Source organism: Streptomyces polyasparticus, assembly GCF_014493765.1.
GTDB classification, from domain to species: domain Bacteria; phylum Actinomycetota; class Actinomycetes; order Streptomycetales; family Streptomycetaceae; genus Streptomyces; species Streptomyces polyasparticus.
The window spans coordinates 1-54,933 of record NZ_JACTVJ010000027.1 but is presented as its reverse complement, the minus strand read 5'-3'; the positions used below and the strand labels follow the sequence as shown (position 1 = coordinate 54,933).

The 54,933-nt window shown below is 71.3% G+C and carries 53 protein-coding genes and 1 riboswitch (1 of these 54 only partly in view); of the genes, 18 read left to right on the top strand and 35 right to left on the bottom strand.

From position 1 onward, the window contains the following. The 4 genes from yczE to H9Y04_RS38890 all read left to right on the top strand — a co-directional run. A protein-coding gene (gene yczE / locus H9Y04_RS38905) for a membrane protein YczE (RefSeq protein ID WP_187818944.1) crosses the window boundary here: on the top strand, window positions 1–632 show its 3' portion. The gene continues 22 nt to the left of window position 1, outside the view; only the last 632 of its 654 coding nucleotides appear in the window; the start codon falls outside the window, past its left edge; its stop codon occupies window positions 630–632. Further along, window positions 629–1,405: a glycerophosphodiester phosphodiesterase family protein gene (locus tag H9Y04_RS38900; protein ID WP_187818943.1), complete on the top strand. Its 777-nt coding sequence runs from the start codon at window positions 629–631 to the stop codon at window positions 1,403–1,405. The genes yczE and H9Y04_RS38900 overlap by 4 nt, the downstream gene beginning before the upstream one ends. Window positions 1,406–1,439: 34 nt before the next feature. Beyond that, on the top strand, window positions 1,440–2,786 hold the full coding sequence (locus tag H9Y04_RS38895) for an MFS transporter (RefSeq protein ID WP_187818942.1): 1,347 nt from the start codon (window positions 1,440–1,442) through the stop codon (window positions 2,784–2,786). A gap of 306 nt (window positions 2,787–3,092) precedes the next feature. Next, window positions 3,093–3,467: an RNA polymerase-binding protein RbpA gene (locus H9Y04_RS38890; protein ID WP_165333861.1), complete on the top strand. Its 375-nt coding sequence runs from the start codon at window positions 3,093–3,095 to the stop codon at window positions 3,465–3,467. 132 nt (window positions 3,468–3,599) lie between these two features. Here the strand turns inward: H9Y04_RS38890 and fxsA are convergent, their stop codons facing one another. The 4 genes from fxsA to H9Y04_RS38870 all read right to left on the bottom strand — a co-directional run bounded on the left by fxsA (window position 3,600) and on the right by H9Y04_RS38870 (window position 7,675). Then, a complete protein-coding gene (fxsA, locus tag H9Y04_RS38885; RefSeq protein WP_187818941.1) occupies window positions 3,600–4,193 on the bottom strand; it encodes an FxsA family membrane protein in 594 nt (197 codons plus the stop codon). A gap of 66 nt (window positions 4,194–4,259) precedes the next feature. After that, entirely contained in the window at window positions 4,260–5,027 is a 768-nt protein-coding gene (locus tag H9Y04_RS38880) for a polyprenol monophosphomannose synthase (RefSeq protein WP_187818940.1), read from the bottom strand. 511 nt (window positions 5,028–5,538) lie between these two features. Further along, a complete protein-coding gene (locus H9Y04_RS38875; RefSeq protein WP_187818939.1) occupies window positions 5,539–7,179 on the bottom strand; it encodes an amidohydrolase in 1,641 nt (546 codons plus the stop codon). 55 nt (window positions 7,180–7,234) lie between these two features. Further along, complete coding sequence (locus H9Y04_RS38870) at window positions 7,235–7,675, bottom strand: Lrp/AsnC family transcriptional regulator (protein WP_052577377.1); 441 nt, start codon at window positions 7,673–7,675, stop codon at window positions 7,235–7,237. A gap of 500 nt (window positions 7,676–8,175) precedes the next feature. On the opposite strand from H9Y04_RS38870, the gene H9Y04_RS38865 reads away from it, so the two are divergent. After that, a complete protein-coding gene (locus tag H9Y04_RS38865; RefSeq protein ID WP_187818938.1) occupies window positions 8,176–8,613 on the top strand; it encodes a protein kinase family protein in 438 nt (145 codons plus the stop codon). A gap of 25 nt (window positions 8,614–8,638) precedes the next feature. On the opposite strand, the gene H9Y04_RS38860 is transcribed toward H9Y04_RS38865, so the two are convergent. Then, window positions 8,639–9,742 (bottom strand): phosphotransferase family protein, encoded by a 1,104-nt coding sequence (locus H9Y04_RS38860; RefSeq protein WP_187818937.1) that lies wholly within the window; start codon window positions 9,740–9,742, stop codon window positions 8,639–8,641. Between the two features lie 53 nt (window positions 9,743–9,795). Then, complete coding sequence (locus tag H9Y04_RS38855) at window positions 9,796–10,914, bottom strand: Rv3169 family protein (RefSeq protein ID WP_187818936.1); 1,119 nt, start codon at window positions 10,912–10,914, stop codon at window positions 9,796–9,798. 222 nt (window positions 10,915–11,136) lie between these two features. On the opposite strand from H9Y04_RS38855, the gene H9Y04_RS47145 reads away from it, so the two are divergent. Then, window positions 11,137–11,796: a hypothetical protein gene (locus tag H9Y04_RS47145; RefSeq protein ID WP_187818998.1), complete on the top strand. Its 660-nt coding sequence runs from the start codon at window positions 11,137–11,139 to the stop codon at window positions 11,794–11,796. Here the strand turns inward: H9Y04_RS47145 and H9Y04_RS38845 are convergent. The 3 genes from H9Y04_RS38845 to H9Y04_RS38835 all read right to left on the bottom strand — a co-directional run bounded on the left by H9Y04_RS38845 (window position 11,759) and on the right by H9Y04_RS38835 (window position 14,311). After that, window positions 11,759–12,931, bottom strand: a complete 1,173-nt coding sequence (locus H9Y04_RS38845; protein WP_187818935.1) for an acyl-CoA dehydrogenase family protein — start codon at window positions 12,929–12,931, stop codon at window positions 11,759–11,761. The two genes, H9Y04_RS47145 and H9Y04_RS38845, sit on opposite strands and share 38 nt — an antisense overlap. Before the next feature lie 252 nt (window positions 12,932–13,183). Further along, window positions 13,184–13,378: an SCO1431 family membrane protein gene (locus tag H9Y04_RS38840; RefSeq protein ID WP_308801758.1), complete on the bottom strand. Its 195-nt coding sequence runs from the start codon at window positions 13,376–13,378 to the stop codon at window positions 13,184–13,186. Between the two features lie 78 nt (window positions 13,379–13,456). Further along, a complete protein-coding gene (locus H9Y04_RS38835) occupies window positions 13,457–14,311 on the bottom strand; it encodes a helix-turn-helix domain-containing protein (protein WP_187818993.1) in 855 nt (284 codons plus the stop codon). Window positions 14,312–14,424: 113 nt separating this feature from the next. On the opposite strand from H9Y04_RS38835, the gene H9Y04_RS38830 reads away from it, so the two are divergent. After that, window positions 14,425–14,817, top strand: coding sequence for a nuclear transport factor 2 family protein (locus H9Y04_RS38830; protein ID WP_236072000.1), 393 nt, complete (start codon window positions 14,425–14,427; stop codon window positions 14,815–14,817). A gap of 8 nt (window positions 14,818–14,825) precedes the next feature. Here the strand turns inward: H9Y04_RS38830 and H9Y04_RS38825 are convergent, their stop codons facing one another. Further along, the gene (locus H9Y04_RS38825) at window positions 14,826–16,190 is read right to left on the bottom strand and encodes a C39 family peptidase (RefSeq protein ID WP_187818933.1); all 1,365 of its coding nucleotides are present in this window, start codon (window positions 16,188–16,190) and stop codon (window positions 14,826–14,828) included. A 169-nt stretch (window positions 16,191–16,359) separates the two neighbouring features. Here H9Y04_RS38825 and H9Y04_RS38820 point away from each other — a divergent pair, with 169 nt between their 5' ends. Both H9Y04_RS38820 and H9Y04_RS38815 read left to right on the top strand, forming a co-directional pair. Further along, window positions 16,360–16,974: a uridine kinase family protein gene (locus tag H9Y04_RS38820; RefSeq protein WP_187818932.1), complete on the top strand. Its 615-nt coding sequence runs from the start codon at window positions 16,360–16,362 to the stop codon at window positions 16,972–16,974. Window positions 16,975–17,469: 495 nt separating this feature from the next. Beyond that, window positions 17,470–19,347 (top strand): AAA family ATPase, encoded by a 1,878-nt coding sequence (locus tag H9Y04_RS38815; RefSeq protein ID WP_187818931.1) that lies wholly within the window; start codon window positions 17,470–17,472, stop codon window positions 19,345–19,347. 21 nt (window positions 19,348–19,368) lie between these two features. On the opposite strand, the gene H9Y04_RS38810 is transcribed toward H9Y04_RS38815, so the two are convergent. The 10 genes from H9Y04_RS38810 to ribD form a co-directional block, all read right to left on the bottom strand. Continuing rightward, complete coding sequence (locus H9Y04_RS38810) at window positions 19,369–20,460, bottom strand: hemolysin family protein (protein ID WP_187818930.1); 1,092 nt, start codon at window positions 20,458–20,460, stop codon at window positions 19,369–19,371. After that, entirely contained in the window at window positions 20,457–21,785 is a 1,329-nt protein-coding gene (locus H9Y04_RS38805) for a hemolysin family protein (protein WP_187818929.1), read from the bottom strand. Before H9Y04_RS38805 ends, H9Y04_RS38810 begins: the two co-directional genes overlap by 4 nt. A 231-nt stretch (window positions 21,786–22,016) precedes the next feature. After that, complete coding sequence (locus H9Y04_RS38800; RefSeq protein WP_187818928.1) at window positions 22,017–22,466, bottom strand: PH domain-containing protein; 450 nt, start codon at window positions 22,464–22,466, stop codon at window positions 22,017–22,019. 3 nt (window positions 22,467–22,469) lie between these two features. After that, the gene (gene hisG / locus H9Y04_RS38795) at window positions 22,470–23,318 is read right to left on the bottom strand and encodes an ATP phosphoribosyltransferase (protein ID WP_187818927.1); all 849 of its coding nucleotides are present in this window, start codon (window positions 23,316–23,318) and stop codon (window positions 22,470–22,472) included. Between the two features lie 59 nt (window positions 23,319–23,377). Further along, a complete protein-coding gene (locus H9Y04_RS38790) occupies window positions 23,378–23,650 on the bottom strand; it encodes a phosphoribosyl-ATP diphosphatase (RefSeq protein ID WP_187818926.1) in 273 nt (90 codons plus the stop codon). Between the two features lie 35 nt (window positions 23,651–23,685). Continuing rightward, entirely contained in the window at window positions 23,686–24,171 is a 486-nt protein-coding gene (gene ribH, locus H9Y04_RS38785) for a 6,7-dimethyl-8-ribityllumazine synthase (RefSeq protein WP_187818925.1), read from the bottom strand. A gap of 62 nt (window positions 24,172–24,233) precedes the next feature. Continuing rightward, window positions 24,234–25,490: a bifunctional 3,4-dihydroxy-2-butanone-4-phosphate synthase/GTP cyclohydrolase II gene (locus H9Y04_RS38780; RefSeq protein ID WP_187818924.1), complete on the bottom strand. Its 1,257-nt coding sequence runs from the start codon at window positions 25,488–25,490 to the stop codon at window positions 24,234–24,236. Further along, window positions 25,487–26,128 carry a nicotinamide mononucleotide transporter family protein gene (locus tag H9Y04_RS38775; RefSeq protein ID WP_187818992.1) on the bottom strand — a complete coding sequence of 214 codons (642 nt, stop codon included), beginning with the start codon at window positions 26,126–26,128 and terminating at the stop codon, window positions 25,487–25,489. Before H9Y04_RS38775 ends, H9Y04_RS38780 begins: the two co-directional genes overlap by 4 nt. A gap of 2 nt (window positions 26,129–26,130) precedes the next feature. Next, window positions 26,131–26,772 carry a riboflavin synthase gene (locus H9Y04_RS38770; protein WP_187818923.1) on the bottom strand — a complete coding sequence of 214 codons (642 nt, stop codon included), beginning with the start codon at window positions 26,770–26,772 and terminating at the stop codon, window positions 26,131–26,133. 1 nt (window position 26,773) lies between these two features. Beyond that, window positions 26,774–27,877, bottom strand: coding sequence for a bifunctional diaminohydroxyphosphoribosylaminopyrimidine deaminase/5-amino-6-(5-phosphoribosylamino)uracil reductase RibD (ribD, locus tag H9Y04_RS38765; protein ID WP_187818922.1), 1,104 nt, complete (start codon window positions 27,875–27,877; stop codon window positions 26,774–26,776). Between the two features lie 140 nt (window positions 27,878–28,017). Beyond that, window positions 28,018–28,148: riboswitch (FMN riboswitch) on the bottom strand. Between the two features lie 206 nt (window positions 28,149–28,354). Between ribD and H9Y04_RS38760 the strand changes: the two genes are divergently transcribed. Beyond that, a complete protein-coding gene (locus tag H9Y04_RS38760) occupies window positions 28,355–29,170 on the top strand; it encodes an SDR family oxidoreductase (protein WP_187818921.1) in 816 nt (271 codons plus the stop codon). Here the strand turns inward: H9Y04_RS38760 and H9Y04_RS38755 are convergent. After that, window positions 29,140–30,315 carry an ROK family transcriptional regulator gene (locus tag H9Y04_RS38755; protein WP_187818920.1) on the bottom strand — a complete coding sequence of 392 codons (1,176 nt, stop codon included), beginning with the start codon at window positions 30,313–30,315 and terminating at the stop codon, window positions 29,140–29,142. The two genes, H9Y04_RS38760 and H9Y04_RS38755, sit on opposite strands and share 31 nt — an antisense overlap. Before the next feature lie 118 nt (window positions 30,316–30,433). Between H9Y04_RS38755 and H9Y04_RS38750 the strand changes: the two genes are divergently transcribed. Beyond that, the gene (locus H9Y04_RS38750) at window positions 30,434–31,645 is read left to right on the top strand and encodes an MFS transporter (protein WP_187818919.1); all 1,212 of its coding nucleotides are present in this window, start codon (window positions 30,434–30,436) and stop codon (window positions 31,643–31,645) included. 50 nt (window positions 31,646–31,695) lie between these two features. Here H9Y04_RS38750 and H9Y04_RS38745 read toward each other — a convergent pair whose 3' ends face one another. The 8 genes from H9Y04_RS38745 to H9Y04_RS38710 all read right to left on the bottom strand — a co-directional run bounded on the left by H9Y04_RS38745 (window position 31,696) and on the right by H9Y04_RS38710 (window position 41,172). Then, window positions 31,696–32,481 carry an endo alpha-1,4 polygalactosaminidase gene (locus H9Y04_RS38745; protein ID WP_187818918.1) on the bottom strand — a complete coding sequence of 262 codons (786 nt, stop codon included), beginning with the start codon at window positions 32,479–32,481 and terminating at the stop codon, window positions 31,696–31,698. Beyond that, complete coding sequence (locus tag H9Y04_RS38740) at window positions 32,478–33,137, bottom strand: spherulation-specific family 4 protein (RefSeq protein WP_187818991.1); 660 nt, start codon at window positions 33,135–33,137, stop codon at window positions 32,478–32,480. The genes H9Y04_RS38745 and H9Y04_RS38740 overlap by 4 nt, the downstream gene beginning before the upstream one ends. 47 nt (window positions 33,138–33,184) lie before the next feature. After that, a complete protein-coding gene (locus H9Y04_RS38735) occupies window positions 33,185–34,087 on the bottom strand; it encodes an NAD-dependent epimerase/dehydratase family protein (protein ID WP_187818917.1) in 903 nt (300 codons plus the stop codon). Window positions 34,088–34,089: 2 nt separating this feature from the next. After that, window positions 34,090–34,803 (bottom strand): nucleotidyltransferase family protein, encoded by a 714-nt coding sequence (locus tag H9Y04_RS38730; RefSeq protein ID WP_187818916.1) that lies wholly within the window; start codon window positions 34,801–34,803, stop codon window positions 34,090–34,092. A 40-nt stretch (window positions 34,804–34,843) separates the two neighbouring features. After that, window positions 34,844–35,845 carry an SDR family NAD(P)-dependent oxidoreductase gene (locus H9Y04_RS38725; protein WP_187818915.1) on the bottom strand — a complete coding sequence of 334 codons (1,002 nt, stop codon included), beginning with the start codon at window positions 35,843–35,845 and terminating at the stop codon, window positions 34,844–34,846. 110 nt (window positions 35,846–35,955) lie between these two features. Continuing rightward, a complete protein-coding gene (locus H9Y04_RS38720; RefSeq protein ID WP_187818914.1) occupies window positions 35,956–37,377 on the bottom strand; it encodes a hypothetical protein in 1,422 nt (473 codons plus the stop codon). After that, window positions 37,374–38,864, bottom strand: coding sequence for a GT4 family glycosyltransferase PelF (gene pelF, locus H9Y04_RS38715; RefSeq protein ID WP_187818913.1), 1,491 nt, complete (start codon window positions 38,862–38,864; stop codon window positions 37,374–37,376). The genes H9Y04_RS38720 and pelF overlap by 4 nt, the downstream gene beginning before the upstream one ends. Window positions 38,865–39,027: 163 nt before the next feature. Next, window positions 39,028–41,172, bottom strand: a complete 2,145-nt coding sequence (locus H9Y04_RS38710; RefSeq protein ID WP_187818912.1) for a hypothetical protein — start codon at window positions 41,170–41,172, stop codon at window positions 39,028–39,030. Window positions 41,173–41,594: 422 nt separating this feature from the next. Between H9Y04_RS38710 and H9Y04_RS38705 the strand changes: the two genes are divergently transcribed. Then, on the top strand, window positions 41,595–42,983 hold the full coding sequence (locus H9Y04_RS38705; protein ID WP_187818911.1) for a uracil-xanthine permease family protein: 1,389 nt from the start codon (window positions 41,595–41,597) through the stop codon (window positions 42,981–42,983). Here the strand turns inward: H9Y04_RS38705 and H9Y04_RS38700 are convergent, their stop codons facing one another. Then, window positions 42,984–44,102 carry a glycoside hydrolase family 6 protein gene (locus tag H9Y04_RS38700; protein ID WP_187818990.1) on the bottom strand — a complete coding sequence of 373 codons (1,119 nt, stop codon included), beginning with the start codon at window positions 44,100–44,102 and terminating at the stop codon, window positions 42,984–42,986. A gap of 189 nt (window positions 44,103–44,291) precedes the next feature. Between H9Y04_RS38700 and H9Y04_RS38695 the strand changes: the two genes are divergently transcribed. Both H9Y04_RS38695 and H9Y04_RS38690 read left to right on the top strand, forming a co-directional pair. Next, on the top strand, window positions 44,292–44,984 hold the full coding sequence (locus H9Y04_RS38695; RefSeq protein ID WP_187818910.1) for a DUF5995 family protein: 693 nt from the start codon (window positions 44,292–44,294) through the stop codon (window positions 44,982–44,984). A gap of 112 nt (window positions 44,985–45,096) precedes the next feature. Continuing rightward, a complete protein-coding gene (locus H9Y04_RS38690) occupies window positions 45,097–46,026 on the top strand; it encodes an LLM class F420-dependent oxidoreductase (protein ID WP_187818909.1) in 930 nt (309 codons plus the stop codon). A gap of 14 nt (window positions 46,027–46,040) precedes the next feature. On the opposite strand, the gene H9Y04_RS38685 is transcribed toward H9Y04_RS38690, so the two are convergent. The 4 genes from H9Y04_RS38685 to H9Y04_RS38670 form a co-directional block, all read right to left on the bottom strand. Continuing rightward, entirely contained in the window at window positions 46,041–47,738 is a 1,698-nt protein-coding gene (locus H9Y04_RS38685) for a flavin monoamine oxidase family protein (RefSeq protein ID WP_187818908.1), read from the bottom strand. Between the two features lie 63 nt (window positions 47,739–47,801). Continuing rightward, window positions 47,802–48,599, bottom strand: a complete 798-nt coding sequence (locus H9Y04_RS38680) for a carbon-nitrogen hydrolase family protein (protein ID WP_187818907.1) — start codon at window positions 48,597–48,599, stop codon at window positions 47,802–47,804. A gap of 228 nt (window positions 48,600–48,827) precedes the next feature. Beyond that, window positions 48,828–49,280 (bottom strand): Lrp/AsnC family transcriptional regulator, encoded by a 453-nt coding sequence (locus H9Y04_RS38675; protein WP_187818906.1) that lies wholly within the window; start codon window positions 49,278–49,280, stop codon window positions 48,828–48,830. 10 nt (window positions 49,281–49,290) lie between these two features. Further along, window positions 49,291–50,706, bottom strand: a complete 1,416-nt coding sequence (locus tag H9Y04_RS38670; protein ID WP_187818989.1) for an amino acid permease — start codon at window positions 50,704–50,706, stop codon at window positions 49,291–49,293. A 320-nt stretch (window positions 50,707–51,026) separates the two neighbouring features. On the opposite strand from H9Y04_RS38670, the gene H9Y04_RS38665 reads away from it, so the two are divergent. The 4 genes from H9Y04_RS38665 to H9Y04_RS38650 are packed head-to-tail and all read left to right on the top strand — an operon-like array spanning window position 51,027 to window position 54,730. Further along, window positions 51,027–52,139: an LLM class flavin-dependent oxidoreductase gene (locus tag H9Y04_RS38665; protein ID WP_187818905.1), complete on the top strand. Its 1,113-nt coding sequence runs from the start codon at window positions 51,027–51,029 to the stop codon at window positions 52,137–52,139. Beyond that, window positions 52,136–52,951, top strand: a complete 816-nt coding sequence (locus H9Y04_RS38660; protein ID WP_308801750.1) for an SDR family NAD(P)-dependent oxidoreductase — start codon at window positions 52,136–52,138, stop codon at window positions 52,949–52,951. Before H9Y04_RS38665 ends, H9Y04_RS38660 begins: the two co-directional genes overlap by 4 nt. Further along, complete coding sequence (locus tag H9Y04_RS38655; RefSeq protein WP_187818904.1) at window positions 52,948–53,949, top strand: GDSL-type esterase/lipase family protein; 1,002 nt, start codon at window positions 52,948–52,950, stop codon at window positions 53,947–53,949. The genes H9Y04_RS38660 and H9Y04_RS38655 overlap by 4 nt, the downstream gene beginning before the upstream one ends. 7 nt (window positions 53,950–53,956) lie before the next feature. Continuing rightward, on the top strand, window positions 53,957–54,730 hold the full coding sequence (locus H9Y04_RS38650; RefSeq protein ID WP_187818903.1) for an MBL fold metallo-hydrolase: 774 nt from the start codon (window positions 53,957–53,959) through the stop codon (window positions 54,728–54,730). Here H9Y04_RS38650 and H9Y04_RS46280 read toward each other — a convergent pair. Next, the coding region (locus tag H9Y04_RS46280; protein WP_214662074.1) for a hypothetical protein at window positions 54,727–54,933 on the bottom strand (207 nt) is incomplete at its 5' end. The genes H9Y04_RS38650 and H9Y04_RS46280 overlap by 4 nt on opposite strands.

Genomic DNA, 54,933 nt, shown 5'->3' with positions numbered 1-54,933 from the left:
CCCGCCGCCTCGTACAGCTCTATGCGGGTCTCACGCTGTACGGCGCCAGCTCGGCGCTTCTGCTCCGCTCGGGCCTCGGCCTGGAGCCGTGGAACGTCCTGCACCAGGGCCTGGCCGAGAAGACCGGACTGACCATCGGCGTCGTGTCGATCATCGTCGGCGCGGCCGTGCTCCTGCTGTGGATCCCGCTGAGGCAGCGGCCAGGGCTCGGCACCGTCTCGAACGTGTTCGTGGTGGGGCTCGCCATGGACGGCACGCTCGCCCTCGTACCGGACGCGCACGGCTGGCCGCTGCGGATCGCCGCCCTCGTCGGCGGCATCGTCCTGAACGGCGTGGCCACCGGCCTCTACATCTCGGCCCGCTTCGGCCCCGGCCCGCGCGACGGCCTGATGACCGGACTCAACCAGGCCACCGGCTGGTCGATCCGCCTCTCCCGTACCTGCGTCGAGATCGCCGTGGTCGCCACCGGCTTCCTGCTCGGCGGCACGGTCGGCATCGGCACGGTGGCGTACGCACTGGCAATCGGCCCGCTCGCCCAGTTCTTCCTGCGCTTCTTCGCCATCCCGGGGCTGGAGCCCAGCAGCCGGGTGGTCGCCGCCGCGCCACGAAAGCGCGCGATACTGCGGTCGTGACCTCCCCGAACCCGCCGATACGCCACCCCTATCTCGACGCGGCCGCACCGCTCGCCTTCGCCCACCGGGGCGGGGCGGCGGACGGCCTGGAGAACACCGAAGCCGCGTTCCGCAGCGCGGTCGCCGACGGCTACCGGTATCTCGAGACGGATGTGCACACCACGGCCGACGGCCGGCTCGTCGCCTTCCACGACGCCACCCTCGACCGGGTCACGGACGCGGGCGGCCGGATCGCCGATCTGACCTGGTCCGAGGTGAGCCAGGCGCGCGTGGCAGGCAAGGAGCCGGTCCCGCTCTTCGAGGACCTCCTCGAGGCATTCCCCGACGCCCGCTGGAACGTGGACGTGAAGGCCGAACCCGCCCTGGTCCCGCTGATCGACCTCATCAGCCGCACCAACACCTGGGACCGCATCTGCGTGGGCTCGTTCTCCGAGGCCCGCGTCGCCCGCGCCCAGCTCCTCGGCGGCCCGCAGCTCGCCACCTCGCTCGGCGTCAACGGGGTGCTCGCCCTGCGCCTGCGCTCCCTCGGCCTTCCCGCCCGGCTGCGCCGTTCGGCCGTGGCGGCCCAGGTGCCGGAGACCCAGTCGGGCATCCGCGTGGTCGACCACCGCTTCGTCCGCACCGCACACGCCCTCGGACTCCAGGTCCACGTGTGGACCGTGAACGACCGGGCACGCATGGAGCGACTCCTGGACCTGGGAGTGGATGGCATCATGACCGATCACACGGGGACGCTGATCGAGGTGCTCAAGGAGCGCGGGGCCTGGACCTGAGCGCCGCCTCGACCGGCACGAACGAGGGGGCGCGTTGGCCGCGGACACCGTCACGGAACGCAGCGACGGCGCACAGCGCCGACGCGAACAGCACGGCTGGTACTTCTACGACTGGGCCTGCTCGGTCTACTCGACCAGCGTGCTCACGGTGTTCCTCGGCCCCTATCTGACGGAGATCGCGGAGTCGGCGGCCGACGCGGACGGCTTCGTCCACCCCCTCGGCATCCCGGTTCGGGCCGGCTCCTTCTTCCCGTACGCGGTATCGGCTTCGATCATCGTGGCGGTCCTGGTGATGCCGCTGGTCGGCGCGGCCGCCGACCGCACCGGACGCAAGAAGCCCTTCCTGGCGGCGGCCGCCTATCTTGGCGCGGCGGCCACGGCGGCCATGTTCCTGCTCGACGGCGACCGCTATCTGCTCGGCGGCCTTCTCCTCGTGGTCGCCAACGCCTCGCTCGCCGTGTCGATGTCTCTGTACAACGCGTATCTGCCGCAGATCTCCACCCCCGAGGAACGCGACGCCGTCTCCTCGCGCGGCTGGGCCTTCGGCTACGCCTCGGGCGCCCTGGTCCTCGTCCTCAACCTGATCCTGTTCACGGCCCATGACTCCTTCGGCGTCTCGGAGGCGACCGCCGTACGGATCTGTCTGGCCTCGGCCGGTGTGTGGTGGGGCGCGTTCACCCTCGTACCGCTGAGCAGGCTGCGCGACCGGCGCAGGGACCCGTCCGAACGGGAAGCGGCGGCCGGCGGCTGGCGCCAGCTGCGCGCGACCTTGCGCCACATGCGCCGCCACCCGCTGACCCTGGCCTTCCTCCTTGCCTATCTGGTCTACAACGACGGCGTCCAGACCGTGATCTCCCAGGCTTCGGTCTACGGCTCGAAGGAGCTGGGCCTCGGGCAGTCCACCCTGATCGTCGCGGTGCTCCTGGTCCAGGTGCTCGCGGTCGCCGGGGCGCTCGGCATGGGCCGGCTCGCCCGCACGTACGGGGCCAAGCGGACGATTCTCGCCTCGCTCGTCGTGTGGACCTTCATCCTGGCCGCGGGCTACTTCCTGCCCGCCGGCGCACCCGTCTGGTTTTTCGTGCTCGCGGCGGGCATCGGCCTGGTGCTCGGGGGTACCCAGGCCCTGTCCAGGTCCCTGTTCTCGCATCTGGTGCCGCGGGGCAAGGAGGCCGAGTACTTCTCGGCGTACGAGATGAGCGACCGCGGAGTCAGCTGGCTCGGCCCGCTGATCTTCGGCCTGACGTACCAGGCGACGGGCAGCTACCGGGACGCGATCGTCTCGCTGGTGGTCTTCTTCGCGCTCGGATTCCTGCTCCTGGCACGGGTTCCGGTGCGCCGGGCCGTCGAGGCCGCGGGCAATCCGGTGCCCGAGCGGATCTAAAGGATCGGAAAAAAGCGCAGGAGCAGCACGAAAAGCGGGGGGCGGATTTAACACCGGGTGACAAAGGCCGGTAGTGTACGCCTTTGGCCTGCCAGGCGTACCGTTCCTTCACGCTAAAGAAACTCAAGCGTTGGGTGACATCTGCTGCCAGATGTGACAAACCGGGCGTGGGTGGGTACAACAAGGGGCGGCTAAGACGGCGACGCGTGACCCGGAACGGGAATCTTTACCGCCGACCGGACGTTGACCGGATGACGACGACAGCGACACCTGTCCTGTGGGCGACAAGCCCGGGAGGCACGATTCATGAGTGAGCGAGCTCTTCGCGGTACGCGACTCGTAGTGACCAGCTACGAGACCGACCGCGGCATCGACCTGGCTCCGCGCCAGGCGGTGGAGTACGCATGCGACAACGGACATCGATTTGAGATGCCGTTCTCGGTGGAGGCAGAGATCCCTGCGGAGTGGGAGTGCAAGGTCTGCGGGGCCCAAGCACTCCTGGTGGACGGCGACGGCCCTGAGGAGAAGAAGGCCAAGCCCGCGCGAACGCACTGGGACATGCTCATGGAGCGGCGTACGCGGGAGGAGCTGGAGGAGGTCCTGGCCGAGCGCCTGGCCGTCCTGCGCTCCGGGGCGATGAACATCGCCGTGCACCCGCGCGACAGCCGTAAGACGGCATAACCAAGCGGTACGCACAAGCGAAACCGGACCGGGGCGCGGACACTGATGTGTCCGCGCCCCGGTCCGGTTTCGCATGCCCGCGCACGCGCTCGCGCTCGGTCCCGAAGGACCGCGCCCGTGCCCGTGCGGGGATCAGGAAGTGATCGGCGGATACGGTCCGTCGTCGCGCCGCGGCCCGGGCTCGCCGGGCACGTCATCGCGAATGACCTCGCCCTGGACGACCTTGCCGTCGGGACGGTGGATACGGGCCTGCTGGAAGGCGCTCTCGAAGCTGCCGGCGCCCGCCTCGGCCAGCCGCTTCTCGAAGGACTTCTCGGCGCGCCTGGCGACCGCCTTGCGGACCGGCGGCAGCAGGCAGACGAGACCGATCGCGTCGGACAGCAGCCCGGGCATGATGAGCAGCAGTCCGGCGAGCATCGTCAGACCATTGCCGCGGCTCTGCTGCGTCTGGGGCGCGGTCACGGGTTCGCCGGCGGCCGCGGCCGTCTGGGCCTGCTGCAGGGTCTCGCTCAGGCTGCGGAAGGCACGGCGTCCTGCCCGCTTGATCACATAGGCGCCGAGCACGACGCCCGCGAGCAGCAGCAGGAAGACCACGAAGCCGCTGGTCGCCTGGGCGACCTGCAGGAGCAGCCAGATTTCGAGCACCAGCCAGGCGGCGATCCCGAGCGGCAGAAACCTCAGGCGCTTCGAGCGTCCGGCGGGGCGTGCTGTCGGAGGCGTCGTCATGCCTCCAGTGTGCCGTCTGCCGCGTCCGTACGGCGTAAGGGCGAGATCAACAACCGGCGGCGCGGGTCACCGGGACTTGCCGCGCCCCAGAACCTTGCCGGTCCGCTCGGTCACGCCCCAGGCGGTGACCCGCCACAGCGCCTCGACCAGGATGTCGCGGCTCATCTTGGAGTCGCCCAGCTCGCGCTCGACGAAGGTGATGGGCACCTCGACCACGTGGAAGCCGGACCTGACCGCACGCCGGGCGAGGTCGACCTGGAAGCAGTAGCCCTGCGAGGCGACGTCGTCCAGGCCGAGGCCTTCGAGGGTCTCCTTGCGGAACGCGCGGAAACCGCCGGTGACATCGCGGATCGGCACGTCCAGCATCAGGCGCGAGTACAGGGAGCCGCCGCGGGAGATGAACTCGCGGGACTTGGGCCAGTTGACCACCCGGCCGCCGGGCACCCAGCGCGAACCGAGCACCAGGTCGGCGCCCTTGAGCGCGGTCAGCAGGCGGGGCAGTTCCTCGGGCTTGTGGGAGCCGTCGGCGTCCATCTCCACGAGCACGCCGTAGCCGTTCTCGATGCCCCAGCGGAAGCCCGCCAGATACGCGGCGCCGAGGCCTTCCTTGCCCTTGCGGTGCAGCACGTGGATGTGGTCGTCCTCGGCGGCCAGCTCGTCGGCGAGCTTGCCGGTGCCGTCGGGGCTGTTGTCGTCGGCGACGAGGATGTGCGCATCGGGCACCGCGGCGCGCACGCGGGCCGCGATCGGCTTGATGTTCTCGGCCTCGTTGTACGTCGGAATGATCACCAACGCTGTGCCGAGCGGGCCGTACTCCCGCTGAGCGCCGTCCATCACTGCGTGCCCCTTAATTCCAAAAGCGGATGCTCCACCATAGTGCTGCCCGCGACCCGACCTGCAGGGACGGGGGCGAGGGTGTCGCCGAAGCGATGGGAACGGTGCGGGAACAGGACCCGGCGCCCTTCGGGCCGACCTGGGACCCGCTGGCTGCGGGTCGACCGAAAGCCGTTGTCTACTGAGCGTCCGGGCCCCACCCGGGTCGCACCAATCCGGCGGGGCGGCACCTGCGTTCGCCCCCGAGGCGCGGACGCTGGGCCTGGCTCCCAGTGGCGGTGTGCCGGTGCGACACTCCGCCCCCATGACCCAGCTGCGTTCGACGACTGCGTGGAGGTGTCCCAGCCGGACGTCCTGTGGTGGACCCGGCCGAAACTACCCGTCCCACGCGCCCGTCTGTCAACACACGTTTCACCTGCGGCGTTGCGCGGTAGGCCCAGCTCAACGCCGTGATCACGGGGCCGAGCGGCAGCCTCCCCGCCGCCGATCGGGGCCGCGCCACTCCGCACGGTCACTCGTTAGGCCGTACGTACACCGTGCGGCCGGCCACCACGGTCTCCAGGCAGACCGGCAGCGCGGCGCCCGGCGTCAGGTCGGGCAGTCCGGGTGTTCCGGAGCGCGGGTCGGTGGACCAGCGGGCGACGCGGTCGTCGGGGGCCTGCACGATCAGTTCCTCGGTCTGCCAGATCGCGTAGTCGGCCGGCGCGCCCGGCACCAGGGAGCCGGCGTCGTCCCGGCCGACGGCCCGCCAGCCGCCGCGGGTGTGCGCGGTGAAGGCGGCGCGCACCGACACCCGGTGCTCGGGCGTGCGGTGGAAGGCGGCGGCGCGAATCGTGCCCCAGGGGTCGAGCGGGGTGACCGGGCTGTCCGAGCCGAAGGCCAGCGGGACGCCGGAACGCAGCAGCGCCGCGAAGGGGTTGAGGGTCCGGGCCCGCTCGGCGCCCAGCCGCTCGGCGTACATCCCGTCCTCGCCGCCCCACAGGGCGTCGAACGCGGGCTGTACGGAGGCGGTCAGGCCGAGTTCGGCGAAGGCCGCGATGGTCTCGGGGGTGAGCATCTCGGCGTGCTCGACGCGGTGGCGTCCGGCGCGTACCCGGCCCAGGCCCAGCTTCTCGGCGGCGATGCGCGTACCGGCGACCACGGTGCTCACCGCGGCGTCGCCGATGGCGTGGAAGCCGGCCTGGATGCCCGCCTCGGTGCAGGCGATGACGTGGACCGCCACGGCGGCCTCGTCGAGGAAGGAGGTGCCCGTGTGGGCCGCGTCCGCGTACGCCTCGTGCAGACAGGCGGTGTGCGAGCCGAGCGCGCCGTCCACGAACAGGTCGCCCGCCGCGCCCAGGGCACCCAGATCGCGGATGCGGTCGGCGCCGGCGGCCGATTCCAGGGCCTCGGCCCAGTAGCCGACCACCCGCGGGCCGGGCTCCTCTGCGGCGAGCGCGAGCAGGCCCGTGAGGTCGTCCTCGGAGGAGATCTCGGGTCCGGCGCACTCGTGCACCGAGCCGATGCCGAGGGAGGCCGCGTGCCGCAGTGCGGCGCGCTGGGCCTCGGCCCGCTGCACGGGCGCGATCGCCTCGTGCGCGGCCCGCCGTACGGCGTGGTGGGCGTCCTTGGTCAGCGGGGCGTCGGCCGCGAAGCCGGGCAGCTCGCGCACGCCCGGCACGAGGTCGAGCAGGGCGGTGGTGGCGACGGCCGAGTGCACGTCGATCCGGGTCAGGTACAGCGGCCGTCCGCCGGTGGCCTCGTCCAGCTCGGTGCGGTGTGGGGCGCGGCGCTCGGGCCAGCGTGCGGCGTCCCAGCCGTGGCCGAGCAGGACCCGGTCGCCGGGACGGCTCGCCGCGTACTCCCGTACGCGGTCGAGGGCCTCGCGCAGGCTGCGGACGTCCGAGAGTTCGAGGCCCGTGAGGGCGAGACCGGTGGACGTGGTGTGCACATGGGCGTCGGTGAACGCCGGGGCGACCAGGGCCCCTTCGAGGTCCCGCACCTCGTCCACGCCTTCGGCGAAGGCGTCGGCCGCGCCCTCCGAGCCGACCCACGCGATCTGTCCGCGCTCGACGACCATGGCGGTCGCGAACGGGTCGGCGGGGCTGTGGACCTCACCGCCGCGCAGCAGGTAGGTGCGGTGGTCGGGGGCGCTGGGATTGGTCTCGCTCATGGGGAACAGTCTCGCGCCTCGGACCGGACGATACGGACGCGGGGGCCGAACAGTGTCAGATACGCGGCGGACGCGCCTCGTACGGCGTGGAGAGGCAGACCGTCGTACGGGTGGAGACGCCGGCGAGTGCGCGGACCCGGCCGAGCAGGTCCTCCAGTTCGAGGGGGGTGGAGACGCGCACCTTGAGGATGTAGTTCTCGTCGCCCGCGACGCTGTGGCAGGCCTCGATCTCGGGGACGCCGGCGAGGCGCTCGGCGATGTCGTCGGGGGCGCTCGGATCGAAGGGCTTGACCGAGATGAACGCGGTCAGGGGCAGGCCCACGGCCTCCGGGTCGACCACGGCCGCGTATCCGCGGATCACACCGCGCTGTTCGAGCCGGCGCACCCGCTGGTGCACGGCGGACGTGGACAGGCCGGTGGCCTTGCCCAGGTCGGTGTAGCTCATCCGCCCGTCCTTGACGAGCAGCTGCACGATCTGGCGGTCGAGGTCCTCCATGGCGCAAGAACCTACAGTGCCGTGATCGACGGGGATACCTGGGATCCGTACGGGCTTTCAGAGGCTTTCAGAGGTACGGACCGTCGAAGGTCCCGTCGCGCCGGGGGCGATCGGCCGTGGCGGCGGCGCCCGTACGAGGCGGACGCTGGTGGGTGTTCGCAGCGCGTCCCCCTGCCGGGGCGCGCACACCACGACTTCGGGCAGGTGCCACCACCGATGCGACGTACCAGCGTGATCGCCATCGGCAGTCTCTTCGTTCTCTGCGTGGGCTTCATCGCCTTCTGCGCGGAGCAGTACGCGTCGGTGATGGGCAGCCTCTGAGCCGGATCCGGGCCGTGGACGCCCGGGACGGGTGAAACCTCTCCACCCCTCTGTGACGAACGCCACACCGCTGCAACCGTGTCCTCGCCGGCGGCGTGGTTAGGGCCACGAGCAGGCGGGAAGTGCTTGCTGTGGTCGAGGCCGCAGCGCCTTGTCGGCCCATCCCAGGGGGAGTACCCATGCAGAATCCCAAGCGCCCCGTTCGCAGCGCCCGCGGTAAGCAGCAGGCACCGGTCGCCGCCGAACCGGAGGGCGTCGAACCGGAGCACCTCGACGGTTCCGACGAGCTGGACGAGTACGACACGTTCGAGATGTACCGGGTGATCTGCCCGGACTGTGCGCAGCCCATCGCGCTGCTCGCTGACGAGGACGTTCTGCCGCAGCACGCCAAGTGCCCCACTCCGTGGAACCCGTTCGGCCTGACCACCTGCGACGGCACGGGCCGGCCCGCCGCGGACGCCCGTCCCGCCGACGACGGCTTCGAGGTTCAGGAGCAGGACACCGCGCTGCTTCTGACGCTGCCGCAGGGGCTCGACTGGCGTACGCAGCCCTTCTCGCACGTGGGCGGTCCGGGCTCGCGCCCGATCAAGCCCTCGTCGCTGCGCAGCGCCGCCTGAGACGGCGCCGCGCGCTGACGGAGCGTCAATCCCAGTAGCTGCCCTGCACCATGGCCGCCAGGCTGGCGTGGTGCAGGATCAGTTTGTCCACGTCCTTGGGGTCATCCGGGACGGTCGTCTCGCCGAAGTGCACCTGCCGGTAGGCGACGCGGAGCATCACGACCGCGTGCCGCAGCGCCGCGTACAGGGTGTAGAAGTCCATGTTCCGCGGTGTGTGGCCGGTGAGTTCGCCGTAGCGCGCCTCGATGCGGTCGCGGCGCAGGAAGTCCGGGAGCCCGGCCTGTCCGAAACTGACCGTGAGGTCCTGGAAGAAGCGGTGCAGGTAGACCGTCCAGCCCAGGTCGACCTCGCGCGGAGCGAGTGAGGCCATCTCCCAGTCGAGTACGGCGGCGGGTTCGAAGCCGTCGTAGATGATGTTGCCGATCCGGGCATCGCCCCAGTTGAGGACCGCTTCGCCCTCCTCGGCGGGCCAGAGCTCCTCGAGACGCTCGAAGGCCGTCTCGATCAGCGGGGAGCGGGCGACGTCGCGTACGACCCACTCGTAGTACGTGCGTTGCGCCTCGACATGCTTGCGCAGCGGGCTGCCGTCGCCGGGCTCGGCCAGCAACTCGGCTTCTTCCGCGGGGAATTGATCGTGCAGCTTGGCGAGGAGCGTGATCGAGGCCTCTTCGAGGTGTGCGCGTTCGGCGTCGCTCGCTGAGTGCAGCCAGTTCCCCTCGTACGTGTAGGGCATGACGTCGGGCGGTACGCGGCCGTCCTTGCGTTCCATGACGAAGAACGGCGCCCCCAGCGGGCCGGGGTCGAGTTCGAGCCACTGCACGCGCGGGACCGGGAGTTCGGTGTGCTCGCCGACGAGGCTCATGACGCGGTGCTGCCGCTCCATGTCGTACACCGGGAAGATCGTGTACGCGGAGGGGTCGGCGGCCAGGCGCAACGCGCAGGCCGCGAGCGGGGGTTCGGGGTGCTCGATGTCGAAGAGCAGGGTCTCGCTGGACATGCCGTTGGACTCGGGGACCGAGACATTGGTCGCCTTCGCGCCGGGCAGCCGGGCGGCGAGCCAGGCGGTCAGGAGACGGCCGAGTTCCTCGGGGTCGCGGGTGGTGGTGCGGGGGCGGGGTGCCGTGGCCATGGTTCAACTCCTCTCGCGGGTACGGGGGTTCAGGGGGCGCCGGGCGCGGGTACTCACGGGGCGACCGAGTCGAAGCCGGTGAAGCCGGAGGGGTCGTGGCGGCCGAAGCTGCCGTGCTCGAAGATGCCGTAGCCGGTGCGCCCGTCGAGGGTGAAGCGGGCGGCGTGGTCGATCACGCCGTAGGCCGCGAGGGGGTGCGCCGAAGGATCCGAGAGGTCGTACGTGCGTCGGTCGGACCAGTCGTGGCCGCGCCAGGTGCCGTGCTGCCAGTCGTCGGCGGGCGGATAGCCGGCGCCCAGGGCGAGCGGGATCGAGGTGAGGCATTCGACGGTGAGCTCGACGGGCTTGCGGGAGGCGTCGGCGAGGTGGACGACGGCGCGCTCGGGGTGGCGGGTGCCCGAGCGGTAGGTGATGTCGGCCTGGGGCCAGCCGAGTTGGACGTCGCGCACGCCCTCGCGGACCATCACAGCCTCGTTCAGGGTGCGGTAACCGTCGGCGTCCTCCTGGGCGATCACCATCACGAAGCGGTCGTCGAAGCGGACCGGTATCCAGAGCCAGTGGAAGCCCTCGGTGCGCGCCTCGGCGGCGATCCGGCCGCCCTCCTCGCCGGGGATCGGCCGTACGCCCCAGCTGCGGTCGCGGGTGCCCGTCCAGGCGTCCGCGCGGACGGCGATCTCCTCTCCCGCGGCCCGGATGGTCCCTTCGGGACGTCCCGCCTGGACGAAGCGGCGCCCCTCCAGGGTGAGCCTGTCGCCCTTGCGCTGGGTGTGGTGCGGCTCCCAGAGGGCCGGGAAGTCCGCGGTCCATGTCAGGTCGTACGAGAGGGAGTCGGGTCCGTCGGCGGCACACTGCAGCCGGATGCGCTTGAGGGGCTCCTCGACCGTGATCTTCAGCGGGCCGACCTCCAGCTGCATCCGGTCGTCCCCGAGTGCGTCGGACGCGCGTACGGCGTGCAAAGTGTCGCCGATACGCAAGGTGGCGTATGCGTCGATCACCCCCATGTTGGGGTAGACCCCCAGACCGAGGATGAGCAGGAACCGGCCCTCGTGGTCGAAGAGATGGAAGATGCAGCGGTCGTACGCGTTGCGGTCGCCGGTGGCGACATGCTTCATCGAGAGCGGGACCTGGTGGACGGGGTACTCGTCGAGCGGCACCGGTCGGTCGTCGGCCACGGCAATCCTCCCTGAACACACGGTGGTTGCAGGGCGCGCCCCCTGCGGCGGAGATGACGGTACGTCAGATACGCAGCGGGGGGCCATACTCGTGTCAACGCTCGTCAGGCCTCGGCGCAGGACGCTTCAGGAGTCATCGGCCGCGCGGCCGGAATCACCCTCCGAACCGATCCGCGAATTCCGGCGAGGGTGTCCTGCGCGCTTTTGCCGCGTTGGCCCGGCATGACCCCCTTGCACGAAGCACTCGGCAGGCGCCGCCGCACGCTCTACGTCCCCACGGCCGGAGAATCGGTTCAGCAGACCGCTGACCGTGGTGCGGTCCGCGCGTCCGACCCGCCCATCTACCGGGAACTGCTGCGGAACTGGGCGGGCAGGGGGAAGACGCTGCCGGGGCACAGGGACCCCGAGTGGGCACGGCTCACGGCGCCGATCGTGCGGCCGGGGGAATTCGGCTCGGGCGAGCCGTTCGGCAGCACGGAGCGGTTCGGCGCCACGGAGCGGTTCGGCGCCACGGAGCCGTTCGGGTCGGGCGAACCCTTCGGGACGCCGGCGGGCGCGGGTGCGCGCCCGCCGCGCCAATTCACCCCCGGGCCCGGCCAGTTCGGCGAGACCCGGGAGCGGATGCAGTTCGGTGAGGCTCAGGACCGCAGGCAGTACGCCGACGCTCAGGACCGGATGCACTTCGGCGAGCCTCAGGACCGGATGCAGCGTGCAGAGCCTCAGGACCGCAGGCAGCGTGCAGAGCCTCAGGACCGGATGCAGCATGCAGAGGCTCAGGACCGCAGGCAGTACGGCGAGCCTCAGGAGCGGATGCAGCTCGCCGAGGCCCAGGACCGTATGGCGTTCAGCGAGACTCAGGACCCGCGAGGTGACGGGCGATGACCATCCGCTGGATCTGGTTGGTGCCCTCGACGATCTGAAGGACCTTGGCCTCGCGCATCAGGCGCTCGACGGGGAAGTCCTGCGTGTAGCCGTAGCCGCCGAGCACCTGGACCGCGTCCGTGGTGACCTTCATGGCGGTGTCGGTGCAGAACAGCTTGGCCATCGCCGCCTGCCGCGAGAACGGCCGTCCGGCGTCGCGCAGCCGGGCCGCCGCCAGGTACAGGGCGCGGCCGGCCTCGATCTGGGTGGCCATGTCGGCGAGCATGAAGCGCAGGCCCTGGAAGTCGGCGATCGGGCGGCCGAACTGCTGCCTCTGCGTGGCATAGCCGAGCGCCTCGTCGAGCGCCGCCTGGGCGACACCGATCGCGCAGGCGGCGATGCCGAGCCGGCCGCCGTCGAGCGCGGACAGGGCGATCGCGAAGCCCTGGCCCTCGTCGCCGATGCGGCGGGCGTCGCTGACACGGACGCCGTCGAAGTGCAGCTGCGCGGTGGGCGAGCCCTTCATGCCCATCTTCTTCTCGGGCACTGCGGCCGTCAGACCCTCGGCATCGCCGGGCACGAGGAAGGCGGTGATCCCGCGGGATCCCTCTCCCCCGGTGCGGGCGAGCACCGTGTAGAAGTCGGCGATCCCGCCGTGGGTGATCCAGGCCTTGGTGCCGTCGAGGATCCAGTCCTCGCCGTCCCGTACGGCCTTGGTGCGCAGCGAGGCGGCGTCCGAGCCGGAGGACGGCTCCGAGAGGCAGTACGCGCCGAGCAGTCCGCCGCCGAGCATGGCGGGAAGGTGCTCGGTGCGCTGCTCCTTGGTGCCGTAATTGGCCAGCGCGTGGCAGGCGAGCGAGTGCACGCTGACGCCGAGGCCGACCGTCAGACGGGCCGCGGCGAGCTCTTCAAGCACCTGGAGGTAGACCTCGTACGGCTGCTCACCGCCGCCGAACTCCTCCTCGTACGGCAGACCGAGCAGTCCCGACTGGGAGAGCAGCGAGAAGACCTCGCGCGGGAAATGCCCGGCTTCCTCCTGTTCGGCGGCGCCGGGCGCGATCTCACCCTTGATCAGCTCGCGGACGAGCATGAGCAGATCCGCGGCCTCCTCGGTGGGCAGCTGTCGGTCCACCGGCTGTGGGGCTCGGACGGTCATGGCGAGACTCCTCCCTGTCGGGCGCTGCGGCGGACGCGCGCGCAGGGTGTGGCGGCGCCGCCGAGGTCTGACGTGCTCAGTCGTAGCCCTTGGATCCGGGTCTCGAAACCGGGGCGAGTGACTGGCGCGCGATGAGTATGCCCGATACAAGGCTGCACGTCACCCGGTTCACGACCGTTAACTCATCTCAATTTGAGCACGTCTGCACAACCCTCGGAAGGGTGCACCTGGCAGGGGAACGGCGGGAGGTTTTCAGAGCAGCCCGGTCTGCGAGACGAACATGGCCAGGACCACGACGAGGGTCCAGCCCGCGAGATGCTCGAGGATCTTCGGCCCGTTGTCCTTGGGGCCGCCGGTCCGGCTGCGGACGTACTCGGCGATCTCGGCGGTGGTGGCGGCGGCACGGGCGCTGACGCGGGCGCTGGAGTTCATGGCTGTCTCGCTCACGGTGGTACTGCGGTGGAGGTTCCCCCTGGGACTACGTCAAAGGTGACATCGCGGGGCGTTCAGGGGTAGAGACGGAGGTCACGTGTGGGGCACTCCACTCGGCCCCTGCCCCTCGGCCGTCCCGGCTCCCCCTGCTCCGCGCCCTTCGAAGTACGCGGCGCTGCGCGCGTCCGCCGGGTAGTAGGACTCGATGGCGAGCTCGTCCAAGGTGATGTCCGTCGGGGTGCCGAAGGTGGTGATGGTCGAGAACAGCCGCAGCTCCTGCCCGTCCAGGCGCAGGATCATCGGGATCACGACACCGGAGGCGGCTCTCGGTCCTTGTGTCCGGTCCTGACCCTCGGGCTCTTGCGCGCCGACCCCTTCCGCGCCGGGCGCCAGCAACTCCTCGTACAGCGCCGTGAGTTCCGCGTCGGGAGCGAGGGCGAGCTGCCGTCCGACGCGGGTGCGGAAGACCGTCCGCACATCGGCCAGGTTGACGACCAGCGGGGCGAATCCGCGGGGGTCGAGGCCGAGGCGCACCAGGTTCATCGGCGGGCGCAGCAGGTCGGGGTGCACGTCCGCGAGGAACGGCTCGACCGCGCGGTTGAACAGCACGATGTTCCAGCGGCGGTCGAAGGCCACGGCCGGATACGGCTCGTGGGCGCGCAGCACCCGCCGGACCGCGTCCCGTGCGGCCGCAAGGGCCTCGTCGTCGAGCGGCCGCTCCGTGTAGCGGGGTGCGAAGCCGCCGGCGAGCAGCAGGCCGTTGCGCTCGCGCAAGGGAACGTCGAGGTGCCGGGCGAGGCGGAGGATCATGTCGGCGCTCGGCCGGGACTTGCCCGTCTCGACCAGGCTGACATGGCGGGCGGAGACATCGGCCGCGAGGGCGAGATCCAGCTGGCTGAGCCCGCGGCGATGGCGCCACTGCCTCAGCAGTTCCCCCGCCGTACGCATGGTCGTCAGCTCCCCCGCCGTACTCATGGTCGTCGAGCCTACTCAGGCCGGCGCCGGGCGCCATGAAATCCCATGTCATCGACAGCCGGTACGGCGGCGGAAAGACTCGGTCCATGACCACAACCACGGATCACAAGGAACTCGTCCAGCGCGCGCTGGCCGATCTGCTCGGGCCGGGTGGTGTCGACGCCGTCGCTCCCCTGCTGAGCGAGGACTTCCTCCACCACCGGCCCGACGCGACCACCTCGACGAAGAAGGAGTGGCTCGCCTCCGTCGAGGCGGCACTCGTCCCGCTCGCCGGCATGCGGGTCGAGGTGCTCCACCTGCTGGCCGACGGCGGTCACGTCGTGGTGCACTCCCGCCGCACGCACCCCTCGGGCGTGGAGATCACGGTGGTGGATCTCCTGCGGATCGAGGACGGCCTGATCACCGAGGTGTGGGAGATCATCGAGCCCGCCGCCGAGGCGGCCGCCCACCTGGAGTGGTGGCAGCCCGCCGGACGCTGACGCCCGGCTCAGCGCACCCCGACCGCGGCGAGCGCGCTCAGCTGCTCCGCCGTCGGGCGGGCCGGGAAGTACAGGTAGCAGACGCCGCCCGTGCCCGAGACGACCTTGCCGGTGGAGTTGTAGCGCTTGGTGCGCAGCCAGATGTTCTCCCACTCGCGCCGCTGGTAGACCCGGCGCACGGCCTCGTTGCTCGGGGACGCCGGATCGTTGGCGATCACGTCGCCGTCCGCGGTGAAGCCGATCACGGTCATCAGATGGCCGGCCGTACCGTAGCCCGCGCCCGTGAGCTCCTCCTTGAGGAAGGACTGGGACGTTATGGCCGGGATACCGGCCGCGATCAGGCGCTCCAGGTCCGTCAGGGAGCCGAGCCGGGTGACGACGCCCTGCAAGTCCTTGTACGTGGCCGCATAGGCGGCGTTGAAGGGCCAGTTGCCGCAGCCGTTGTACTGGTAGTCGAAGGTATGGCGGGCCGCGTGGCAGACCTGCGGATCGGCGAACTCGGGGTTGACCCAGGCCAGGTCCTCGGGGGTCGGACCGCGGCCCCAGTACTCGATGATCATCGTCGAGGAGGTGGGGCTGCACCAGGCCTCGCCGCCGTTGTCGTACTCGGGGTACTGGCCGATGTGGGTGTTCTGCGAGTAGCGCGGCACGGGCAGCTCGCGCGCGAGGCCGGGCTTCGACGCGGGCACCTCGAAGCGGTCGGGGACGTCGGAGCCCATCGCGCCGGCCCGCCAGACGGTCGGCGTGCGGCGGCTGCCCGGCTTGCGCAGCAGGGTCAGGCGCAGCTGGTACGAGGTGAGGCGCAGACCGGTCGCGGGATCGTCGACGGAGAAGGTGTCGGTCCAGATCGAGCTCTTGCCGTCGCTCTGGTCGTCGACGGAGGTGCGCCGGATGTCGGCGTCGCCTGCGGCCCAGCGGCCCATCACGTACCAGGGGGTGCGCGTGCCGTCGGAGTACGTTCCCCGGAGTTCGATCTCCAGCCAGGTACCGGCGGGGGTGTCGGCGTTCCAGGAGGCGATGACCTCGGTGGCCGGCACCGACAGGGTGTGCACGGGGCTGGTCCAGGTCGCGTACTCCCAGTTGGCGACCGTCCCGGTGTGCGGGTCGGTGTAGGCGCGCAGTCCGGCGGGCGTCGCGATCGCGAGGCCCGGGCGGGTGCCGGGCACGGCGCGGGTGCCCTGCGCGGTGCCGCTGCGCCAGTGCCCGTACGTCCTCCAGAAGTGGTTGTCCACGAGGCGATCCTGCACGGGGCGCTCCGCGTCGGGTGCGGCGGGTGGGGCGGCCGAAGCCGGTGAGACGGCGCCCGCGGCGGCGACGGCCACGGCTGCGGCGAGGACGGTTCTGCGGGAGGTCCGGTGCGGGGAGGAGGTCATGGGGGCTCCTGGTCCAGAACGGCACGAACGGCGGTGCCACTATGGCCGCTCGCCGACCGCTTCTGCCAGGGTTTCGGCCCGCGGCGCGCCCACCAATATTGGCCTGGACCACTGGCGTGACCTGCGACAGCTTCGGCGCGCCGGCGTGATCACCGTACGCTTGGGCCCGATGAACGACTCCCCTCGCCCCTCAGGCCCGCTCGCCTCGCTCACGCCTCTCGCGGCCGAGCTGCGGGCGCTCGCGCCCTCGTGCGGACCGGTCCGGCTGATCGGGATCGACGGGCACGCGGGCTCCGGGAAGTCGACCTTCACGCGCCGTCTGGCCGCCGAGCTCGGCGGCGCTCCGGTCATCGGCCTGGACGACATCCGCAGCCACGCGGAGCTCTTCGACTGGACCGGCCGCTTCCGGCGCGAGGTCCTCGAACCGCTCGCCGCGGGCCGCGGCGCCCGTCCCGCCGTGTACGACTGGAACGCACGCCGCTTCCACCCCGGTCCGGTCGTCGAGCCGGCCCCCGTCGTCCTGATCGAGGGCGTGGGCGCGGGGCGGCGGGACCTGCGGCCGTGGCTGGCGCACCTGTTGTGGATGGAGTTGCCCCCGGGGCAGTCCTGGCGGCGCGGGCGCGAGCGCGACGGTCTGGTGCAGCAGGACTTCTGGGAGCAGTGGGAGCCGGCCGAGGAACGGCACTTCGCCGAGGACCCGTCCCGGCCGTTCGCGGACGCCCTGGTGCGGCAGATCCCCGAGGGGTACGAGGTGCTGCCGGGGCCCGAGTTGGGCGCAGCCTGACCCTGTTCCGTCACGGAACGTGACGGCGTGGCGGCGATGCGCTCCACGACCCGAAATCGGGCACTGAGAGTGCCCCAACTCGGCTTGACCGAGGGGTCGTACAGGACTTACGTTCTCAATGTGCGACCGCGAGCCGGTCGCCCGCAGACGCGAAGCCCCCGATTGTTCCCCCGTGATCGGGGGCTTCGTTCTGCCCTTTGTCCCTTTCGCGTGTGCACCGCGCCTTCAACTAATCACCCAGGGTGACCAGTTCGCGCCCCGCCCGTGCTCCCCCGTACCTGCCTCTGTGCCTCCGCCTTTGCGCCCTCCGACTCGCGCGGCACCCTACGGCCGACGGCCAAGGCGCAGGTACGATGCCTCTCGGTGCGATCGCCGGGCCTTTCCCGATGATCGCCACCACGTCAACTCCCGGTATCAGAACGGCGGTTCGGCGAAGGCCGCCGACGGGCAGACGCCCGGCGGCGCACCAACGGGGGCAGTTTTGTGGGGGACGTGATGGACTTCGGCACGCAGGGCGCATCGGCTCCGGCCGACCTCGCCTGGCTGCGAGGCGTCGACGCCTACACCATGGGCGCGTATCCGCAGGCCGAGGAGGAGTTCAGAACGGCGGTGCGGATCGACCCCGGGATGGCCGACGGCTGGCTGGGGCTGCATGCGCTGCGGGTGGACACCACGACCGCGTTATTGCGGATGTACCGCCACCGCGACCGCTTCGGCGAACAGCGCGCGCGTCACCGCCGCACCCTCAACTCCTGGTACTGGCTGGGCTGGTGGGTGCAGCCGGTGCTCGAAAGCCCCCGCGATCTGCTGCTCGCCCACGCCTCGCACTGGCTCGACGGACGCCATGTGCCCGATCTCGACCGCGCGCTCGCGGGGCTGCCGCCGGTGGACGCCGACGCCCAGGTCCGTTTTCTGCACGCGTGCCGCTCGTATCTGGTGAAGGACTGGGAGCAGCTGGTCCGCCACACCGATCCGCTGATCGACGACCATGCGCTGGGCATCGAGGCCGGTCTGTTCGGCGGGATGGCCCGGGTGCGGCTGGAGATGTACGGGCAGGCCGAGCCGCTGCTCGCGGCGGCCCTGATGCGCTGCCGCAGCGAGCAGCCGCAGCGCAAGGAACTGCGGTACTGGCTGGCGCGGGCCCATGAGGGCACCGGGCGCAGCGCGGCGGCGCTCCCCCTGTACCGGGCGGTGCACCGGGTCGACCCGGCGTTCATGGACACCTCCGCCCGCCTCGCGGCGATAGCCGACTACGACGGGATCGACGGCGCCGACGACAGCGGCGAGTTCGGCTCCGTCACGCTGGCCGGGGTGGACGCGAGCGACTATGCGGACGGCTACGACACCGCGTACGGCACCGAGGGCGGGGATCTGAAGGTCGGTACGGACACCGATCCCCCCGGGGGCGGTCAGCCGCCGGAGGCCGATGCCGTACGGGAGAAGGCGCTCATTCCCGCGCAGTCGGGCCCCCCGACCCTGCCGACGGGCCCCGCCGATCCGGCGCTGCTCCAGGAGGCGCTGGCCGAGCTGGAGCGGATGGTCGGCCTGGAACCCGTGAAGCGCCAGGTCAAGGCGCTCTCCGCGCAGCTGCGGATGGCCCGGATTCGGGCCGACAAGGGGCTGCCCGTCCAGCCGCCGAAGCGGCACTTCGTGTTCTCGGGTCCTTCGGGCACGGGCAAGACCACGGTCGCCCGCATTCTCGGGCGGGTCTTCTACGCGCTCGGGCTGCTCGGCGGCGACCATCTGGTGGAGGCCCAACGGGCCGATCTGGTCGGGGAGTTCCTCGGACAGACCGCGGTCAAGGCCAACGAGCTGATCGACTCCGCGCTCGGCGGTGTGCTCTTCGTCGACGAGGCGTACGCGCTGTCCAACTCGGGCTACAGCAAGGGCGATGCGTACGGGGACGAAGCGCTGCAGGTGCTGCTCAAGCGGGCCGAGGACAACCGGGACCATCTGGTGGTGATCCTCGCCGGCTACCCCGAGGGCATGGACCGGCTGCTCGCGGCCAACCCCGGGCTCTCGTCGCGTTTCACGACGCGCGTGGACTTTCCCTCGTACCGGCCGCTGGAGCTCACCGCGATCGGTGAGGTGCTCGCGGCGGAGAACGGGGACAAGTGGGATGCCGAGTCGCGGGACGAGCTGCGCTCGATCAGCGGGCATGTGGTCGATCAGGGGTGGATCGACGAGCTGGGGAACGGGCGCTTTCTTCGCACGCTGTACGAGAAGAGCTGTGCGTACCGGGATCTGCGGCTCTCGGGGTATCCGGGCGAGCCGGGGGTGGAGGATCTGGCGACGTTGCGGCTGCCGGATCTTATGCAGGCGTATGGCGAGGTGTTGTCGGGGCGGGGGCCGGGGGATCCGCCGGGGGTATGAGCCCCGGCGGACCACGTACGGTCAGCCGGCCATGGCGTTCTCCTCGTCGGCCACCGGAAGCCGGACCACGGGCGCCGGACGAGGCACCGCTCGGTGCGCCGGGTCGCGGACCTCGCCCACCAGGAGTTCGAGGACGTCCTCCAGGGCGACCAGGCCGAGGACACGGCCCGAGGGGTCGGCGACCTTGGCGAGGTGGGCCGCGGCGCGCTGCATCACCGTGAGGGCGTCGTCCAGGGGGAGTTCCGCTCGCAGGGTCGCCATCGGGCGCCAGATCTCCTGGGGCACCGCACGTTCCGTGTCCTCCAGGTCGAGGACGTCCTTGACGTGGAGGTAGCCCATGAAAGCGCCGCCGTCCGCGCAGACCGGGAAGCGCGAGTAGCCCGTACGGACGGTCAGTTCCTCGATCCGGCGCGGGGTGACCCCGGTCGCGACCGTGACCAGCTGCGACGGGTCGAGCAGGACGTCCGTGACCGGGCGGGTGCCCAACTCCAGGGCGTCGCCGAGGATTTCCTGCTCCTCGGGGTCCAGGAGGCCCGCCTGTCCCGCGTCCTCGACGAGGCGGCCCAGCTGGGCGCTGGTGAAGACGGCCTCGACCTCGTCCTTGGGCTCGACTCCGAAGAGCTTCAGGACCGCACGGGCGCACGCGCCGAACGCGGCCGTGACCGGCCGGCACAGGCGGGCGAAGGCGACGAGGGCGGGGCTCAGCCACAGCGCGGTCTTCTCGGGTGCGGCCATCGCCAGGTTCTTCGGCAGCATCTCGCCGATCACCAGGTGCAGGAAGACGACCGCAGCCAGCGCGATGACATAGCCGAGCGGGTGGATCAGACCGTCCGGGACGTGCAGCCAGTGGAAGACGGGCTCCAGGAGGTGCGCCACCGTCGGCTCGGCGACCGCGCCGAGCGTCAGCGAGCAGATGGTGATGCCGAACTGTGCGGCCGCCATCATCTGCGGCAGATGCTCCAGGCCGTACAGGACACGGCGGGCGCGCGCCGAATCCTTCGCGTACGGCTCGATCTGGCTGCGGCGTACGGAGACGAGCGCGAACTCGGCGCCGACGAAGAAGCCGTTGCCGAGGACCAGGAGGAGGGCGAAGAGGAGTTGCAGCGCGCTCATCGGGCCGCCTCCAGGGGGCGGGATGCGGTCCGTACGAGGCGGACGCGTTCGGCCCGGTTGTGGCCGACCTGGCGTACCGAGAGCCGCCAGCCCGGGAGTTCGGCCCGGTCGCCGGGTGCGGGAATCCGGCCGAGCAGGTCGGCGACGAGGCCGGCGACCGTCTCGTAGGGACCCTCGGGGACCTGGAGTCCTATGCGCTGCAGGATGTCGACGCGGCAGCTGCCGTCGGCGTCCCAGGCGGGCCTGCCGTCCTCGGCGGGAACGGCGGCGAGTTCGGGCGAGACCGCCTTGTCGTGCTCGTCGCGTACCTCGCCGACGAGTTCCTCGACGATGTCCTCCAGGGTCACGACGCCGGCGGTGCCGCCGTACTCGTCGACCACCACGGCGATCGGCTGCTCGCGCCGCAGCTGCTGCAGCAACTGCTGTACGGGCAGGGTCTCGGGGACGAGCAGGGGCGGGCGGGCGATCCGGCCCACCGGGGTGCGGCCGCGTTCCTGGGCCCGTACGGCGAGGGCGTCCTTGAGGTGCGCCATGCCGATGATCTCGTCGATCTTGTCGCGGTAGACGGGGAAGCGCGAAAGCCCGGTCGCACGCGTCAGGTTGACGACGTCGGCGGCGGTCGCGGAGGACTGCAGCGCATTGACCTTCACGCGCGGGGTCATCACATGCTGCGCGGTCAGCTCGCCGAGCGACAGGGTGCGCACGAACAGGTCGGCGGTGTCGGCTTCGAGCGCTCCGGCCTGTGCGGAGTGCTGGGCGAGGGACATCAGCTCGTCGGGGGTGCGGGCCGAGGCCAGCTCGTCGGCGGGTTCGACGCCGAAGGCCCGTACGAGACGGTTGGCGGCGGCGTTGAGTGTGGCGATCACCGGGCGGAACAGACGGGCGAAGGCGCCCTGGGGTCCGGCCACGAAGCGGGCCACCTGGAGCGGGCGGGACACGGCCCAGTTCTTGGGCACGAGCTCCCCGATCACCATCTGCACGGCGGAGGCGAGCAGCATGCCGACGACGACGGAGACTCCGGAGACGGCGCCGCGCGGTATCCCGATCGCGGTGAAGGGGCCGGACAGCAGATGCGCGAGCGCGGGCTCGGCCAGCATGCCGACCACGAGGGAGGTGATGGTGATGCCCAGTTGGGTGCCGGAGAGCTGGAAGGACAGCTCACGCAGGGCGGCGACGACCCGGCGGGCCTTGCGGTCGCCGGCTGCGGCGGCGCGCTCGGCGTCCGGGCGTTCCACGGTGACCAGGCCGAACTCGGCGGCCACGAAGAATCCGTTGGCGAGGATGAGGAGGAAGGCTGCGGCGAGCAGAAGCAGAGAGATGATCATGCCGCCCCGCTATGTCGGGAAGGGGCGGCGCAGGTACTACCGGACGATCCGTCCATCGGCGGAGAGGGTCACTCCTTGGTTCGCAGGGGTCCCGGGGTTCGGCCTCGGTCGGGTCCGGCCTTGGTGGGACGGGCGCGCACTACGCCTCTGCCAACAGATTAATCACGACGACGGGCACTGCGGCAGTGCTCCCCCGCCGGTTGTCGCCCGGCGGGGGGGCGCGTTCGAGCGTCAGGCCGACTCGGGGCCCGTGCCGTGCGCCTCGGCCAGCGCACGCAGCGCACCCGCGTCACGGATCGCCTGCTGCTTGCCGATGCCGGGCTGGATGCCCAGGGCCGGAAGGCTGGTGCCGTCGCTCAGGTTGAGGAACACCCAGGGGTCGCCGGCGCGCAGGTTCACCTGGAGGATCTCCGCCCAGGCGAGGCGGCGCCGACGCGTCAGGTTGACCACCGTGACGCCGGTTTCGTCGGCGACGACCTTGGGCCGCGAGAGCAGCACCAGGACGGCGAAGAGCACCGCGCCCGTGAAGATGAAGGAGATGCGCTCACCGGGGCCCAACTTCTCCAGCATCAGCGCGATCGCCGTGATCACGGCGAACATCGCGACACCGATGGTCAGCAGGACCGCACGGGTGCGGGTGGGCCGGAACGTGACCGGCAGCGAAGGCAGTTGCTGAGTCATCGGTCAGAGACGGCAGGCGTGAATGGCGGTCGTGAGGATGGCGCGGGCGCCGAGCGCGTACAGATCGTCCATGATCCGCTGGGCTTCCTTGGCCAGGACCATGGCGCGGACGGCGACCCAGCCCTCGCTGTGCAGCGGCGAGATGGTCGGGCCTTCGAGGCCGGGCGTCAGGGCCACGGCGGCGTCGAGGTGCTCCGCGCGGCAGTCGTAATCCATCATCACGTACGTACGGGCGACCAGGACGCCCTGCAGGCGGCGCAGGAACTGCTGCACCTTCGCGTCCTCGGTGTCCGCGCCCGTGCGGCGGATGACCACGGCCTCGGACCTCATGATCGGGTCGCCGAAGACCTCCAGGCCCGCGTTGCGCAGCGAGGTGCCGGTCTCGACCACGTCGGCGATGGCGTCGGCGACGCCCAGCTCGATGGCCGTCTCGACGGCGCCGTCCAGGTGGACGACCGAGGCGTCGACGCCCTGCTCGGCGAGGTACTTGGCCACGATGCCCTCGTACGAGGTGGCGATCGTCCTGCCCGCGAGGTCCGCGAGGTTCTTGACGGCGCCCGGCTTGGCGGCGAAGCGGAAGGTGGAGCGGGCGAAGCCGAGGGGCAGGATCGACTCGGCATGGGCGCCGGAGTCGATCAGGAGGTCCTCGCCGGTGATGCCGATGTCGAGCTTGCCCGCGGACACGTAGATCGCGATGTCCTTGGGGCGCAGGTAGAAGAACTCCACCTCGTTGTCGGGGTCGACGAGGACGAGCTCCTTGGACTCCTTGCGCTGCTGGTAGCCGGCCTCATGGAGCATCGCCGACGCAGGTCCGGACAGTGAACCCTTGTTGGGGACGGCGATGCGCAGCATGAGGTCGGCTTCCTTAGCTCTAGGGACAGCTGTTGATACGGGAGGTGGGGGTGTGGCGCTCAGAGATGGGCGTACACGTCGTCGAGGGTGACGCCGGTCGCGACCATCATCACCTGGACGTGGTAGAGCAGCTGCGAGATCTCCTCGGCGGCTGCTTCCTTGCCCTCGTACTCGGCGGCCATCCAGACCTCGGCGGCCTCTTCGACGACCTTCTTGCCGATGGCATGCACACCCTTGTCCACCAGTTCGGCGGTACGGGAGGTGGCGGGGTCGCCGTTGGCGGCCTTGTGCTGGAGCTCGACGAAGAGCTCCTCGAACGTCTTCTTGGACATGATGGCTCTTACTCTACGCGGCCTCGCGCCCCGTCCTAACGCCAGGGTTCCGAGACGGTACGCAGCGTGGTCGCCGTGGCCACGGCCGCGGTGACGGCCTCGTGGCCCTTGTCCTCGGTGGAGCCTTCGATTCCGGCGCGGTCGAGCGCCTGCTCCTCGGTGTCGCAGGTCAGCACGCCGAAACCGATCGGGACACCGGTGTCGACGGAGACCTGGGTGAGCCCGTTGGTGACGCCCTGGCAGACGTACTCGAAGTGCGGGGTGCCGCCGCGGATGACGACGCCGAGCGCCACGATCGCGTCGTAGCCGCGGCCCGCGAGGACTTTGGCGACGACGGGCAGCTCGAAGCTGCCGGGGACGCGCAGCAGGGTCGGCTCGTCGATGCCGAGCTCGTGCAGGGCGCGCAGAGCGCCGTCGACGAGGCCGTCCATGACCTTCTCGTGCCACTGTGCCGCGATCACCGCGACCCGCAGGTCGCCGCAGTTCTTCACGCTGAGTTCGGGTGCGCCCTTGCCGCTCACGTGCTCTTCTCCTCGTATCGACGGGTCGGTGTGGGTGGATCGGTGGGTGTTGCTCGGGGGTCCTACTGCGCGTCGAGCCAGGGCAGGTCGTGCCCCATGCGGTCGCGCTTGGTCCGCAGATAGCGCAGGTTGTGCTCGCCGGCCGGCAGCGCCACGACCTCGCGGCCGCTGATCTCGATGCCGTGGCGGGTGAGCGCGTCGGACTTCTCCGGGTTGTTGGTCATCAGGCGGACGCTGCGGACGCCGAGGTCGGCGAGGATCTGCGCGCCGGCGCCGTAGTCCCGGGCATCGGCGGGCAGGCCGAGTTCCAGGTTGGCGTCGAGGGTGTCGCGGCCGCGCTCCTGGAGCTCGTACGCGCGCAGCTTGGACAGCAGCCCGATGCCGCGGCCCTCGTGGCCGCGCAGGTAGACGATGACGCCCCTGCCGGCGGCCTGGATCCGGTCCATGGCGGCCTCCAGCTGGGGGCCGCAGTCGCAGCGCAGGGAGTGGAAGACGTCGCCGGTGAGGCATTCGGAGTGGATACGGACCAGGACGTCCTGGCCGTCGCCGATCTCGCCGTGCACCAGGGCGACATGCTCGACGCCGTCGACGGTGGAGCGGTAGCCGTACGCGGTGAACTCGCCGTGCTGCGTGGGCAGCTGGACCTCGGCCTCGCGGCGCACGGTCGGCTCGGAGCTCCTGCGGTACGCGACCAGGTCCTCGATGGAGATGATCGTCAGGCCGTGCTTGCGCGCGAACGGGACCAGCTCGGGCAGGCGCAGCATCGTGCCGTCCTCGCCGGCGATCTCGACGATGGCACCGGCCGGGCGCAGGCCCGCGAGCCGGGCCAGGTCGACCGCGGCCTCGGTGTGGCCGTTGCGCACGAGGACACCGCCCTCGCGGGCGCGCAGCGGAAAGATGTGGCCGGGGCGGACGAAATCTTCAGGCCCGGTGGTGCCGCTCGCCAGGAGCCGCAGCGTGGTGGCGCGGTCCCAGGCGGAGATGCCGGTGGTGACGCCGTGCGCGCCGGAGGCATCGACGGAGACGGTGAAGGCGGTCTTCATCGACTCGGTGTTGTCGGCGACCATCTGCGGCAGCTGCAGCCGGTCCAGCTCGTCGCCCTCCATGGGGGCGCAGATCAGGCCGCGGCACTCACTCATCATGAACGCGATGATCTCGGGCGTGGCCTTCTCGGCGGCGATGACGAGGTCGCCCTCGTTCTCGCGGTCCTCGTCGTCCACGACCACGACCGGGCGGCCGGCCGCGATGTCGGCGATGGCCTGCTCGACCGGGTCGAGGGTGAGGTCTTCGTCCACGGGCCAGACAGTTGCGGTGCTCATGCCGGGGCTCCTTCCAGGGCCGGGGCGGTGGCGCGCGAGCGCAGCCACCAGTCGCGCATGCCCCACAGGACGAGCGCGCCGTAGATGACGTAGACGAATCCGGAGAAGGCGTAGCCGTTGGCGAAGTTCAGCGGGACGCCCACGAGGTCGACGAGCAGCCAGGCGAACCAGAACTCGACCATGCCGCGCGCCTGGGCGTACATCGCGACGATGGTGCCGACGAAGATGTAGGCGTCGGGCCAGGGGTCCCAGGACAGGCTCGGGTACGCCTTGAAGAGCAGCGCGACGGCGACGGTGCCTGCGGCTGCGGCCGCGAGCATCAGGCCGCGCTCCTTCCAGGTCGCGAAGCGCACGGCTATCGAGCCGTCCTGCGCTTCCTTCCTGCCTCGGGTCCAGGCGATCCAGCCCATGACCGCCACGGCCATGACCACGACCTGCTTGCCCGCGCTGCCGGTGAGGTGTCCGGCGAAGGCGCCGAAGAGGATCAGGCCGGCGGCGAACTGCACGGGCCAGGTCCACACCGAACGCTTCCAGCCGAGCGCGAGCGCCGCGAGGCCGAAGGTGTTGCCGATCATGTCGGACCAGAGGATGTGCTGGCCGAAGGCCGTGAAGGCCTCGGAGTTCAGCGAGTCGAGCATGCTCACTTGGAGTCCCCCGTGGTGTTCAGGTCGGTGGTGGCGCCGCCGTCGGTGGCGCGGTCGCCGAGCAGGCGCTCGACGTACTTGGCGATGACGTCGACCTCGAGGTTCACCACGTCGCCGGCCTGCTTGATGCCGAGCGTGGTGAGCGCGAGGGTCGTCGGGATCAGGCTGATCGTGAAGTGGTCGGCGGCGGCCTCGACCACGGTCAGGCTCACGCCGTCGACGGTGATGGAGCCCTTCTCGACCACGTAGCGCGAGAGCCCGGCCGGGAGGGCGATCTTGACGATCTCCCAGTTCTCGGACGGGGTGCGGTCCAGGATCGTGCCGGTGCCGTCGACGTGGCCCTGCACGATGTGGCCGCCGAGCCGGGCGCCGACGGCGGTCGGGCGCTCCAGGTTCACGCGGGAGCCCGCGGCGAGCGCGCCGAGGCTGGAGCGCTTGAGGGTCTCCTCCATGACATCGGCCGTGAACCAGTCGTCGCCGTACTCGACGACGGTCAGGCAGACACCGTTGACCGCGATGGAGTCGCCGTGACCCGCGCCCTCGGTGACGACCTTGCCGCGTACGCGGAACCGGCAGGAGTCGCCGAGCTGCTCGACGGCGGTGATCTCACCCAGTTCTTCGACGATTCCGGTGAACATCTCAGGACTCCTTCAGGGACGGCACGGCGGTGATGCGGAGGTCGGGGCCGATCGTCACGGTCTCGGTCACGTCGAGCCGCAACGCGTCGGTGATGGTGGTGATTCCTGCGTCGGCGAGCGCGGCAGGACCGGCGCCGAGCAGGACGGGAGCGAGGTAGCCGATCACGCGGTCCACGGCTCCGGCCGCGAGGAAGGCGCCGGCCAGGGTGGGGCCGCCTTCGAGCAGGACCGAGCGGACACCGCGGGCGTGCAGGGCGTCGAGCAGCGCCGGGATGTCCAACCCCCGTGCGGCGCGCGGGAGTCGGAGGACCTCGGGCAGGTAGGTGGTGGCGTCCTCGGCGACCGCGATCAGCGTCGGTGCCGCGTCGTCCAGGATGCGCGCGCCCGGCTCGACCGCGGCCGCCTCGGTGTCGACGACGACGCGCAGCGGCTGTACGGCTCCTTCGATGCCGCGTACGGCCAGGTGCGGGTCGTCGGCGCGCATCGTGCCGGAGCCGACCACGACGGCGTCGCACTCGGCGCGCAGGCGGTGGACGTCGGCGCGGGACTCGGCGGAGGAGATCCAGCGGCTGCTGCCGTCGGCGGCGGCGATCCGGCCGTCGAGCGTGGCGGCGTACTTCCAAGTGACGTACGGGCGGCCGGTCTTGACGGCGGTGAGCCAGGCGATGTTGCCGACGCGCGCCTCGTCCTCCAGCAGTCCGGCCTCGACATCGATTCCGGCGGTACGGAGGGTCTGCGCGCCGCCCGTCGCAGTGGGGTTGGGGTCGCTCACCGCGTAGACCACCCGGGCGATTCCGGCCTCGATCAGCGCCTGGGCGCAGGGGCCGGTGCGTCCGGTGTGGTTGCAGGGTTCGAGGGTGACGAGCGCGGTGCCGCCGCGGGCCTGGTCGCCGGCCGCCCGGAGTGCGTGGACTTCGGCGTGCGGGCCGCCTGCCTGCTGGTGGTAGCCCTCGCCGACGACCGTGCCGTGGGCGTCGAGGACGACGCAGCCGACGACCGGGTTGGGGCTGGTGGAACCGAGTCCGCGCGCGGCGAGCGCGACAGCGCGACGCATGGCGTCTGCTTCTGCTGCTGCGGTGGGGGCCACCGGGTCCTCCTGCCTCATAGGGCACGGACTCCGGGGCCTGTCGATGACGACAGAGATCACGGGCAGAAGCACTTCGCAGAACGCCGGACGGCGACGGCCTTCGCGCTGCGGCAAAGGTCCGACTGTCGGCGGCGTACACGAAAAGACGTGCCTGCCCGCCGCGCACTGCCTCCCATCCGGACTTTCACCGTCGGTCCAGGAATTTCACCTGGTCAACCGGTCACTGGAGGTGACCGGGTCGCGGACTGTAACCGCCGGTTCGGAATTACACCGACCCCGGAGTGCGCTGCTGCTGGTACACAGCCAGTGTGCCACGCCTGATCGTCGGCCATACGGGCGATCGCCTGTGGGCTGGCTCACAGGCGGTTTGCGTTTGCCTTGTGGATGCCCGGGCTTTGTCTTGTAGGTGCCCGGGCCAAGATGCGGCCCCTCTGCCAGGCTGAAAGGTCCTGCGGAAAGCTCAGAACCGGCGAGACCTCTGCGAAGGAGGGCGCGATGAGCACGATTCTGGTGACCGGCGCGACGGGCACCCTCGGCAAACCCCTCGTACAGCTGCTGCGAGATGCCGGGCACGACGTACGGGCCATGAGCAGGCGCTCCGACTGGTGGGCCGCGGATCTGCTGACCGGTGCGGGCCTGGGACAGGCCACGGCCGGCGCGGATGTGGTGGTGCACTGCGCGACGGCGCCGAAGAAGGGCGCCGACGTGGAGGCGGCACGGCGCCTGATCGCCGCCTGCAAGAAGGCCGGCGTACGGCATTTCGTCTACATCTCGATCGTCGGCGTGGATGCCGTGCCGCTCGGCTACTACCGCTCCAAGCTCGAGGTGGAGCGGCTGGTCGAGGACTCGGGGATCGGCTGGACGACGCTGCGGGCCGCGCAGTTCCACGATCTCGTGGTCCAGATGCTTCAGGCGCTGGCGAAGCCGCCCGTGATGCTGATCCCGAAGGACGGGCGCACTCAGCCGGTCGCGGTGGAGGAAGTGGCCGCGCGGCTTGCGGAGTTGGCGCAGTCGGAGCCTCTCGGGCGGGTGGACGACATGGGCGGTCCCGAGGTGTTCACGCTGCGGGAGCTCGCCGAGAAGTATCTGGCCGCGACCGGCAGGCAGCGCCGGATCGTCGAGGTGCCGCTGGCCGGGAAGACGTATCAGGGCTTCGTGCTCGGCGGACATCTCGCGCCCGAACGGGCGGTCGGGAAGGGCACGTTCGACGAGTTCCTGGCCGAGTACGTCCGCAAGGGTCGGGACTCCGAGGGCAAGGCCCGGGGCTCGTGGGGCAAGCCTCAGGACTCCGAAGGGAAGAGCGCGTCCTGAGCCGCCTCCTGCGCGGCGAGCAGTGCGCCGCGCAGGACCGCGCCGCCGCCGAGCTCGCCCGCCCGCACCTGTGTGCGCAGCGGCGAGATGGCGGCGACGCGTTCCTCGACGCGGCGGGCGAGTTCAGGGCCGCCCGCGCAGCCGATCTCGCCGCCGAGGACCACACAGCCGGGGTCGAGCACCGCGGCGGTCGCGGCGACGGCCAGAGCGAGCCGGTCGGCGAGGGCGTCCAGGAAAGCGGTCGCGCCGGATTCGACCGCGGCCCGGACCACGCCCTCGCCCGCCGGTCCCGCACCGGGCTCGGCGGGCGCGGACAGCCCGTGTTCCGCGCCGAGTTCGACGATCGCCTGCGACGAGGCCAGCGCATGGAAGCCTCCCTCGCAGTCGACCGCCGACGGCAGTCCTGAGGTTCCGGGCACGGGCAGGAAGCCCAGTTCGCCCGCGCCGCCCGAGGCGCCGCGCCGCAGCCGTCCGTCGAGCAGCACCGCGGCGCCGACCCCGTGGCCGAGCCACAGGAGTACGAAGTCCTCGCGGTCGCGGGCCGCGCCGGCGCGGCGCTCGGCGACGGCGGCGAGGTTCGTCTCGTTCTCGACGAGCACGGTCGCGGGCAGTTCCTTGCGCAGGGCGGCCACCAGGCGGCGATGCCAGGCGGGCAGGCCGCCGGAGTCGCGGAGTTCCCCGGTCGACGGGTCGATCAGGCCCGGTGCGCCGATGCCGACGCTGTGCAGTGCGCGGGCGCCCGCGCTGCGCGCGGTCTCCTCGAGGAGCACCACCGCACGCTCGACGGCGATCTCCGTGCCGCCGGTCTCGTCGATCGGCAGCGACGCCTCGGCGAGGGTGGCCCCGAGCAGGTCGGAGACGACCACCGCGACGCCCATGGTGCGCACGTCGAGCGCCGCGAGATACGCGAGGTCCGCCGCGATCCCGTACACCTTCGCGTTGGGTCCGCGCCGTTCGGCGCCCGCCTCGCCGACCACGCCGATCAGGCCCGCGCCCTGCAGCCGTTCGACGAGATCCGCGACCGTCGGCCGGGACAGACCCGTCAGCTCCTTGAGCTGCGCGGCGGTGAGCGGGCCCCGCTCCTGGAGCAGTCGCAGCGCGAGCCGGTCGTTGATCGCTCGGGCGGTACGGGGGGAAGCGGGCATGGCGGGGATCCTTCCAGATCGCTGTCTGACCGGCGGAGCGAGATACCCACTATTTATCAGGCAGGGTTCCTGATAGTTTACGGCGGCAGTGCGGGAAACGTATGCCGGGAGGGGAAAAATGAGTGAAGTGACCTCGATACCAAGGGAGTTGATCCGGGCGAGGTATGCCGTGGCCGCCGTGTTCTGTGTGCACGGCGCGGTCACCGGCTCCTTCGCGACCCGTATCCCCTGGATCCAGGACCATGCCGGGCTCAGCGCGGGCCAGCTCGGCTTCGCACTCGCCTTCCCCGCGGTCGGCGCCTCCGTCGCGATGCCGCTCGCGGCCGCGATCAGCCACCGGTTCGGTGCGCGCGCCGCCCTGCGGGTGCTGCTCGCGCTGTGGACCCTGTCGCTCACCCTGCCGTCGCTCGCCCCCGGCCTGCTCACCTTGAGCCTGGCCCTCTTCGCGTACGGGGCCGCGGCCGGCATGTCCGACGTGGTGATGAACGCGATCGGCCTGGAGACCGAGAACCGGATGGGCCGCTCGATCATGTCCGGCCTGCACGGACTGTGGAGCGTGGGCGCCCTGCTCGGCTCGGCCGGCGGCACCTTCGCCGCGCACCTGGGCGCCGACGCCCGCATCCACCATCTGCTCGCCGCGGCCGTGCTCACGGTGCTCGGTCTGCTCGTCTGCCGCTATGTGCTCGACCCCGAGGTCTCACCCGAGGAGGAGGCTCCGCCGCGGTTCGCGCTGCCGCCCCGGTCCGCGCTGCTCATCGGCGCGGTGGGCTTCTGCGCGGTGTTCGCCGAGGGGGCGAGCCTGGACTGGTCCGCGGTCTACCTCAGGGACGAACTGGAGACATCGGCCGGTCTCGCCGCCGCGAGCACCACCGCCTTCGCGCTCACCATGGCCGTCGCGCGGATCGCCGGCGACAGGATCGTCGACCGTTTCGGCCCGGTGCCCACCGTGCGCGCCGGCGGTGTCCTGGCCACCGTGGGCGGCCTGTTGGTGGTCCTCGCCGGGCATCCGGCCGTCGCGATGACCGGTTTCGGTCTGATGGGCCTGGGAATCGCCGTGGTCGTGCCGCTGGCGTTCGCCGCCGCGGGACGCAGCGGGCCCAACCCGAGCCAGGCCATCGCGGGCGTCGCGACCATCACGTACACCTCGGGCCTGATCGCGCCTTCGGCGATCGGCGCCGTGGCCGACGCCACCTCCCTGATGGTGTCGTTCGCCCTGGTGACCACACTTGCCGTGGGCCTGATCGTGTTCGCCGGTGTACTCCGCTCGGCGGGCCGCGACAAGGTCGCGTCGAGTGACGCACCGCTGCCGGAGGCGGCTCCGCGGGTCTGACGGACGTGGTGGGTGGCGCCGCTCAGCAGGGTCGGCGCCATCCCCGGCGCTCAGCAGGGTCGGCGCCACACCCCGAGATCCAACCGCTTGGCCATCGAGCTGAAGCCGAGCGCGCGGGTCCGCGGGCAGAACTCGGCGGGCGGCACGGCGTATTCGACATGCAGCACGGCCTTGCCCGCGTCGATGAACGGTTTGAGCGCCGCGCACTCGCCGTACTGGAAGCACTCCTCGTTCACGGCGAAGTCGAACTCGTCGACCAGCTGCGGGACTTGGGGCAGGTCGTTCTTCAGGCCGACCGACATGCCGCGCTCATGGGCGAGCTCGGCGAGCATCCGGTTGTACGTGAGCTGGTGGCGCGCGGTGAGCGGGAATCCGGTGTCGTTGAGGTAGCCGTCCATCAGGTCGGGTTCCACCGCGTCGAAGCCCTTGGCGCGGCAGAGGTCGAAGCGCTCGGCCATGTGCGGCCGCAGAACGTCGATACGGCGGATGTCCAGCCAGCGTTCGCCGGGCCAGCCGTTGGAGCGTCCGAGCACGGCGGCCGGGAAGGCGCGGTGGTCGGGCCGGAAGGACTCCCAGGCGCCGGCGTTGATGTAGCAGATGACCTTGCGTCCGGCGCGGTGCAGCCGCCGCACGGTCGCGGCGTCGTTCTCGAAGCCGTCGATGTCGTACACCGGTACGTCCACGCCGAGGTCCACGCGTCCGTCGAGCTGCCACTGCCAGGCCGTGCCCTGCGCGGGGCGCCAGCGCTCACCCGGGCGCGGGTCAGGACCGGGATCCGGCGCCGCGCACGAGGTGAGCAGGACGAGCGCGCAAAGGAGCACCAGGAGACGGGTCATGATCCAGTCTCGGCCGCGGGTCCGCTCTCCGCGAGCGGCGGCGGCTGGGCCCACGGGTTGGCGCCGTGCCCGGTGACCGCGCAGGACACCGCGGCGCCGCGCAGCCGTGCCGTACGGAAGGCCACCCCGCACAGTCCGTCCGGCACTCCGTGCACGAGGTGGCAGAACCGCTCGGGCGGATAGGCGGCGGTCCACCGGGGCGGCGCCGGGGCCTGCCGGTAGGTGTCCCAGTCGCCCTCGAAGGTGACGAGGACGTCCGCCGCCCTGGTGTAGCCGGGCGCCGGGTGCACCCCGGGGTTGAGCACGACGGTCTCCAGGCCGCGGGCACGGGCCGTGCGCGCCAGACGCCGGTAGTGGCGCAGACAGGAGGCCTCGGCCGCGGCCTGGTCGAGGAAGCAGCCTTCGGCGCCGTACCAGTCGCGGTGGCGTTCCAGGTCGGCGATGACCTCCTTTCGTGGACGGCGCCCGTAGTCGGTGTCGGCGTAGCCGTACAGCCGCACCCCGGCGGCCCGCAGAGCGCGGGCCGCGGCGGCGAACGACGGGTCGGGGGCTTCGCCCGGCCCGTCGGCGACATTGAGGACCACGCCGTAGAGCCGGTCGGCGTGGAGTGCCAGGCGCTCCCAGGCGGTGGGGTCGACGGCCGGGTGCACGTACATCGGGACCAGCAGTCCCCCGGCCGCCGGCACCGGCGGTTCCTCGGTGGTCAACGCGCCACCGGGGTCCTGGCGGAGCTCAGCGACCGCCAGTGGTCGCCGACGGACTCCGCCAGGGTGCGTCGCGGCGCCCAGCCGAGCGCGGCCCGGGCCGCGCCGATGTCCGCACAGCTCCAGGAGACGGCGCCCGAGCGGGCCGAGCCGTCGCCGGTCTCCTCCAGCGGGCCCGTGTGCCCGGCCGCGTCGACGAGCCGGTGCGCCAACTCCCGTACGGGGGTGGCGCGTCCACTGCCGATGTTGAGGACCGAGGGCAGCGGTCCGGGCGCGCAGACGGCGAGCGCGACCGCGTCGGCCACGTCGCGTGCATCCACGAAGTCCCGGTACGCGGACAGATCACCGACGCGTACGGTGCCGTCGGGTCCGGCCCGCAGCAGCTCGGCGGCGAGCCGGCCGGGCAGCCCTGCGGTCGGCGCACCGGGACCGACCGGGTTGAACACCCGCAGCACCACGGCGTCCAGACCCGCCGCCGTGACGGCCACGGTGCCCGCCAACTTCGTTGCCCCGTAGGGGGTCTGCGGCCGGGTGGGCGCGTCCTCGGTGACGGGTGCGTGCGGCGCGGTCGGCCCGTACTCCCCCGCCGAGCCGAAGTGCACGAGCCGCGCGGCGGGGGCCGCTTCGTGCAGCGCCTCGCACAGGGCGGCGGGACCGCGCGCGTTGAGGTCCGTGAGCCGGACCGGGCTGCCGGCCACGAGGCCCGCGCAGTTGACCACCGCGTCGGGCGCGGCCGCGTGCAGCGCGTCGGTGAGACGCGCCGGGTCCGCGGTCAGGTCGAGCGGCACGTCGGCGTCGCGGGAGCGGCCGCCGACGAGCAGCCGTACGCCCGGCAGGGCGCGCAGCCGCGCGGCGGTGTGCCCGCCGAGGAAGCCCGCGGCGCCCAGGATCAGAATGCGCACGCTCACGCCCCCTTGAGGAGGACACCGCGGTGGGTGGTGAACTCCGCGTTGGCCCGGTCGTAGTCGTCGGGGCGTCCGATGTCCAGCCAGTAGCCGTCGAACTCGTAGGCGTGCGGCGGGGTATCACCGGCCAGCAGGTCGAGCACGAGCTCGTCGAAGCCGAGCGGCAGGCCCGGTGTGTAGCCGGCGAGCGTCCTGCGCGACAGGCCGTACACGCCCATGGAGACCCGGTAGTCGAGGCGCGGCTTCTCGGCGAACGAGACGATCCGGCCGGACTCGGTGGTCAGGACGCCGAAGTCGATGGCGACCTTGCGGGCGTAGGTGGCGACGGTGAGCGGCGCTGCGGAGTCGCAGTGGCGCTTGAGCACGTCGCCGAAGTCGAGGTCGGTGAGGATGTCCCCGTTCATGACGAGGAAGTGCTCGGGCAGCCGGTCCAGCATCGGCAGCAGCGGGCCCATCGTGCCCAGCGGGCTGTCCTCGGTCGCGTAGTCGATGCGCAGGCCCCACTGGCTGCCGTCGCCCACATACGCGCGGATGATGTGCCCGAGATGGCCGATGGCGACGGTGCAGCTGGTGAAGCCGGCGGCCGCGAGCTGGCGAAGGACGATCTCAAGGATCGCGTGCTGGTCGCCGATCGGGACGAGCGGCTTGGGCAGTGCGGTGGTGTACGGGCGCAGCCGGACACCCTTGCCCCCCGCGAGAATCACTGCGTGCATGGGTCTTCCCCCTGTCGGTTGTGCAACTGCCGCGTTGCGGTCAGATGTTGTAGATGCCGGTCTTGTAGCGGGCGAGGTGGGCGGGGTCGCGGAAGAAGTCGACGGTGTGCGCGAGCCCGGACTGCAGCGTGTGGCCCGGTTCCCAGCCGGTGGCGGCCCGCAGCCGGGACGCGTCGGCGACCAGGCGCATGACCTCGGAGTTCGCGGGCCGGATGCGCGCCGCGTCCTCGCGTACGTCCAGCTCGGTGTCCATCAGCTTGCCGATGAGCCGAGTGAGGTCGCCGACCGAGATCTCCTCGCCCGTACCGGCGTTGAAGGTGCGTCCGACGACCTGCTCGGCGGGCGCCGTGCCGACGGCCAGGAACGCCTGGGCGGTGTCCTTCACGTACAGGAAATCCCTGGTGGGCCGCAGGTCGCCGAGCGTGACGGTGGTCGCTCCGGCCGCGACCTGTCCGATGACCGTGGGGATCACGGCGCGCATGGACTGGCGCGGCCCGAAGGTGTTGAACGGCCGCAGCGTGACCACCGGGGTGCCGAAGCTCGCGTGGTAGCTGTCGGCGAGCCGGTCGCCGCCCGCCTTCGAAGCGGCGTACGGGGACTGGGTGTTGATGGGGTGGTCCTCGGTGATCGGCACGGTCTGCGCGGTGCCGTACGTCTCGCTGGTCGAGGTGTGCACGAGCCGCGGGATCTCCTGGCGGCACACCGCTTCGAGGACGTTGAGGGTGCCGGTCACATTGGTGTCCACGTAACTGTGCGGCGCCTGGTAGGAGTACGGGATCGCGATGAGCGCCGCCAGGTGGTAGACGGCCTCGGCCCCTTCGGTCAGCGCCTGGACCGAGCCGGGGTCGCGGACGTCGCCGAGGACGATGTCGACCTGGTCGAGCACGTCGGGTGCGAGGGTCTCCAGCCAGCCGTACGAGGAGAAGGAGTTGTACTGCGCCATGGCGCGGACCCGGTGGCCGGCCGCGACGAGGGCTTCGGTGAGGTGCGAGCCGATGAATCCTTCGGCTCCGGTGACGGCTACGAGGGCAGGTGAGGTCACGGGCGTAACTCCTGGGATACGGGATACGGGATGCGGTTGAGCGGTTTCGGTGCTTCGGCGGTGAGGCGTCAGCGGTGGGCGGTGCGGCTTCGGCCGTGGGACGTCGGGCCTCAGCGGTGGGCGGTGGGCCTCGACAGGAGCCGACAGGTGCCGACCGTGAGCACCACCGCGGCGAGTCCGGTGCATATCAACTGCGCCGGTACGTCGGGGAGTTCGGCGGCCCGCGCCGCGGCCTGCGCGGCGGCCGCGGCGAGCGAGACGAGGGCGGGGAACCAGGCCACGGAGAACGCCTGGAGGAGCAGCGCCGTCCAGAACACGGTCCCGAGCAGGAACAGGGCGAGCGGTTCGGTCCCCGCTACCAGCGCTCCCCCGGCGAGCAGGGCCAGATAGGCGCCGAGGCACAGGGCGAGCGCGCGGCCGGAGCGGTCGGTGAATCCGGGCAGGTCGGTGCTGGAGCGCAGCCCTGACGTCCCGAGGGAGCGATAGCGGTAGAGCAGCCACTCGGCGAAGCCCATGCTGAGCGTGAGGACCACGACCGTGCGGGCGTCGAGCGCCCCGGCGAGCGCGGCGAGCACACCGGCCGCCAGGCCGAACAGGCCGTACGGAACGGAGGACAGCACCCCCGGGGCGCGCGTCCGGGCATCGGCGGAGCCGCCGGGAGGCAGCGCTTCGCGCAGCGCGTGCCACGCGACCGCGGCGGTCAGGGCCACCGAGCCGAGCAGCACCCCGAGCACGACGGCCGCGGGAAGGGGCCACAGGAGCGTCGCCCCCGCACCCGCGACAACCGGCAACAGGCCGATGAGCAGGGCCCGTTCACGCCCCAGGACCAGCAGCGCGCTCGCCGCGCCCAGGTACACGGACTGCCCCACGGCGAAGGCGCCGGCCGTGGTCGGCCCGGCCAGGGCGAGCCCGAGCCCGCCGCTCAGGAGAGCACCGACCGGTACGCCGACGCGCAGGGCGCGGGCGGCGCCCGCCGGACCCTCGGCCGAGAGCCGCAGGTACGCGCGGTGGCTGAGGCCCTGGTTCCAGGCCCAGGCGAACAGGGCGGCCGCCACGAGCCCGGTCAGGTCCGGGTGCCCGCGCAACAGCTGGGCGCCGAGCACGTAGGCGAGTCCGGGCAGGGCGAAGGCCAGTCCGCGCAGGGCGCAGCGCAGCGGGTCGGCGCGCCAGGGGTCGGGTCCGGGCGGCAGCGAGGCGTAGTGCCGCGGGACGCGGTCGAAGAGGTCCTCCGCGAGCGTGAACAGATCCGACCTGCCGTACTGCTGCTCGATCCGCTCGGCGGTCAGGCCGTCCGATTCGAGCAGCGCGGCCACCTCGTCGGGGTGCACGGCGACGGCGATCTGCTCGGCGAGCCGCTCGGCGAGCTCGTCGACCGCGTCGGCCGCCCAGCTGGGCCGGGTCCGGCCGGAGCGCTTGCGGGGCAGGTGCGGCAGGCCGTTGGCGCCGGACAGGTCCCGCAGATCGCGGCGGTCCCCGTACGGGTGGGGCTGCCGGTTCCCGTCCCCGGGCAGCAGGCGCAGCGGGCCGCTCATGCCAGGACCCCCTCGGCAGCGTTGTCCAGGGCCTCGGCGGCCGTGTGGCGGCGTTCGTCCAGTTCCAGGTAGATCGAACGGAAGGTCTCGATGGTGCGGCGCAGCGTGAACTGCTCGATGACCCGCAGCCGGGCACGCTCCCCCATCGCGGCCCGCCGCGCGGGATCGCGCAGCAGCTCGAGCGCCGCGCGGGCCATCGCGGCGGGGTCGCGCGGCGGGACGACGAGTCCGCTGTCGCCGACGGCCTCGCGGACGCCGCCCACGTCGGTGGAGACGGTGGCGCGGCCGCAGGACATGGCCTCGATCAGCGTGAACGGGAAGCCTTCGCTGATGCTGGACAGCATCACCACGTTGCCGGCCGCGTAGGCCTCCAGGATGTCGTCCACCCGCCCTTCGAAGGTGACGGCGTCCTCCTGCCCCAACTCGGCGGCGAGCGCGGCGCACTTGTCCCGGTAGGCCTCGCCTCCGCGCGGAGCACCGCCGTACAACCGCAGCCGCGCCTCGGGGAGTTCGGCGCGCACCAGGGCGAACGCGCGGATCAGCGTCTCCAGGTCCTTGATCGGGTCGATCCGGCCCGCCCAGCTGAGCGTCGGCGTCACCGGCTCGGGGCCCGCTGGCGGGAAGGCGGCGGGATCCACGCCGTTGTAGACGGTCCGGATGGCCCCGGGTGCGGCGCCGCCGCGCTCCTCCCACAGCCGGTTGTAGCGGTTGCCGGGGGTGATGAGCGTGGCCACCCGGTAGGTCTCCTCGGCCAGCAGCCGGAAGAACCCGAGAAGGAGGTACTTCACCGGCCAGGTGAACTCTCCCGTGCGGTAGCCGAGATAGCGCTCGCGCAGATACACGCCGTGCTCCGTCAACAGCAGCGGTACGCCGTGCAGTTGCTGCCCGACGAGCCCCGGCAGCACGGCGAGTCCGCCGCTGACCGCGTGCGCCACACCGTCGGCGGGCGGTTCGGCGGCCAGCGGACGCAGGGCGTGCTCCAGGAGATCGGTGGCGGTGAGCGCGTCGTGCAGAGTGGGCCGCGCCGCGGACACCTCCAGGTCCGTGCGGTTCCACAGGTCCACCAGGATCCGCAGGGCCTGCCGGGTACGCAGCGCGGGACCGAGCCGTCCGTCCCTGGCCATCGTGGCGAGGCCGTACAGGGCGACCCCGAAGTACCGCTCGACCTCCGGGTCTAGAAGCGAGGTCAGGAACAGCTCGTACGTGGAGAGGACCTGGTCGAGCCGACGCCCGCGGGGCGCCCGCCCGCCGGACGGCGGGCCCCACAGCGGAACGGTGACGGGTGTGCCGACATGGGAGGGCAGCTCCCACACCAGCGGTTCGCAGCCGGTGCCGGTGACGGCGGTGATGTCGAAACGGAAGTCCGGCATCCCGCGCACGAGTTGGTCGCACCACACGCTCACACCGCCGTGGCTGTGCGGATAGGTGCCTTCGGTCAGCAGGGTGACCCGGGCCGCACCGGAGTGCGGCGGGTGCAACGGTGACATGGTTCTGCTCCCCCGGGGGTCTGCCGCGCACGGGTCCGGGCGGGCCTGTGGCGGCAGGTGTGCGATACGGCCGGTGCCGGGAGTGCGGGGCCCCCGGCACCGGACCGCTGGTGCGTCGAAGCGGGTCGTACGGGAAGGTGCCGCCCCTGCGGCACCTTCCTGGTCAGTCCGTGACGCCGTACGGAACGTGCCGGCGCACACCCTTGGGCGTCGGCAGCTCGCGTGCGGGCTCGGCCACGGGCTCGGCGGCTTCCGTGGTGAGCGCCGTGGTCTGCGTGCCGGGCAGCGTGAGGGTGACCTGGGTCTGCAGCGGGGCGGGCGAGACGCGTCCGGACAGCGAGCCCGCGTAGGCGGTGCCGAACGGCGCGGTGCCCAGGAGCACGTTCTGCCGGGTGCCGGCCGGCATGGTCGCCGTGGTCTTCACCCCGGCCGGTGCCTGCACGGTGACGGTGTCGCCGATCCGGTAGGCGGTGACCCGGCCCGCCGCGACGGCGGCGTCCCAGGCCGCGCGCTCGGTCAGCTCCGCGCCGATGTCCCGCTGCCGCAGGTTCACCAGCGGGGTGCTGTCCGCGTACAGACCTTCGTACGCGGCGATGATCGCGTTGAGGACCGGGTAGGCGATGCGGTCCTCGGCGAGGTTGGACTGGTGGATGAAGTGCGGGCGCGGATCGTTGGCCAGTGCGTGCGACAGCGCGATCCGCGTCTCCAGCGGCACGATGTAGTCCGTGTAGCCGGTGGCGGGGTCGAGCGGCGCGTCGAGGCAGGTGGTGTTGGTGGCGGTCTCGCAGATTCCGCTGCCGCCGTCCGCCTTGCGCGTGTAGATCCAGTTGTACTCGTCGATCTGCTCGGCGGTGCGGCCCGCGTTGTAGAAGACGTTCATCGGATAGCGCGGCACGGTCAGGGCGGGTCCGACGGCGCGCTGCTTCGACTCGCGCGAGTTGTCCGAGGCGAGGCTGCGGATGCCGGTGTCGGAGAGGGCGCCCGCGAGGTTCGGGTTGTCGGTGGGCTGCTGCGGGAGCGTCTTGAGACCCGAGTGCTCTCCGGTGACCAACTCGTCGTTCTGCAGCGGCAGTCCGGAGTTCACCCCCCAGGTCCGGTTGTCGCGGATCTGGGCGGCGATCACCGCACGGGTGACCCATTTGGTGCTGCCGTCGGTGTTCTTCGCGCACACCCAGGGCACCACGGAGGTGTCCTGCACACAGCCCAGGTAGGGGTGGTCGTAGGTGTGGTTGACCCAGCGGTAGCGGGCCTTGTCGGCGATGAGCTGCTGCCCGAGGGGGTCCGAGCCGCCGTTCTCCGCCTTGTGGCGCACGCTGCCGCCGCCGTTGTAGACCATGTCGAGCGTGAACTTCCGCTCCGTGGACCACTGGGCCGCGTACTTGGCGTCGTCGGCCGTCATCCGGATCGGCCGCGGCTCGCCCTGCCCGGGCTGGCAGTCCACGTCACCGGGCGTGCAGTTGAGCACGGTGTCCCAGCGGTCGTCCGCGCCGAAGACGTCGTCCACGTGCACCGCGAAGTAGTTGCGGTCCATGCCCAGATGGACGCCCTGCGTCATCCAGCCGACGATGCCCCGGGCGAGCAGCCGGTACTGCTGCTGGTGCTGGTTGTAGACGAAGGTCACGACGAGCTGGCGCCGGCCGTCGTGCCGGTACTCGCCGACGATGGTGCCGCGCTCCTGGCTCTGCGGGAGCGGCACTTCGACGTACGAGGTGAAGTCGGCGCCTGCGAGGGGCTTGGCGGCGAAGGCGTAACTCTCCCCCACCGTCGGCGAGTTGTCCTCGAAGGGCACGGCGCCGTCGAGGTAGCCGAAGGGACCGGCCTTCCCCGCGGCGGTCACCTGTGCCTTCGCGCCGTCGAGCGAGCCGGTGTAGCCGCCGTTGGCCGGATAGTCGAGCCCCACCTCGGGGCGCGCGTAGGTGTAGGCGTCCACCTGCGGGATCGCGAACTTCTTCTCGTACGTGGCCAGCGCGGCCATCTCGGCGGAGCCTTCGCCGAACGGGTTGTCGTTCGGCAGCACGACCGCCTGGAACTTGGCGCGCGGTCGTCCGGAGACGGTGTCCGAGAGGAACGCGGCGTTGATGGCCGGACGGTCGGCGCGGTTGAGATCCACGAGCGTGTACGGCGTGCCGGCCCCGTCGAGTTCGGCGGCGATCGCGGCCGTCGCGGGGCCCCCGTCGCTCACGACGAGGATCTTCAGATCGATGCGCGGCACCGGGTCGGCGGCCGCGGCTTCGAAGGGTGTGACGGTTGCCAGGGCCAGCGACGCCGTGGACAAGGCGAGTGCGGCTCTGCGCAGCTTGCGGTTCATTGCGGAATGGATCCCTCCCCGGAAGGGCGTGCCGACTCCCGGACGACATGTCCCTTTCCCACTGCGGGAGGCCAGGTGTGGCAGTCGCCCCTGTGCGTCCCGCTCTGTCGGATCACATAGTGGGGCGTCCGGGGCGTGAAATGTGGGGGCCCTGTGAAAGGTGGCGAGATCCCTTCCCGCACAGAAGTCCGGTACGAGGGCCCTGACGAGCCACCCCGGCGGTCCATACCTCTAAAAATATTTTGGCCACTCGCTGAATCCGGCCAATTACGCAACGTTCCGGCCGCTCCGTCGTTGCGTGCCGGAAAAACACCCTGCCACCTGCGCGGGTCCCGACAAATCGTCGAGAAGAGCACACACGTGCGGCGCCTTAACATTGCGGGGATCATCACGGCTCCGCGCGAGGAAAGAGACCAGCCACCATGAATCTCGGCGTCCGCTGGACCCTGCACGGCGACGGGCGCACCCCGGCGCCCGGCGCGGTGGTCCGCCCCGACGAACGGCTCTCCTGGCCGCGCACCTTCGGCCTGGGCGCGCAGCATGTGGTGGCCATGTTCGGGGCGTCGTTCGTCGCGCCCGTCCTGATGGGTCTCGACCCCAACCTCGCGATCATGATGTCGGGTGTCGCGACGGTGATCTTCCTGCTCGCGACCCGCGGCAAGGTGCCCAGCTACCTGGGCTGTTCGCTGTCGTTCGTGGGCGTCGCGGCCGTCATCCGGGCGCAGGGCGGCAGCAGCGCCACGGTCACCGGAGCGGTGCTCGTGGTGGGTGCCGCGCTGTTCCTCGTCGGTCTCGCGGTGCGCAAGTTCGGCGCCCGGATCATCCATGCCGCGATGCCGCCGGTGGTGACCGGTGCAGTGGTCATGCTGATCGGGTTCAACCTGGCGCCGGTGACCGCCTCCACGTACTGGCCGCAGGACCAGTGGGTGGCCCTCCTGACCATGCTGTTCACCGGTTTGGCCGTGGTGTGCCTGCGCGGTTTCTGGGCGCGGATCGCGATCTTCCTCGGCCTGATCTTCGGATACGGGATCTCGTGGCTGTTCGACCGCGTCTTCGGGAAGATCAACTCGGTGGTCGGCGGCGGCGCGGCCACCGACCACTGGCGGCTCGACCTGTCCGCGGTCGGCAAGGCCGACTGGATCGGTCTGCCGAACTTCCACGGACCGTCCTTCGAGTGGTCCGCGATCCTCGTCGCACTGCCCGTGGTGATCGCCCTGATCGCCGAGAACGCCGGACACGTCAAGGCCGTCGGCGAGATGACCGGCGACAACCTCGACGACAAGCTGGGCACCGCGATCTCCGCGGACGGCGCCGCCTCGATGCTCTCCACCGCCGTCGGCGGCCCGCCGAACACCACGTACGCGGAGAACATCGGCGTCATGGCCGCGACCCGCGTCTACTCGACGGCCGCCTACTGGGCCGCCGCCCTGTTCGCCCTGCTCTTCGGCCTCTGCCCGAAGGTCGGCGCGATCGTCGCCGCCATCCCCGGCGGTGTGCTCGGCGGCATCACCGTGATCCTGTACGGCATGATCGGGCTGCTCGGCGCCCAGATCTGGATCAACTCCCGGGTCGATCTGCGCAATCCGCTGAACCTGGTGCCGGCCGCCGCGGGCATCATCATCGGCACCGGCGGGGTCAGCCTGAAGTTCACCGACACCTTCGAGCTCAGCGGGATCGCCCTGGGCACGCTGGTCGTGATCAGCGGCTATCACGTGCTGCGCGCGTTCGCCCCCGCGTACATGAAGGAGAGCCGCGAGCCGCTGCTCGACGAGGGCACCTCGCGGTACGACGACGAGGGCGCCAAGGGCTGATCAGCTGCCGGTCACCAGGTCGTACGCGTAACTCGGCGTGAACGTCCCCGGCTTGCCCTTGCAGCCGTCGGACTCACCCGGCAGCTTGACCCAGAGGAACGCGTCGATCCGGGACCGGCCGGTGGAGAGCGTCGGCGGGCGGCCGAGCTTGCGGCCCGCCGGATCGCACCATTCGCCGTCGGGCGGCGCTCCGTTGCCGTTGCGGCTGGTGTCGATCACCGCGCCGAGGCCGGACGGACCGCCGAGCGCGCTCAGGACGGACTGCGCGTAGGCGACTTCGTCGTCGGTGCGGTGGAAGTTCGAGACGTTGGTGAAGATGCCGTCCGACGACGCGGACGAGGCGGCACCCGCCTGACGCAGCGCGGAGGCCATCTTGGACGGTGAGTGCCAGCCCGAATGGCCCGCGTCGTAGTAGACGCGCGCGTTGGGGTTGGCGGCCTTCAGGGTGCGACCCGCGCGCGCGAGGGAGGCGAAGCGGGCACTGCGCCGACCGGCGTCCAGGCATTCGAACTGGGCGAGCGAGTCGGGTTCGAGTATCACGATCACCTCGGAGGAGCCGAGGCCCGCCGCGAACTTCTGGATCCACGCGTCGTACGCCCCGAGGTCGGGCGCTCCGCCCTGCGAGTGCCCGCCGCAGTCCCGGTCCGGGATCCCGTACGCCACGACCGTGGGCACCTGGTCCCGCGCGGCACCGCCCGAGGTCACCGACCGTACCCGGGACGTGATCGTGTCCGGGCTGTAGTCGGCGAACCACACGGCGGCGGGACGGTCGGCTATCTGCGACTTGATCTGCGCGTGCCGCGGATCGCCGGCGTTGGCGCGCACCCAGTCGAGCACCTGGGACTGGCCGTGCAGATACAGGCCGTTGGACGCGGATGCCGTGGACGTCTTCGGCTCCTTCTTGGGAGCCTTCGTACCGGGCTTCTTCGAAGGCGACTTGGACGGCTTGGGTGACCCCGACCCGCTCACGGACGGCGAGGGCGTCGGTATCGCGGGCAGCGGCTCCAGTGTCGGCGCCTGCGTCTCCTTCCGGCCGGCCTCGTCCGCGGCTCCCCCGCCGTCGGCGAGCACCCCGGTGACCGTGCCGGCCACGACGACCAGCGAGGCCACGGCCGCCATCCCGTTGCGCAGCTGCCCTCGTCTGCGCTCGCCCCGGTCGGCCCTGCGCTGCGCGCGTCCGCCTTGCACGTCCTCTCCCCCCACCATTTCTCTTCCCGTACACGGCCCTCGGGCGCCCCGTTCCCCCGATCCGGCGAAGCTCCCGGCCCGGCGGACCTCCCCGCAGCCTACGACTGGGACGCTGCGTGCATGACGCAGACCGGTCACATCACAGCAGACACCCCGCACGTCACCGCTGTCGCGTCGCGGATGCGCGCCCTGGACGAGCGGTGGCCGCGGACGGACGGCGTGGCTGTCTTCAACCGGATCTATCTGGCGGTCACCGAGGAGATCGACTCACGGCTGCGCAGTGGCGCGTTCCCCGACGTCGTGGCCGCACAGACGCTCGACGTCCGTTTCGCGGAACACTATCTGGACGTGGTCGACCACGTGGCGGAAGGGGGCCGGCCGCCCGCGTGCTGGCGGCCGCTGTTCCAGTACCGGGGCCATCGCGGCGTACGACCGCTGCAGTTCGCCCTTGCGGGCATCAATGCGCACATCGGTCACGATCTTGCGCTGGCCGTGGTGGACACCTGTCGTAGCCTCGACTGCGAACCCCGCATGATCGAGGATGAGTTCGACCGGGTCGGCGAGATCCTCGTGACGCTGGAGGAGCGCATCCGCGAGGAGCTGATGCCGGGACCCGATCTGCTCCAGGTCGCCGATCCGCTCACGCATCTGCTCGGCTCCTGGAGCCTGGAGCGCGCACGGGAGGCGGCGTGGTCGGCGGCGCGGGTCCTGTGGAGCCTGCGCGAACTGCCGGATCTTGCCGAGGAGTTCACCCAGCGGATGGACGCCGGGGTCGGCCTGGTGGGCCGGTGCCTGCTGACGCCGTGGCGCTGACCTCGGGCTGTGTCACCCGTGAAATACGGGGCACGGCAGGCATGTTGTGCGCGTCAGTCATGTCGTGCGCAGCGGGCATGCTGTGCGCGGCACACCCACCAGGAGGTCAGGTATGGCGATCCGGCTCGGTCTTTCGCTCCCGCAGATGAAGCAGTTCGACATCGGCCGCGACATCCCCGCGGTGGCACGGGCCGCCGAGGACTTGGGCTACGAGAGTGTCTGGGTCTTCGAGCGGGTCCTGTACCCCACCCCCATGCGGCAGGGCCTGGCCGGCATCGAAGGACTGCCCTGGCCCGACGGGTACCGCTCGGTCGCCGAACCGCTGGTCTCCCTCACCCTCGCGGCCGCCGCGACCGACCGGGTGCGCCTCGGCACCAGCGTCATGGTCGCCCCGCTGCACATCCCGTTCGAACTCGCCCGCGCGCTCGCCACTCTGGACCGCGCGAGCGGCGGCCGGGTGGTGGCGGGCCTGGGCACCGGCTGGGCCGTGGACGAGTACGCGGCCCAGGGCGTCGCACCGTTCGAGCGGCGCGGCAAGGTCCTCGACGAACTGCTCGACGTGTGCGCGGCCGCCTGGGGCCCCGACCCGGTCTCGTACGAGGGTGAGCTGACGCGGATCGTGCCGTCCGAGGTCGGACCCAAGCCCGCGGGCCAGCTCCCCGTGTACCTGCCGGCCTTCAGCCCGCGCGCGATGCGGCGGCTGGTGCTGCGCGCGGACGGCTGGATGCCGATCGCGATGGGCGCACCCCAACTGGCCGAGTCCTGGCGGAAGGTGCAGGACCTGGCCGCCGAGCACGGCCGCGAGCGACCGGTCGACGTGATCGTCCGCATCAACGCCCGGCTCCAGGACAAGCCGTACGAGGGCGACGACCGCGAGCCCTTCCAGGGCAGCGTCGACCAGCTCGTCGAGGATCTGGCCGCGCACGCGCAGGTCGTCCCGGGCACCTACTTCTTCGATCTGCAGAGCGGCGCCCGGGACGGCGAGGAGCTCAAGGACCAGGCGGCCGCGGTGTACGAAGCCGTGGCCGCGTCCGGGATCTGAGCCTTGGGACCCGGTCAGTCCTCGGGCAGTTCCACCGGCGCGATCTCCTCGAAGACATCGCCGGGTCCGGGGTTGACCGGGTCCGTGGCGCCGCCGAACTGGTGCATGACGCCCCACACGGCGTTCAGCGCGGTCTGCACGGCGCCCTCGGCCCAGCCCGCCGTCCAGGAGATGTCGTCGCCGGCGAGGAAGAGGCCGCGCTTGTCGTCGGGCAGACGGTCCTGCATGAAGTGCGTGAACAGGCGCCGCTGGTAGCGGTAGTGGCCCGGCAGGTTGGCCTTGAACGCGCCCATGAAGTAGGGCTCGTTCTCCCAGGAGACGGTGACCGGGTTGCCGATGATGTGGCCGCGGATGTCGACGTTCGGGTAGATCTCGCCGAGCGACTTCAGCATGACCTCCATCCGCTCGTTCGCGGACAGCGGCAGCCACTTCAGGCTGTCGTCACACCAGGTGTACGAGAGGCAGATGACGGCCGGCTTGTCCGGACCGTTGTCGAGCAGGTAAGTGCCGCGCGTCATCCGGTCGGTGAGGGTCATCGACATGACGTCGCGCCCGGTCACCTCGTCCTTGTCCAGCCAGAACGGACGGTCGACGGGCACGAAGAGCTTGCTCGACTCCATGTAGTGGGTGCGCTCGATCGCCGTCCAGTGGTCGATCGGGAACAGCTGGTCGTCGCACTCGATCTTGGAGAGCAGCATCCAGGACTGCGCGGTGAACACCGCGGCCCGGTACGTACGGATGTCGCCCGTCGCGTCCGTCACGGTGATGCGGTTGCCCGCGGTGCGGTGCAGGCGGGTCACGGCGGGGCGCGGCTCGCCGCCCTCGTGCAGCGTGCTCAGCGAGGTCCCGTAAGCCCAGTGGACGATCTTCTCGGGCGTGCGCTCCCAGAGCCGCAGCGGCAGCTGCTGGCTGCCGCCGACGATGCCGCGGTGGTGGTCGTCGGCCTCGGTGTAGACGACGCGCAGGATCTCCAGGATGGAGTTCGGGAAGTCGGTGTCCCAGCCGCCGGTGCCGAAGCCGACCTGGCCGAAGATCTCGCGGTGCCGGAAGGACTTGAAGGCCTCGGAGTCGCAGAGGAAGCCGTAGAAGGTCTGGTTGTCGAGCTTCTCGACCAGCTGCGCCCAGATCCGGCGGATCGTGGGGATGTCGCGCTCGCGCAGCGCGCGGTTCATGGCGGAGAAGTCGGCGCCCTCTTCGAGACAGGCGTTCCAGGCGTTCATGACGTCCCGGTAGACCTGCGGCAGGTCGTCCACCGAAGTGGCGTAGTGCGACTCGCCCTTGAGGTCGACGACGGTCGAAGGCGTGGACTCGGCGAGGGGGTTGGGGAACGGCTTGGTCTCCAGGCCCACCAGGTCGATGTAGTGCTGCAGCGCCGTGGAGGACGGCGGGAAACGCATCGCGCCCATCTCGGCGGTGAGTTCGGGGTCGCAGCCGTCGAAGCCGACGGTGCGCAGCCGGCCGCCGATTTGGTCGGCCTCGTACACGACGGGCTTGAGGCCCATCTTCATCAGCTCGTACGCGGCGATGATGCCGGACAGACCGCCGCCTATGACGGCGACCTCCTGGCCGTGCTCGGTCGCGGGTATCTGGCCGAGGCCCGCCGGGTGCGCGAGGAAGTCGTCGTACGCGTAAGGGAAGTCCGGACCGAACATCGTGATCGGCGGCTGCGTCGCCGAGGTGTGCTGGACGGCCGTGGGCACCGTGGACGTCATGGGGTACGGACTCCTTGCGCGGGGTGAAGAGACGCGGGGTGAAGGGAAGGGAGGCAGGTCGGGTCAGATCAGGGAGCCGTACAGCCCCGGCCGCCGGTCGCGCAGATACGGGTTCTCGGCGCGCGAGGCGGCCAGGAACTCCGGGTCCACGTCGGCGAAGAGCAGCTCGGCGCCGCGGCCGCCGCGGGTGCGGGCGATGCCGTCGGGTCCGGCGAGCGTGGACAGGCCCACGAACTCGAACTCGCCCTCCGCACCGGCCCGGTTCACATACGCCACGTACATCTGGTTCTCGAAGGCGCGCACCGGCACGAGCGACTCGGCCACGAACTGGAAGGGGTGCATCTGCGCGGTCGGCACCAGGAGGAGGTCGGTGCCGGCGAGTGCGTGGGCCCTGACGTTCTCCGGGAACTCCACGTCGTAGCAGATCATGATCCCGATCCGGAGCCCGCCGAGGTCGGCCTGGACGACGGTCTCGTCCCCCGCGGTGAAGTGCTCCTGCTCGAAGCCGCCGAAGAGGTGGGTCTTGCGGTAGTCGGCGAGCGCGGCGCCGTCGGGGCCGGCGAGGCGCGCGGCGTTGTACACGCGCTCGCCGTCGCGCTCGGGGTAGCCGTAGACGATCGCGATCCCGTGGCGTGCGGCGGTCGCGGCGACGGCCTGGGCCGAGGGGCCGTCGGCGGGCTCGGCCAGACGTGCGATGTCATCGCCGATCGCGTACCCGGTCAGATACATCTCCGGGCAGATCAGGAGCCCCGCGCCCAGGGCGGCGGCGCGCTCGGCGGTCTCGTCGAGGAGTGCCAGATTGGCCTGCACATCGCCGGGTGTTCCGGAGTTCTGGAGCAGGGCGGTGCGCAACGGCGGCATGGGCGGACCTCGGTGGTACGGAAGGTTCGGCGGGGACGCCTTGAAGGTACGTTCGACGACAGACCCGCGACAAGCCACGACCATTGCGCATTCGCGTGCTGTTTGTTGCGCGAAGAGGCCCTTGAGCGGCGATTCATTGCATGTAGCTGTGGGCAGTCGTGCCGCAGGGCGGCACGGGTGGGCACAGCGGCACCCCACGGCAACGCCGCCCTGCACGGACCCGCACCCCTACTGCGGCGCCCCCGACGAATACCGACGCAGCAGCGGCGACAGCACAAGGACGGACTTCGTCCGCTCCACGAACGACTCCCCCGCGATCTTCTCCAGGACCTGCTCGAAGTGCCGCATGTCCGCGGCGAAGATCTGCACCACCGCATCCGCCTCCCCCGTCACCGTCGATGCGGCGGCAATCTCCGGATAGCGCTCAAGACCCGCCCGGATCGCATCGGGAGAGGTCTGGCTGCGGCAGTAGATCTCGACAAACCCCTCGGTCTGCCAGCCGAGCGCCGAGGGGTCGACGCGCACCGTGAACCCGGTGATCGCACCGCTCGCCCGCAGCCGGTCCACGCGCCGCTTCACCGCGGGCGCGGACAGGCCGACCAGCTGGCCGATGTCGGCGAAGGAGCGCCGGGCGTCCTCGGCCAGGGCGTGGACGATGCGTTCATCGAGCTCGTTCAGCACGGCGGGCGGGTCACTTCTCCTCGGTCGCAGGGGCGCCGGCCGCCTCCACGGCCAGACGCGAGCGGCGCCGGCCGTACGCGAAGTAGATCGCGAGTCCGAGCGCCATCCACAGGCCGAACACCGTCCAGGTGATGGCCCGCAGCGACACCATCATCCACACACACAGCCCGAAGCCGATCAGCGGGAACAGCGGAGCGAACGGCACACGGAAGGAGCGGTGCAGGTTCGGGCGGGTGCGGCGCAGCACGATCACGGCGACATTGACCAGGGCGAAGGCGAAGAGCGTGCCGATGCTGGTGGCGTCGGCCAGTTCGCCGAGCGGGACGACGGCGGCCAGCACACCGCAGAACAGCGAGACCCAGACGGTGTTGATCCGCGGCACACCCGTGCGGGCGTGCACCTTGGCGAAGGACTTGGGGACCAGACCGTCGCGGGACATCGCGAAGAGGATGCGGGTCTGGCCGTAGAGCACCGCGAGCACCACGGACGCGATCGCGATCACCGCGCCGCCCGCGAGCACCGTGCCCCAGAAGGTCTGACCGGTGACCTCGTTCATGATCGCGGCGAGCGTGGCCTCGGTGTCGGTGAAGCCCTCCCAGGGCCGCGCGCCGATGGCCACGAACGCGACCAGGACGTACAGGGCGGTGACGATGCCGAGCGAGAGCAGGATCGCGCGGGGCAGGTCGCGCTGCGGGTTCTTGGCCTCTTCACCGGCCGTGGACGCGGCGTCGAAGCCGATGTACGAGAAGAACAGGGTCGCGGCCGCGCCGCTGACGCCGGCCATGCCGAGCGGCATGAAGTCCTCGTAGTTGCCGGACTTGAAGCCGGTCAGGCCGACCGCGCAGAACAGCAGCAGTGCGGCGATCTTCACGGCGACCATGATCGAGTTGACCCGGGCGGACTCCTTGGAGCCGCCGAGCAGCACCACGCCCGCGAGCAGCACCAGGATCAGCGAGGGCAGGTTGATCACGCCGCCGTCGCCGGGCGGCGCCGCGAGCGTGTCGGGGATCGTGACGCCGATCGTGCCGTTGAGGAACTCGTTGAGGTATTCGCCCCAGCCGACGGCGACCGCCGCGATCGAGACGCCGTACTCGAGGATGAGGCACCAGCCGCAGACCCAGGCGATGAGTTCGCCCAGGGTTGCGTATGCATAGGAGTACGAGGATCCGGCGACCGGGATGGTGCCGGCCAGCTCGGCGTACGAGAGGGCCGAGAAGAGCGCCGTCACACCGGCGATCACAAAGGACAGCGTGACGGCGGGACCGGCCTTGGGCACGGCCTCGCCGAGCACCACGAAGATGCCGGTGCCGAGCGTGGCACCGATGCTGATCATCATCAGCTGCCACATCGACATGGTGCGGCGCAGTCCACCGCCTTCGCCGTGACCTCCTTCGGCGACCAGACGCTCGACCGGCTTGCGGCGCATCAGACTGCCGAACAGGGACTGGCCGGTGGCAGGGGGCGGCGCGACGGACACCTGGGGACTCCTCGGTGGGGTGTGGGGGACCGCAAGACCATACGGCGTACCGCATTCACTTGCGTAACGCAGCGAATCGCTATGCGGAGGGAATGATTCCCTCGTTTCCGTCCGGAATACGGCAGTTCGTTGCGCACCGCCACTCGACAGCCCGTACCGCTGTGACCATTGACACATCCGCCGGGCTCGCTCATCCTCCTCGCCGCCCGAGCGCGGCATCTTTCGGCATTTCGAAATCACCGCTGACGGATCGAGGAGTGTGGCCCCGGATGGATCTGGATGTCCTGTACGAGATCGATGTGCCCAAGCCCTGGAACGGTCCGCACCCCTACGGCCAGCGCGAGGCCGAGCAGCGCGCGTACCGCGAGGCCGTGGAGCAGATCAGGCTCGCCGACCGGGTGGGCTTCCGCACCGTCTGGGCGGTCGAGCACCACTTCCGCGAGGGCCGCTCGCACTGTCCGGCCCCGGAGGTGCTGCTCGGCCACCTGGCGGCACTGACCGAGCGGATACGGCTCGGCTTCGGCGTGACCCTGACCCCCTTCGGGTTCACCCCGCCGCAGCGCATCGCCGAGAAGGTCGCGGCCGTCGACATCCTGTCCGGCGGCCGGGTCGAGTGGGGCACCGGGCGTTCGACGCCGATGGAGCAGACGGCGTTCGGCGTGGACCGCGAGCAGTCACGGGCGGACTGGCGCGAGGCGATCGAGATCGTGACGGGGATGTGGCGCGAGGAGTACTTCTCCTACGAGTCGCCGCGCTTCTCCTTCCCGCGCCGGATGGTCACCCCTAAGCCCGTGCAGGACCCGCATCCGCCGGCCTGGATGGCGGCCACCTCGGCGGGCTCCGCGGAGGTCGCGGGCGAGGCCGGCATGGGGCTGCTCTCCTTCTCGATCATGCAGCCGCTTGAGAAGATGGCCCAGCAGGTCGAGGCCTACCGCCGGGCCGCCGCGGCCCCGTCCCCGCTCACCGACGTCACGACGAACCGCGTCAGCGCGTACACACTCGTCCATGTCGCCGACAAGCCCTCGCAGCGCGTCTGGGACTCCGTGGCCTGGTGGTACAGCAATCTGGCCCAGTTCACGCTCGACTGGGAGCTCCCCCACCTCTCCCCCGAGGAGCGGGACCGCACCTTCCCGTTCCTGAACCCGATCCTCGAAGGGCACGTCCCCGTAAGGGAGTTCAACGACGGCGACATGATCCTGATCGGTGACGCGGAGACCGTGATCCGCAAGGCAAAGCACTATGCGGACCTCGGCATCGACCAGCTGATCTGCTACGTCCAGTGGGGCTACCTGGAACACCAGGAGATCCTGCGGACCATCGAGATCCTGGGCAAGGAAGTCATCCCGGAGCTGGCGGCCTACCGGCCGCGGAGGCCGCAGTGAGCGGGGTGGCGCCTCTGGACGACTCCCCCGTCCCGGACTACCCCTCGCTCTCCCGGCTCGACGGCCGCTGCTTCGTGCTGCTCGGCGCGGGCAACGGCATCGGACGGCAGACCGCGCACGCGCTCACCGCATCGGGCGCGCGCGTGGTCTGCGTGGACATCGACAAGGAGCGGGCGGAGGCGGTGGCGGCCGAGACGGGGTCGCTCGCGCAGGTCGCGGACGTCACCCGGCGGGAGTCCGTACGGGACCTCTTCGCCACGTCCGTACGGGAGTCGGGCGCGGTGCACGGGGTCGTGGACATCGTCGGAATGGCCCGCTACAAGGCGCTCGCCGACCTCGACGACGAGGAGTGGGACTGGCACTTCGACATCGTGCTGCGCCACGCCCGGCTCGCGATCGAGTACGGGGCCGAGGCGGTGGCCGCGTCGGGCGGCGGTCCGCTGGTCTTCGTGGCCTCGGTCTCCGGGCTGACCGCCGCGCCCCTGCACGCAGCGTACGGCGCCGCGAAGGCGGGCCTGGTCTCGCTGGTCCGCTCGGCGGCGGTCGAGTACGGCGCGCGCGGCGTCCGGGTCAACGCTGTGGCGCCGGGCGTGGTCTGGACCCCCCGCGTGGCCGGTCTGCTCGGCGAGGAGGGGCGGGCCCGCAATGCCGCCAACGCCCCGCTCGGCCGGGTCGCCGAGACCTCCGACATCGCCTCCGCGCTGCTCTTCCTGGCCTCCCCGCTCTCGTCGTACATCACCGGCCAGACGCTGGTGGTGGACGGCGGGGTGGGCGTGAAGTTCCCGTATCCGACGATCGGAGGTGAGCGGTGAAATCCTTGCTGCGCGGCGTCAGTTGGCTGACGGACGAGGGAGAACCGGTCCGCGCGGATCCCGCCGACCGGGACCGGCTGCCCGGCGACACCTGGGAGCGGGCGACCGTCCCGGCGGGGCTGCGGTACGAGTTCGTGGCGGAGGGCGCCACGGTGGTGGAGGTGACGTACTCCGCCACGGAGCCGGGGCCCGCCGACGCGTACCGACGCACCGAGCCCTTGTTCACGCTCCTTCAGGGCGAGCAGGTGGTGGCGGAGGCGGCCGCGGGGGCGGGACGCGAGCAGGTCGTGCGTCTCGAGGCCTCGCTCGACCAGGTCGTCCGCCGGCAGGCAGCGCTGAGCGGCGAGTTCACGCTGCATCTGCCGGAGGTGCTGCGGCCGGTCGTGCACGAGGTGCGCGGAGTGGGCGGGACGCTCAGCCCCGCTCCCGACCGGCCGCGCTGGCTGGTCTACGGGGACTCGATCAGCGAGGGCTGGACCACGTCGCGCCCTCATCTCGCCTGGCCCGCGCGGGCCGGCCGGGCACTCGGCCTGGACGCCGTGAACCTCGGGTACGCGGGAGCGGCCCGCGGCGAACTCGCCTCCGCGCAACAGCTCGCCTCCCTGCCCGCCGACCTGATCACGCTGGCCTTCGGCACCAACTGCTGGAGCCGTACGCCGAGTTCGGCGGAGCTCCTGCACGAGACGACGCGGGCGTTCCTCGGCCTGGTGCGCGCGACACACCCGGATGTTCCGGTCCTGGTGGTCTCCCCCGTCGTACGCCCCGACGCCGAGTACGAGGCCAACGCGCTCGGCGCGACCCTCGCCCGGCTCCGTGCGGCACAGGAGCGCGCGGTGACCGACACCGTGGACAAACGGCTGCGGCTGCTGTCCGGCGCACGGCTGATCAACGCGGAGCATCTCGTCGACGGGGTGCATCCCGGGGACGAGGGCCACGCGTTGATCGCGGGGGCGGTCGTGGAGGTGCTGCGGGAATTCCGTGCAGGGGCGGCGAGTTGACCGGGGCATGACCGCATCCCTGACTGTCACCTACCTCGGCGGGCCCACGGCCCTGCTCGAACTGGCCGGGCTCCGCCTGCTCACCGACCCCACCTTCGACCCGCCCGGCGAGTACCCGATGGGCTCGCGCAAGCTGGTCAAGACGGGCAGCCCGGGCCTCGACCCGGACGAGGTGGGCCTGGTCGACGCGGTGCTGCTCTCGCACGACCAGCACCCGGACAACCTGGACCACGGGGGCCGCGAGTGGCTGGCCCGCCAGCCGCTCGCGCTGTCCACGTCGGCGGCGCGCGAGCGGCTCGGCGATCCGGTGCGGGGGCTGGCGCCTTGGGAGTCCGCCGAGCTGAGCCGCCCGGACGGCGGGACGCTCACCGTCACGGCGGTGCCGGCGCAGCACGGCCCGGACGGTTCGGAGCCGGTCACCGGGCCGGTGCTCGGTTTCGTCCTGTCCGGGGACGGCCTGCCCACGGTGTACGTCAGCGGCGACAACGCCTCGCTGGATGTGGTCCGTTCGATCGCCGGGCGCTTCCCCGGGATCGACTCGGCGGTGCTGTTCGCGGGCGGAGCGCAGACCGTGCTGTTCCCCGGTGAGGATCTGACGCTCTCCAGCGAGAACGCGGCGCTGGCGGCCGAGATCCTGGGGGTGCGCAAGGTCGTTCCGGTGCACTTCGAGCAGTGGGCGCACTTCACGAACGGCCGGGACACTCTGACCCCGGCCTTCGAGAAGCGGGGCCTGGGCGAGCGTCTGCACCTGCTGCAGCCGGGCGGTCGCACGACGGTCTAGCCCAGGCTGTCGCGTGGCCTCCAGGGCGAGGCGGTCACGTGACCGTCCGGCCCTGGCGGCCACGCGACCGACTCGCCCTGGCCGATCTCCCGGCCTGCCGTCCCCTCGCCCTGGCCGATCCCCTGACCTGCCGTCCCCTCGCCCTGGCCGATCCCCTGACCTGCCGTCCCCTCGCCCTGGCCGATCCCCTGACCTGCCGTCCC

Excerpts from the sequence above, each read along its gene's own strand:
- H9Y04_RS38890 (WP_165333861.1), top strand. The coding sequence starts at position 3,093 with ATGAGTGAGCGAGCTCTTCGCGGTACGCGACTCGTAGTGACCAGCTAC.
- fxsA (WP_187818941.1), bottom strand. The coding sequence starts at position 4,193 with ATGACGACGCCTCCGACAGCACGCCCCGCCGGACGCTCGAAGCGCCTG.
- H9Y04_RS38880 (WP_187818940.1), bottom strand. The coding sequence starts at position 5,027 with ATGGACGGCGCTCAGCGGGAGTACGGCCCGCTCGGCACAGCGTTGGTG.
- H9Y04_RS38875 (WP_187818939.1), bottom strand. The coding sequence starts at position 7,179 with ATGAGCGAGACCAATCCCAGCGCCCCCGACCACCGCACCTACCTGCTG.
- H9Y04_RS38870 (WP_052577377.1), bottom strand. The coding sequence starts at position 7,675 with ATGGAGGACCTCGACCGCCAGATCGTGCAGCTGCTCGTCAAGGACGGG.
- H9Y04_RS38865 (WP_187818938.1), top strand. The coding sequence starts at position 8,176 with ATGCAGAATCCCAAGCGCCCCGTTCGCAGCGCCCGCGGTAAGCAGCAG.
- H9Y04_RS38860 (WP_187818937.1), bottom strand. The coding sequence starts at position 9,742 with ATGGCCACGGCACCCCGCCCCCGCACCACCACCCGCGACCCCGAGGAA.
- H9Y04_RS47145 (WP_187818998.1), top strand. The coding sequence starts at position 11,137 with ATGACCCCCTTGCACGAAGCACTCGGCAGGCGCCGCCGCACGCTCTAC.
- H9Y04_RS38845 (WP_187818935.1), bottom strand. The coding sequence starts at position 12,931 with ATGACCGTCCGAGCCCCACAGCCGGTGGACCGACAGCTGCCCACCGAG.
- H9Y04_RS38835 (WP_187818993.1), bottom strand. The coding sequence starts at position 14,311 with ATGCGTACGGCGGGGGAACTGCTGAGGCAGTGGCGCCATCGCCGCGGG.
- H9Y04_RS38830 (WP_236072000.1), top strand. The coding sequence starts at position 14,425 with ATGACCACAACCACGGATCACAAGGAACTCGTCCAGCGCGCGCTGGCC.
- H9Y04_RS38825 (WP_187818933.1), bottom strand. The coding sequence starts at position 16,190 with ATGACCTCCTCCCCGCACCGGACCTCCCGCAGAACCGTCCTCGCCGCA.
- H9Y04_RS38820 (WP_187818932.1), top strand. The coding sequence starts at position 16,360 with ATGAACGACTCCCCTCGCCCCTCAGGCCCGCTCGCCTCGCTCACGCCT.
- H9Y04_RS38815 (WP_187818931.1), top strand. The coding sequence starts at position 17,470 with ATGGACTTCGGCACGCAGGGCGCATCGGCTCCGGCCGACCTCGCCTGG.
- H9Y04_RS38810 (WP_187818930.1), bottom strand. The coding sequence starts at position 20,460 with ATGAGCGCGCTGCAACTCCTCTTCGCCCTCCTCCTGGTCCTCGGCAAC.
- H9Y04_RS38805 (WP_187818929.1), bottom strand. The coding sequence starts at position 21,785 with ATGATCATCTCTCTGCTTCTGCTCGCCGCAGCCTTCCTCCTCATCCTC.
- H9Y04_RS38800 (WP_187818928.1), bottom strand. The coding sequence starts at position 22,466 with ATGACTCAGCAACTGCCTTCGCTGCCGGTCACGTTCCGGCCCACCCGC.
- hisG (WP_187818927.1), bottom strand. The coding sequence starts at position 23,318 with ATGCTGCGCATCGCCGTCCCCAACAAGGGTTCACTGTCCGGACCTGCG.
- H9Y04_RS38790 (WP_187818926.1), bottom strand. The coding sequence starts at position 23,650 with ATGTCCAAGAAGACGTTCGAGGAGCTCTTCGTCGAGCTCCAGCACAAG.
- H9Y04_RS38780 (WP_187818924.1), bottom strand. The coding sequence starts at position 25,490 with ATGAGCACCGCAACTGTCTGGCCCGTGGACGAAGACCTCACCCTCGAC.
- H9Y04_RS38775 (WP_187818992.1), bottom strand. The coding sequence starts at position 26,128 with ATGCTCGACTCGCTGAACTCCGAGGCCTTCACGGCCTTCGGCCAGCAC.
- H9Y04_RS38770 (WP_187818923.1), bottom strand. The coding sequence starts at position 26,772 with ATGTTCACCGGAATCGTCGAAGAACTGGGTGAGATCACCGCCGTCGAG.
- ribD (WP_187818922.1), bottom strand. The coding sequence starts at position 27,877 with ATGAGGCAGGAGGACCCGGTGGCCCCCACCGCAGCAGCAGAAGCAGAC.
- H9Y04_RS38760 (WP_187818921.1), top strand. The coding sequence starts at position 28,355 with ATGAGCACGATTCTGGTGACCGGCGCGACGGGCACCCTCGGCAAACCC.
- H9Y04_RS38755 (WP_187818920.1), bottom strand. The coding sequence starts at position 30,315 with ATGCCCGCTTCCCCCCGTACCGCCCGAGCGATCAACGACCGGCTCGCG.
- H9Y04_RS38750 (WP_187818919.1), top strand. The coding sequence starts at position 30,434 with ATGAGTGAAGTGACCTCGATACCAAGGGAGTTGATCCGGGCGAGGTAT.
- H9Y04_RS38745 (WP_187818918.1), bottom strand. The coding sequence starts at position 32,481 with ATGACCCGTCTCCTGGTGCTCCTTTGCGCGCTCGTCCTGCTCACCTCG.
- H9Y04_RS38740 (WP_187818991.1), bottom strand. The coding sequence starts at position 33,137 with ATGTACGTGCACCCGGCCGTCGACCCCACCGCCTGGGAGCGCCTGGCA.
- H9Y04_RS38730 (WP_187818916.1), bottom strand. The coding sequence starts at position 34,803 with ATGCACGCAGTGATTCTCGCGGGGGGCAAGGGTGTCCGGCTGCGCCCG.
- H9Y04_RS38720 (WP_187818914.1), bottom strand. The coding sequence starts at position 37,377 with ATGAGCGGCCCGCTGCGCCTGCTGCCCGGGGACGGGAACCGGCAGCCC.
- pelF (WP_187818913.1), bottom strand. The coding sequence starts at position 38,864 with ATGTCACCGTTGCACCCGCCGCACTCCGGTGCGGCCCGGGTCACCCTG.
- H9Y04_RS38710 (WP_187818912.1), bottom strand. The coding sequence starts at position 41,172 with ATGAACCGCAAGCTGCGCAGAGCCGCACTCGCCTTGTCCACGGCGTCG.
- H9Y04_RS38705 (WP_187818911.1), top strand. The coding sequence starts at position 41,595 with ATGAATCTCGGCGTCCGCTGGACCCTGCACGGCGACGGGCGCACCCCG.
- H9Y04_RS38700 (WP_187818990.1), bottom strand. The coding sequence starts at position 44,102 with ATGGCGGCCGTGGCCTCGCTGGTCGTCGTGGCCGGCACGGTCACCGGG.
- H9Y04_RS38695 (WP_187818910.1), top strand. The coding sequence starts at position 44,292 with ATGACGCAGACCGGTCACATCACAGCAGACACCCCGCACGTCACCGCT.
- H9Y04_RS38690 (WP_187818909.1), top strand. The coding sequence starts at position 45,097 with ATGGCGATCCGGCTCGGTCTTTCGCTCCCGCAGATGAAGCAGTTCGAC.
- H9Y04_RS38685 (WP_187818908.1), bottom strand. The coding sequence starts at position 47,738 with ATGACGTCCACGGTGCCCACGGCCGTCCAGCACACCTCGGCGACGCAG.
- H9Y04_RS38680 (WP_187818907.1), bottom strand. The coding sequence starts at position 48,599 with ATGCCGCCGTTGCGCACCGCCCTGCTCCAGAACTCCGGAACACCCGGC.
- H9Y04_RS38670 (WP_187818989.1), bottom strand. The coding sequence starts at position 50,706 with ATGCGCCGCAAGCCGGTCGAGCGTCTGGTCGCCGAAGGAGGTCACGGC.
- H9Y04_RS38665 (WP_187818905.1), top strand. The coding sequence starts at position 51,027 with ATGGATCTGGATGTCCTGTACGAGATCGATGTGCCCAAGCCCTGGAAC.
- H9Y04_RS38650 (WP_187818903.1), top strand. The coding sequence starts at position 53,957 with ATGACCGCATCCCTGACTGTCACCTACCTCGGCGGGCCCACGGCCCTG.